General features: G+C 71.4%; 39 protein-coding genes and 1 tRNA gene. 21 read left to right on the forward strand and 19 right to left on the reverse strand.

Features of this window, described 5'->3' with window-relative positions:
• Positions 1-129: 129 nt before the first annotated feature.
• Positions 130-1344 (reverse strand): acyl-CoA dehydrogenase family protein, encoded by a 1215-nt coding sequence (locus ACFV5H_RS06680; protein WP_385193204.1) that lies wholly within the window; start codon positions 1342-1344, stop codon positions 130-132.
• 6 nt (positions 1345-1350) lie between these two features.
• On the reverse strand, positions 1351-2373 hold the full coding sequence (locus tag ACFV5H_RS06685) for a phosphotransferase family protein (protein WP_385059488.1): 1023 nt from the start codon (positions 2371-2373) through the stop codon (positions 1351-1353).
• A 198-nt stretch (positions 2374-2571) separates the two neighbouring features.
• Between ACFV5H_RS06685 and ACFV5H_RS06690 the strand changes: the two genes are divergently transcribed.
• Positions 2572-3498, forward strand: a complete 927-nt coding sequence (locus ACFV5H_RS06690) for an NADP-dependent oxidoreductase (protein ID WP_385193207.1) — start codon at positions 2572-2574, stop codon at positions 3496-3498.
• Between the two features lie 173 nt (positions 3499-3671).
• Here ACFV5H_RS06690 and ACFV5H_RS06695 read toward each other — a convergent pair whose 3' ends face one another.
• Genes ACFV5H_RS06695 through ACFV5H_RS06705 form a run of 3 tightly spaced genes read right to left on the reverse strand, consistent with a single transcriptional unit; the run spans position 3672 to position 4979 of the window.
• Positions 3672-4001 carry a DUF202 domain-containing protein gene (locus tag ACFV5H_RS06695; RefSeq protein ID WP_385055899.1) on the reverse strand — a complete coding sequence of 110 codons (330 nt, stop codon included), beginning with the start codon at positions 3999-4001 and terminating at the stop codon, positions 3672-3674.
• 5 nt (positions 4002-4006) lie between these two features.
• Positions 4007-4399: a YidH family protein gene (locus ACFV5H_RS06700; RefSeq protein ID WP_385055808.1), complete on the reverse strand. Its 393-nt coding sequence runs from the start codon at positions 4397-4399 to the stop codon at positions 4007-4009.
• Between the two features lie 58 nt (positions 4400-4457).
• A complete protein-coding gene (locus ACFV5H_RS06705; protein WP_385055811.1) occupies positions 4458-4979 on the reverse strand; it encodes an NUDIX hydrolase in 522 nt (173 codons plus the stop codon).
• 255 nt (positions 4980-5234) lie between these two features.
• Between ACFV5H_RS06705 and ACFV5H_RS06710 the strand changes: the two genes are divergently transcribed.
• From ACFV5H_RS06710 to ACFV5H_RS06725, 4 genes are all read left to right on the forward strand, one after another.
• A complete protein-coding gene (locus ACFV5H_RS06710) occupies positions 5235-6185 on the forward strand; it encodes a hypothetical protein (protein ID WP_385055813.1) in 951 nt (316 codons plus the stop codon).
• Positions 6186-6240: 55 nt separating this feature from the next.
• Positions 6241-7791, forward strand: a complete 1551-nt coding sequence (locus ACFV5H_RS06715) for an APC family permease (RefSeq protein ID WP_385055816.1) — start codon at positions 6241-6243, stop codon at positions 7789-7791.
• Between the two features lie 75 nt (positions 7792-7866).
• Complete coding sequence (locus tag ACFV5H_RS06720; RefSeq protein WP_385193209.1) at positions 7867-8613, forward strand: molybdopterin-dependent oxidoreductase; 747 nt, start codon at positions 7867-7869, stop codon at positions 8611-8613.
• Positions 8597-9220 carry a cytochrome b/b6 domain-containing protein gene (locus ACFV5H_RS06725; protein ID WP_385055821.1) on the forward strand — a complete coding sequence of 208 codons (624 nt, stop codon included), beginning with the start codon at positions 8597-8599 and terminating at the stop codon, positions 9218-9220. Before ACFV5H_RS06720 ends, ACFV5H_RS06725 begins: the two co-directional genes overlap by 17 nt.
• 92 nt (positions 9221-9312) lie before the next feature.
• On the opposite strand, the gene ACFV5H_RS06730 is transcribed toward ACFV5H_RS06725, so the two are convergent.
• Both ACFV5H_RS06730 and ACFV5H_RS06735 read right to left on the reverse strand, forming a co-directional pair.
• Positions 9313-10710 carry a gluconate:H+ symporter gene (locus tag ACFV5H_RS06730; RefSeq protein WP_385055824.1) on the reverse strand — a complete coding sequence of 466 codons (1398 nt, stop codon included), beginning with the start codon at positions 10708-10710 and terminating at the stop codon, positions 9313-9315.
• A gap of 82 nt (positions 10711-10792) precedes the next feature.
• Positions 10793-11311, reverse strand: coding sequence for a gluconokinase (locus tag ACFV5H_RS06735; RefSeq protein WP_385055827.1), 519 nt, complete (start codon positions 11309-11311; stop codon positions 10793-10795).
• A 137-nt stretch (positions 11312-11448) separates the two neighbouring features.
• Between ACFV5H_RS06735 and ACFV5H_RS06740 the strand changes: the two genes are divergently transcribed.
• Both ACFV5H_RS06740 and ACFV5H_RS06745 read left to right on the forward strand, forming a co-directional pair.
• Positions 11449-12150 carry a FadR/GntR family transcriptional regulator gene (locus ACFV5H_RS06740; RefSeq protein ID WP_385055830.1) on the forward strand — a complete coding sequence of 234 codons (702 nt, stop codon included), beginning with the start codon at positions 11449-11451 and terminating at the stop codon, positions 12148-12150.
• Positions 12151-12189: 39 nt separating this feature from the next.
• A complete protein-coding gene (locus ACFV5H_RS06745; RefSeq protein WP_385193211.1) occupies positions 12190-13011 on the forward strand; it encodes a DUF1963 domain-containing protein in 822 nt (273 codons plus the stop codon).
• Positions 13012-13030: 19 nt separating this feature from the next.
• On the opposite strand, the gene ACFV5H_RS06750 is transcribed toward ACFV5H_RS06745, so the two are convergent.
• Positions 13031-13405 (reverse strand): YchJ family protein, encoded by a 375-nt coding sequence (locus ACFV5H_RS06750; RefSeq protein WP_385055836.1) that lies wholly within the window; start codon positions 13403-13405, stop codon positions 13031-13033.
• 64 nt (positions 13406-13469) lie between these two features.
• Positions 13470-13554: transfer RNA gene (locus ACFV5H_RS06755), tRNA-Leu, on the reverse strand.
• Positions 13555-13757: 203 nt separating this feature from the next.
• On the opposite strand from ACFV5H_RS06755, the gene ACFV5H_RS06760 reads away from it, so the two are divergent.
• From ACFV5H_RS06760 to ACFV5H_RS06770, 3 genes are all read left to right on the forward strand, one after another.
• A complete protein-coding gene (locus ACFV5H_RS06760; RefSeq protein ID WP_385055839.1) occupies positions 13758-15083 on the forward strand; it encodes a M20/M25/M40 family metallo-hydrolase in 1326 nt (441 codons plus the stop codon).
• Positions 15084-15235: 152 nt separating this feature from the next.
• Entirely contained in the window at positions 15236-15469 is a 234-nt protein-coding gene (gene chpH / locus ACFV5H_RS06765) for a chaplin ChpH (protein WP_385055842.1), read from the forward strand.
• 166 nt (positions 15470-15635) lie between these two features.
• A complete protein-coding gene (locus tag ACFV5H_RS06770) occupies positions 15636-16553 on the forward strand; it encodes a chaplin (protein WP_385055844.1) in 918 nt (305 codons plus the stop codon).
• 73 nt (positions 16554-16626) lie between these two features.
• Here ACFV5H_RS06770 and ACFV5H_RS06775 read toward each other — a convergent pair whose 3' ends face one another.
• A complete protein-coding gene (locus ACFV5H_RS06775) occupies positions 16627-16815 on the reverse strand; it encodes a DUF5703 family protein (RefSeq protein ID WP_026085313.1) in 189 nt (62 codons plus the stop codon).
• Positions 16816-16862: 47 nt separating this feature from the next.
• On the opposite strand from ACFV5H_RS06775, the gene ACFV5H_RS06780 reads away from it, so the two are divergent.
• The gene (locus tag ACFV5H_RS06780) at positions 16863-17552 is read left to right on the forward strand and encodes a hypothetical protein (protein WP_385055847.1); all 690 of its coding nucleotides are present in this window, start codon (positions 16863-16865) and stop codon (positions 17550-17552) included.
• A gap of 60 nt (positions 17553-17612) precedes the next feature.
• Here the strand turns inward: ACFV5H_RS06780 and ACFV5H_RS06785 are convergent, their stop codons facing one another.
• Entirely contained in the window at positions 17613-19697 is a 2085-nt protein-coding gene (locus ACFV5H_RS06785) for a helix-hairpin-helix domain-containing protein (protein WP_385193214.1), read from the reverse strand.
• Complete coding sequence (locus tag ACFV5H_RS06790) at positions 19694-20680, reverse strand: aldo/keto reductase (RefSeq protein WP_385055853.1); 987 nt, start codon at positions 20678-20680, stop codon at positions 19694-19696. The genes ACFV5H_RS06785 and ACFV5H_RS06790 overlap by 4 nt, the downstream gene beginning before the upstream one ends.
• Positions 20681-20962: 282 nt before the next feature.
• Here ACFV5H_RS06790 and ACFV5H_RS06795 point away from each other — a divergent pair, with 282 nt between their 5' ends.
• Positions 20963-22018: an LLM class F420-dependent oxidoreductase gene (locus ACFV5H_RS06795; RefSeq protein ID WP_385193216.1), complete on the forward strand. Its 1056-nt coding sequence runs from the start codon at positions 20963-20965 to the stop codon at positions 22016-22018.
• A gap of 225 nt (positions 22019-22243) precedes the next feature.
• A complete protein-coding gene (locus tag ACFV5H_RS06800) occupies positions 22244-23032 on the forward strand; it encodes a ferritin-like domain-containing protein (RefSeq protein ID WP_385055859.1) in 789 nt (262 codons plus the stop codon).
• Positions 23033-23059: 27 nt separating this feature from the next.
• On the opposite strand, the gene corA is transcribed toward ACFV5H_RS06800, so the two are convergent.
• Positions 23060-24055, reverse strand: coding sequence for a magnesium/cobalt transporter CorA (gene corA, locus ACFV5H_RS06805; protein ID WP_385055862.1), 996 nt, complete (start codon positions 24053-24055; stop codon positions 23060-23062).
• Between the two features lie 62 nt (positions 24056-24117).
• Here corA and ACFV5H_RS06810 point away from each other — a divergent pair, with 62 nt between their 5' ends.
• The 4 genes from ACFV5H_RS06810 (at position 24118) to mshC (ending at position 27813) form a co-directional block, all read left to right on the forward strand.
• Positions 24118-24804 (forward strand): histidine phosphatase family protein, encoded by a 687-nt coding sequence (locus tag ACFV5H_RS06810; protein WP_385193219.1) that lies wholly within the window; start codon positions 24118-24120, stop codon positions 24802-24804.
• A gap of 89 nt (positions 24805-24893) precedes the next feature.
• A complete protein-coding gene (locus ACFV5H_RS06815) occupies positions 24894-25484 on the forward strand; it encodes a DUF3090 domain-containing protein (RefSeq protein WP_073933622.1) in 591 nt (196 codons plus the stop codon).
• The gene (locus tag ACFV5H_RS06820) at positions 25448-26281 is read left to right on the forward strand and encodes an SCO1664 family protein (RefSeq protein WP_385055868.1); all 834 of its coding nucleotides are present in this window, start codon (positions 25448-25450) and stop codon (positions 26279-26281) included. The genes ACFV5H_RS06815 and ACFV5H_RS06820 overlap by 37 nt, the downstream gene beginning before the upstream one ends.
• A gap of 302 nt (positions 26282-26583) precedes the next feature.
• A complete protein-coding gene (mshC, locus tag ACFV5H_RS06825; RefSeq protein ID WP_385055871.1) occupies positions 26584-27813 on the forward strand; it encodes a cysteine--1-D-myo-inosityl 2-amino-2-deoxy-alpha-D-glucopyranoside ligase in 1230 nt (409 codons plus the stop codon).
• A 51-nt stretch (positions 27814-27864) separates the two neighbouring features.
• Here mshC and ACFV5H_RS06830 read toward each other — a convergent pair whose 3' ends face one another.
• The 6 genes from ACFV5H_RS06830 to ACFV5H_RS06855 form a co-directional block, all read right to left on the reverse strand.
• Positions 27865-28905 carry a PAC2 family protein gene (locus ACFV5H_RS06830; protein ID WP_385193222.1) on the reverse strand — a complete coding sequence of 347 codons (1041 nt, stop codon included), beginning with the start codon at positions 28903-28905 and terminating at the stop codon, positions 27865-27867.
• A 126-nt stretch (positions 28906-29031) separates the two neighbouring features.
• The gene (locus ACFV5H_RS06835) at positions 29032-29703 is read right to left on the reverse strand and encodes a FadR/GntR family transcriptional regulator (RefSeq protein WP_385055876.1); all 672 of its coding nucleotides are present in this window, start codon (positions 29701-29703) and stop codon (positions 29032-29034) included.
• 135 nt (positions 29704-29838) lie between these two features.
• The gene (locus ACFV5H_RS06840) at positions 29839-31455 is read right to left on the reverse strand and encodes an FAD-dependent oxidoreductase (RefSeq protein WP_385055879.1); all 1617 of its coding nucleotides are present in this window, start codon (positions 31453-31455) and stop codon (positions 29839-29841) included.
• 8 nt (positions 31456-31463) lie between these two features.
• Positions 31464-33002, reverse strand: a complete 1539-nt coding sequence (gene glpK, locus ACFV5H_RS06845; RefSeq protein WP_385055882.1) for a glycerol kinase GlpK — start codon at positions 33000-33002, stop codon at positions 31464-31466.
• Between the two features lie 64 nt (positions 33003-33066).
• A complete protein-coding gene (locus ACFV5H_RS06850; RefSeq protein ID WP_385193224.1) occupies positions 33067-33861 on the reverse strand; it encodes an MIP/aquaporin family protein in 795 nt (264 codons plus the stop codon).
• A gap of 333 nt (positions 33862-34194) precedes the next feature.
• Positions 34195-34959, reverse strand: a complete 765-nt coding sequence (locus ACFV5H_RS06855) for an IclR family transcriptional regulator (RefSeq protein WP_385055886.1) — start codon at positions 34957-34959, stop codon at positions 34195-34197.
• A 299-nt stretch (positions 34960-35258) separates the two neighbouring features.
• On the opposite strand from ACFV5H_RS06855, the gene metH reads away from it, so the two are divergent.
• The 4 genes from metH (at position 35259) to ACFV5H_RS06875 (ending at position 43290) form a co-directional block, all read left to right on the forward strand.
• The gene (gene metH / locus ACFV5H_RS06860) at positions 35259-38771 is read left to right on the forward strand and encodes a methionine synthase (protein WP_385055888.1); all 3513 of its coding nucleotides are present in this window, start codon (positions 35259-35261) and stop codon (positions 38769-38771) included.
• A gap of 117 nt (positions 38772-38888) precedes the next feature.
• Positions 38889-39590, forward strand: coding sequence for an HAD family hydrolase (locus ACFV5H_RS06865; protein WP_385055891.1), 702 nt, complete (start codon positions 38889-38891; stop codon positions 39588-39590).
• A gap of 445 nt (positions 39591-40035) precedes the next feature.
• Entirely contained in the window at positions 40036-41643 is a 1608-nt protein-coding gene (locus ACFV5H_RS06870; protein WP_385055894.1) for an ABC transporter substrate-binding protein, read from the forward strand.
• A 63-nt stretch (positions 41644-41706) separates the two neighbouring features.
• On the forward strand, positions 41707-43290 hold the full coding sequence (locus ACFV5H_RS06875; protein WP_385193226.1) for an ABC transporter substrate-binding protein: 1584 nt from the start codon (positions 41707-41709) through the stop codon (positions 43288-43290).
• Positions 43291-43396 lie beyond the last annotated feature (106 nt).

A 43396-nucleotide genomic window follows, 5' to 3' on the forward strand; every position in this document is an offset into this window, starting at 1 on the left:
GGCCGCATCTCCCCCCGGTGGGCCCCCCCCCACCGGGGGCACGTGCTGCGGGGGGCGAGGCCCGCCTGACAACCCCCCACGCGCGGGGCCCCCCCCGCCAGGGCGGGCGGGCCACAGGACGTTCGGGGACTACAGGTACCTCTTCAGCTCCCGGCGTGCCAGCGACCGCTGGTGCACCTCGTCCGGGCCGTCGGCGATCATCAGCGTGCGGGCACCGGCGTACAGCTCGGCCAGCGGGAAGTCCTGGCTGACCCCGCCCGCGCCGTAGAGCTGGATCGCCCGGTCGAGGATGCCGACGACCGTGCGCGGGGTGGCGATCTTGATGGCCTGGATCTCCGTGTGGGCGCCCCGGTTGCCGACGGTGTCCATCATCCAGGCCGTCTTCAGCACCAGCAGCCGCAGCTGCTCGACCGCCACGCGCGCGTCGGCGATCCAGTTCTGCACCACGCCCTGCTGCGCCAGCGCCTTGCCGAACGCGTCCCGTGACACCGCGCGGCGGCACATCAGCTCGATGGCCCGCTCGGCCATGCCGATCAGCCGCATGCAGTGGTGGATCCGGCCGGGGCCGAGCCGGGCCTGCGCGATGGCGAAGCCACCGCCCTCCTCACCGATCAGGTTCGACACCGGCACGCGCGCGTGGTCGAAGACCACCTCGGCGTGACCGCCGTGGTAATGGTCCTCGTAACCGAACACCTGCATCGCACGCTTGATCGTGACGCCCGGCGTGTCGCGCGGGACGAGCACCATGGACTGCTGCCGGCGGATGTCCGTCCCGTCCGGGTCGGTCTTGCCCATCACGATGAAGATCGCGCAGTCCGGGTGCATCGCCCCGGAGATGTACCACTTGCGGCCGGTGATGACGTACTCGTCACCGTCCCGCTCGATGTACGTGGTGATGTTGGTGGCGTCCGAGGAGGCCACCTCCGGCTCGGTCATCGCGAACGCCGAGCGGATCTCACCGGCCAGCAGCGGCTGGAGCCACTGCTTCTTCTGCGCCTCGTCGCCGAACTGCGCCAGCACCTCCATGTTCCCGGTGTCGGGCGCCGCGCAGTTGGTGACGGTCGGCGCGATCTGCGGGGAGCGGCCCATGATCTCGGCGAGCGGCGCGTACTGGAGATTGGTGAGCCCGGCACCGTGCTCGGAGTCGGGCAGGAAGAGGTTCCACAGCCCCTGCCGGCGGGCCTCGGCCTTCAGCTCCTCCACCACGGGGACGTTCTCCCACGGCGAGTCCAGCCCGGCCCGCTGCTCGTGGGCGACAGCCTCGGCCGGGTAGACGTACTCGTCCATGAAGGCGAGCAACTTGGCGCGCAGCTCCTCGGTGCGCGCGTCGAACGCGAAGTCCATGGTCCGTCAGCCTTCCTGGAGAGTGGTCAGACCGTGCCGGATGAAGACCGGGACCAGATCACCGATGCGGTCGAAGCCGCGCCCGACCGTCTGGCCCAGGGTGTAGCGGTAGTGGATGCCCTCCAGGATCACGGCGAGCTTGAACCAGGCGAACGCCGTGTACCAGGACACCGCGGAGACATCGCGCCCCGACCGCGCGGCGTACCGCTCGACCAGCTCGGCCGGCGTGGGGTGCCCGGGCGCCTCGGCGGTCGTGGAGACGGGGGAGTCCGGCATGCCCAGCGGCATGCTGTACATCACCAGCAGCCCCAGGTCCGTCAGCGGATCGCCGAGCGTGGACATCTCCCAGTCGAGAACGGCCTTGATCCGGTCGTCCTCCCCGATCAGCGCGTTGTCGAGGCGGTAGTCGCCGTGCACCACGGCCGGCGCGGGGGAGTCGGGCAGCTCGCGCCCGAGCGCCGCGTGCAGCTCGTCGATCCCGGCCAGCTCCCGGTTGCGGGAGGCGTCCAGCTGCTTGCCCCAGCGCCGCAGCTGCCGGTCCAGGAACCCCTCGGGCCGGCCGAAGTCCGCCAGGCCCACCTCGCCGGGATCGACGGCGTGCAGCTCGACGAGCGTGTCGACCAGGTTCAGCACCGCGTCCCGGGTGCGCCCGGCGCCGAGCGGGGCGAGCTGGCCGGCCGTCCGGTACGGAGTGCCCTCGACGAAGTCCATGACGTAGAACGGCGCCCCGAGCACCTCCTCGTCCTCGCACAGCAGCACGGTGCGCGGCACCGGCACGGCGGTCGGGTGCAGTGCGCTGATCACCCGGTGCTCGCGCTTCATGTCGTGCGCGGTGGCCAGCACATGGCCGAGCGGGGGACGCCGTACGACCCACTTCGAGCCGCCGTCGGAGACCGCGTACGTGAGGTTCGACCTGCCGCCCTCGATCAGCCGGCCGGTGAGCGGGCCGTTCACCAGGCCGGGCCGCTCCCGTTCGAGCAGGCCGCGCAGCCGGTCGAGATCGAGTCCTGGCGGGTGGTCGGGGCTCATCGTCGCTCCTACAGGCAGGAAACAGTACCCGCCTTATGATGCCGACCGGTCGGTATGTCGTCCAGAGCGGCGGCCGAACGTGATCGGGGCCACGATAGGCGCTCTCCGTGCCCGCGGTGCCGTCCGGCCGCCACGCGAATGGCGTATATCAGGCCATTCGGCTTGCACGGCGCGTGCGGACACCGGAGGGTCGGACCCATGAAGGCGATCAGCTACTCACGGTACGGCGGCCCCGAAGTGCTCGGACTCGGGGAGGTCGACGACCCCAGGGTCGGCCCCGACTCGGTACTGGTGCGGGTGCGGGCGGCGGCCGTCAACCCGGTCGACTGGAAGTGCCGCGAGGGCTATCTCGACCCGATCCTCCAGCCGGTGTTCCCGGTCATCCCCGGCTGGGACGTCTCGGGCGTGGTCGTCCAGCCGGGTCCCGCCGTACCGGAGTTCGCCGTCGGCGACGAGGTCATCGGCTATGTGCGCGAGGACGTCCTCTCGCGCGGCACCTTCGCCGAGTACGTGGCCGCCCCGGTACGCGCCCTCGCGCGCAAGCCGCGCACCCTGTCCTTCGAGGAGGCGGCCGGAATCCCGCTCGCGGGGCTCACCGCGTACCAGGTGCTGCACCGCGTCCTGGAGGTCAAGCGGGGCGAGACCGTCCTGGTGCACGCCGCGGCCGGCGGCGTCGGATCCATCGCCGTCCAGCTCGCCGCCCACCTCGGCGCCCGGGTCATCGGCACGGCGAGCGAGCGCAACCACGACTTCGTACGCGGGCTGGGCGGCGAACCGGTGAGCTACGGCGAGGGCCTGGCCGAACGGGTACGGGGGCTGGCGCCCGAGGGCGTGGACGCGGTGTTCGACACGATCGGCGGCGACGCCCTCAGGACCTCCGCGAACCTGCTGGCCCCCGAGGGCCGCCTGGCCTCGATCACCGACCCGGAGGTGGTGGGCTACGGCGGCCGCTACTGGTTCGTCCGCCCCGACTCCCGGGACCTCCAGCACCTCTCCGACCTGGCGGACCAGGGCACGATCACCATCCACGTCTCGGAAACCTTCCCCCTGGAACGTGCGGCGGACGCCCACCGCCTGAACCAGGAGGGCCGCACCAGGGGCAAGATCGTGGTGACGATGAGCTGAGTCGGCCCGTCCGGCTCAACCAGCCCGTCCGGCACCCTTCAGCTCGTCCGGCACCCTCCAGCCCGTCCGGCACCCCTCAGCCCGTCCGGCGTTTGAGGACAAGGGGGTCTGGGGCGCAGCCCCAGGGACGGGACGGGAAGGGGCGGCGGGGGCGAAAACCCATAGCCCCCACCTCACCCCACTCCGACAAGCACCGCCCCACACCCGGCCATGGCCACCGCACAGACCACCGCAACCGCCGCATACGGCGGCACAAGCGCCCCCGGCGCACTCACGGCCGCCAGCCCCCGGATCCGCCGGTGGGCGATCCACAGAAACCCGAACCAGCAGGCGCAGCACAGCACACACGCGACCACCCCGACCACCGACACCCCACCCGCCAGCGCCGTCTTCACGGCCAGCACGGCCGCGACCGTGGCCGACAGCGTCGTCCGCCGCCACGCGAGCCGCGTCCGCTCGGGCTGCAGCCCCGGATCCCGCTCCCCGCCCCGACCCGCCGCCACCCCGCTCACCCGTCCCACCCGAAGAGCACGACGGCGACCATCGCCCCGGCCACCACCGCCACCACAAGACTCAGCAGCGCCGGGAACCGCGACACCGGCAGATCCTCCCCCCGCCGCATCGCCCGCTCGCACCGCACCCAGTGATCGACCGCCCGCAACGCGCACAGCGCCCCCGCGGCCAGCAGCGCCAGCGCCAGCCCGACCCGCCACCCCCACCGCAGATCCGGCAGGAACTGGTCCACGGCGAACCCGCCCCCGATCAGCGCGAGCGCGGTGCGCAACCAGGCGAGGAACGTCCGCTCGTTCGCCAGCGAGAACCGGTAGTCGGGCGTGTCGCCCTCCCGCCGCACCTCGCCGGGCGCGAACCACAACCGAACGTTCCGCACAAAGTCGATCACGCCGCGACCCTACCGGGGCCGCCCCGCACCGGACCGACGGCCGGGGGCGAAGCCCCGCTCAGCCCTCGGCCCGCCCCGCCCGGTACGCCTTGAGCCGCCGGTACGCCGCCAGCCCGTCGGGAGTCCACTCCCACTCCCCGAGCCGCCGCTCCAGCTCCGCCTCCGACAGGAAGTCCCCCCAGGCCACCTCCTCCGGTTGCGGCCGTACGGGCCGGTCGCAGCGCACCTCGTACACCGCCGACCACCAGCTCCGGCCCGCCCCGTCGTCGTACAGGAACGTGAAGACGTACTCGGGGCGCGGCAGCCCGCTCACGCCCAGCTCCTCCTCGGCCTCCCGCAGCGCCGCCTCGTCGTAGCTCTCGCCCGCGCCGACGACCCCGCCGACGAACATGTCGTACAGGGAGGGGAAGACCTGCTTGGTCGCGGTGCGGCGGTGGACGAAGATCCGCCCCTCGGTGTCCCGGGCGAGAACGAAGGCGCAGCGGTGGCGCAGCCCCCGCGCGTAGGCCTCCCCGCGCGGGGACCGCCCGACCACCCGGTCGTTCTCGTCGACGATGTCGATGATCTCCTCAGCACTCATGGGGCCATCCAAGCAGTGGCCGACCCGTGCCGACCGCATACCTCATCCGGGTGGCCTTCCGGCCCCGGACGTCACAAGTAGCCCGTTCGTGACCGCAGTTGACGCGAGTAACACCCGGGACGCCCTTGACGTGATCCGTTCGCTGACGGTTTGCTGTCTGTGATCAGCTCATGGCAATCGGCAGCCGACCACTGCCGCACCGACCACCCGCCGTGAGCCGGCGACCACAAGAAGAGCGCGTGAGGAAGTCCCGCGGTGTCCCCACCCCCGCCTCCCCTCGGCCGTGCCCGCAGACGGGCGGCACAGGCATTCGACGAGGCCCTCGACGACGCCGAACTCGTCGCCGCGCGGACCGCGCTGGCACAGGGCCGATGGCAGAACACCCGCTCGCTGCTGGTCCGTACGGGGGAGGACTGGGACCGCCGGGGCCACCGCGTCACGGTGCTCGCCCGGGAGTCGTCCAGCGCCGCCTGGGCCCGTGAGTGGCTGCTCGCCGAACCCGACTCCGGTGACGCGTCCGTGCTGCTCGCCCTGGCCCAGGTGCGGCGCGCGCTGCACGGCAAGGAGAAACCGGCCCGCGCCCGCGAGGTCTGCCACAAGGCGGCGGAGCTGGTGCCCGCCGACCCCACCCCCTGGCTCGGACTGCTCCTGCTGGAGTGCGCCCAGGGGGCCGAGGGGGACGTGGTCCGGCTCTTCGAGCAGATCCGCACCCGGTACGCGGACCACCACCACGCCCACCACCTGCTGGTCTCCTGGCTCGCCGAGCGCCGCGTGGAGGCGGGCCCGGACCCGCTGCACGAGGTGTACGACTTCGCCAACTGGGCCGCCGAGCAGGCACCCGCCGACTCCCCGCTGGCGATCCTCCCGGTCATCGCGCACGCCGAGCGCTACCGCACCCTGGCCGCCGCCGGGCACGAACCCGCCGACCCGGTCGCCTCCGGCCACTGGGTCGGCCGCCGCGCCCGGCAGGTGATGAAGGCCGCCTTCGACTGGTGGCTGGAGTGGGAGCACGAAGGGCACCCGCGCCGCCTGGTCGACCTCAACTTCCTCGCCCACGCCAAGGTCTGCGAGGGCCGGGGCGCCGAGGCCGCCGCCCTCTTCCACCGCATCGGCGACCACGCCACACCCGCCCCCTGGTCGTACCCCGACCGGGACGCCCTGACCGCCTTCCGCACCGCCCGAGCCGCAGCCCTGGGCACGGCCTGACCCCAGCCCCCGCATCCGCCCGCCGCAACCACAACCGACCAAGGACGGCCTTTCGATGACGACGGACAGTTCGAGCACTTCGAGCAGGAGCAGAGCGACAGCCGACGGCATCAGCACCTTCAAGGGGCAGGAGCGCGCCCTGCGCGCCGACCGCCTCGGCACGGGGGGCCTGCTGCTCTCCGTCCTCGCCGCGACCGCCCCCCTCATGGTGGTCGCCGGTGTCATGCCCACCACATTCGCGGTGATGGGCATCGTCGGCCAGCCGCTGCTCTTCGTGATCCTCGGCGTCGTACTGGTCCTCTTCAGCCTCGGCTACGCCGAGATGAGCCGGCACGTCCACAACGCCGGCGCCTTCTACGCCTACATCTCCCGCGGCCTCGGCGGCACCGCCGGATCGGGCGCCGCCCTGGTCGCGCTTGTCGCCTACAACTCCCTCCAGGTCGGCATCTACGGCATCTTCGGCTTCGAGGTCTCCGGCCTCTTCGCCACCTACGCCGACCTCGAGGTCGCCTGGTGGATACCGGCGCTCGTGGCCGTCCTCGCCGTCGGCGCGCTGGGCTGGCTGAAGATCGACGTCAACGCGCGCGTGCTCGGCGTGCTGCTGGTCATCGAGGTGCTGCTGGTCGTCGTCTTCGACATCGCCGCCGTCGCCGACCCCGGCAAGGAGGGCCTGTCGCTGCACGCCTTCGACCCGGACACGCTCACCGGCGCCGGCGTCGGCACCGCCCTGTGCTTCTGCATCGCCGCCTTCCTCGGCTTCGAACAGGCCCCCGTCTACGCCGAGGAGACCAGCAAGCCGCACGAGGTCGTGCCGCGCGTGATGTTCCTCGCGGTCACTGGCGTCGCCGTCTTCTTCGCCCTCAGCAGCTGGGCGCTCACCGTCGCCACCGGCCCCGCCGGGATCGTCGGCGCCTCCCAGGAACAGAGCGCCGGCCTGCTGTTCTTCCTCACCGAGGACCGGCTCGGCGGTACCTTCACCGACGTCCTGCACATCCTCTTCGTGACCGGCATGTTCGCGGCCATGCTCAGCTTCCACAACGTCGTCGCCCGGTACGCCTTCGCCATGGGCCGTGAGGGCCTGCTGCCCGCCGCCTTCGGCCGCACCACCGGCACCAGCGGCGCCCCCGGCACCGGCTCCCTGCTCCAGACCGCCATCGCCGCCGTGCTGGTCCTCGCCTTCGCGCTCACCGACGACAAGCCCACCGGCGACCCGACCGCGCCCGTCCTGCACCTGTTCACCTGGGGCGGCAACATCGGCGCCCTCGGCGTGATCGTGCTGATGGCGATCGCCTCCCTGTCCGTCGTCGTCTTCTTCGTCCGCCGCGGCGCCGCGGGCGCGCAGAGCTGGCGGCTGGTCACCTCCGCGCTGGCGGGCATCGCCCTGGTCGTCATCGCGGGCTACACGGTCAAGGACTTCGACGTCCTGGTCGGCGCGGGACCCGACTCCTCGCTGAGCTGGATCCTGCCCGGCATCATCGGACTCGCCCTGGTCGTCGGCCTGGTCCAGGGCGCGGTCCTGCGTGCCCGCGCCCCCGAGAAGCACGCCCGCATCGGGCTCGGCAACGAGGCGTTCCAACTGGAGAAGGAGGCCGAGCGCACCTCGTAGAGGAGACGCTTACGAAAGTCTGACGGGCACCCGCGTTCCCTGGTCCGACGGGGACGCGGGTGCTCGAATGGAGAAGTGAACTCCGAACAGCCGCCGCGTCCCCCCGATGAGGGGGACGCGCGAGGCACACCCATCGGCCGCCGCGTCTTCCTCGGCACCCTGGGCCTGGGCGCCCTCGGCGTGGCCACCGCGCCCACCCTCCAGCGCGGCCTGGAATCCCTCCTCGCCGGAGCCTCCGACAAGGACCCCACCGGCCTGACCGGACTGCTCCCCAACGGCGGCGGCTTCCGCTACTACTCGGTCACCTCCTCCGTCCCGCGGAAGAACGCCGACACCTACCGCCTCACGGTCGACGGCCTCGTCGACCGCCCCGCCTCCTACACCCTGGCCGAACTGAAGGCCCTGCCGCGGACCCGCACGGTCCGGGACGTCCAGTGCGTCACCGGCTGGCGGGTGCCGGACACGCCGTTCGAGGGGGTGCGCCTGTCCCGGCTCCTGGACGCCGCGGGAGTGCGCCCTTCGGCCGGGGCGGTGCGCTTCACCTGCTTCGACGGCGCGTACTCCGAGAGCCTCACCCTCGACCAGGCCCGCCGCGCCGACGTGCTGGTCGCCCTGCGCATGCAGGACCAGGACATCGGCCACGCCCACGGCGGCCCGGTCCGCCTCTACGTGGCCCCCATGTACTTCTACAAGTCCGCCAAGTGGCTCTCCGGCATCACCGTCACCGAGGACGTCGAACCCGGCTACTGGGAGGAGCGCGGCTACGACATCGACGCCTGGGTCGGCCGCTCGAACGGACGCGACGATGAGCCCACGGACTGACACCCCGCCTGCCGCCACCGCCGTACGGCGCTTCGGCCGCGCCGCACGCCGGGTGCACCGCGCCACGGCCCTGCTGATGGGCGTCTGTGTGGTCACGGCCGCCTGCCTCTACGTCCCCCAGCTCGCCCAGCTCGTGGGCCGCCGCGCCCTCGTCGTCACCCTCCACCAGTGGTCCGGGCTCGCCCTGCCCGTCCCCGTCCTCGCCGGTCTCGCCTCCCGCGCCTTCCGCGCCGACCTGGGCCGCCTCAACCGCTTCGGCCCGCACGACCGGACCTGGCTGCGGGCCGCCCTGCGCCGCGACAGACGCCGCTCGTCCCGCCCGGCCGGCAAGTTCAACGCCGGCCAGAAGGTCTACGCGGCCTGGATCGCGGGCGCCACACTGGTCATGCTCGGCACCGGACTGCTGATGTGGTTCACCCACCTCACCCCGCTGGTGTGGCGCACCAGCGCGACCTTCGTCCACGACTGGCTGGCGCTGACCATCGGCATCGTCCTCGCCGGGCACATCGGCATGGCACTGGCGGACCCCGAGGCCCGCCGCGGCATGCGCACGGGCTCCGTCGGCCGTGACTGGGCGGAGCGCGAACACCCGCTGTGGCGTCCCTGAAACCGTGGCACCCCTGGAACGGCACGGGCCCACCCGCGCCCCGAGGGGGAGCGGGTGGGCCGTACGCGCACGGTCCTCAGTCGAGTGATCAGCTAAATGATCAGCGACAGCAGCAGCACCAGAGCACCGGCGACCACCGAGATGATCGTCTCCATGATCGACCAGGTCTTGATCGTCTGCCCGACGTTCAGCCCGAAGTACTCCTTCACCAGCCAGAACCCGGCGTCGTTGACATGGCTGAAGAACAGCGAACCGGCACCGATCGCCAGCACCAGCAGGGCCGCGTGCGTGGTCGACATGTCGGCCGCCAGCGGCGCCACCAGACCGGCCGCCGAGACGGTCGCCACCGTCGCCGAACCGGTCGCCAGCCGGATCGCCACCGCGATCAGCCAGGCCAGCAGCAGCGCCGGGATCGACCAGTCCTCGGAGATCTCCAGGATCATCCGGCCCACGCCGGTGTCGATCAGCGTCTGCTTGAAACCGCCGCCCGCGCCGACGATCAGCAGGATGCCCGCGATCGGCGCGAGACTCTTCTCGACCAGCTGCTGCATCCGCTCCTTGCTGAACCCGGCGGGCATGCCGAGGGTGAAGAAGCCGACCAGCACGGCCGCGAGCAGGGCGATCAGCGGGGAGCCGATCACGTCGAACACGCGCTGCACGTGGTGCTCGGGGTCGTCGATGACGATGTCGACCAGCGCCTTGGCCAGCATCAGCACGACCGGCAGCAGGATCGTGGCCAGCGTCGCGCCGAAGCTCGGACGCTTCTCCAGGTCCTCGGAGGGCCGCTGCGGGATCATCCGCTCCGGGGCCGGGACGTCCACCCATCGGGCGGCGTACTTCGAGAACAGCGGACCGGCGACGACGACCGTCGGTATCGCGACGAGCACGCCCAGCGCCAGCGTCACACCGAGGTTGGCGCCGACGGCGTCGATCGCGACCAGCGGACCGGGGTGCGGCGGCACCAGACCGTGCATCACGGACAGACCGGCGAGCGCCGGGATCCCGATGCGCATCAGGGAGTAGTTGCCGCGCTTGGCGACCATCAGCACCACCGGGATCAGCAGCACCACGCCGACCTCGAAGAACAGCGGCAGACCGATCACCGAGGCGATCAGCACCATCGCCCACGGCATGGAACGGCCGCCCGCCTTGGCGAGGATGGTGTCGACGATCTGGTCGGCGCCGCCGGAGTCGGCGAGCATCTTGCCGAGGATCGCGCCGAGGGCGATCAGCACGCCCACACCGGCGACGGTGGAGCCGAGTCCGGCACTGAAGCTGACGATGACCTTGTCGAGCGGCGCGCCGGCGAAGGCGCCGAGCGCCAGTGTCCCGATGGTCAGGGACAGGAAGGCGTGCAGCTTGAACTTGGTGATGAGCAGGACGATGACGGCGATGCCCAGGAGCACGGCGATGCCCAGCTGGGCGTGGCCGGCCGAGGTGATCGGCTCGGGTGCGTCCGCTGCCAGCATCTCAACGCTGAGTCTGGTCACGGTGGTTCCTTGTGTGTACGGGGGATCGGGGAGGAACCGGGGAGGTGGGGGCGCCCCGGGAACTGGGGGTCCGGTCAGGGACCTACGGGGTCGGCTCGGGGAGGGCGTCCAGGGCGGTGGCCGCCCGGCCGGTGATCTCCTCGGGGCTGCCCGCCACGTCCACGGCGACTCCGGCCTCGTCCGGCTCCAGCGGCTGGAGCGTGGCGAACTGGGAGTCGAGCAGTGCCGTGGGCATGAAGTGGCCCTGGCGGTGCGACATCCGGTCCTCGATGAGCGCGCGGTCACCGGAGAGGTGCACGAAGACCACACCGGGCGCGGCGGCCCGCAGCCGGTCGCGGTACGACCGCTTCAGCGCCGAGCAGCTGACCACCCCGCCGAGACCGGCCCGGCCGTGCGCCCAGTCGCCGATGGCGTCCAGCCAGGGCCACCGGTCGTCGTCGGTGAGCGGGGTACCGGCCGACATCTTGGCGATGTTGGCCGGCGGGTGGAAGTCGTCGCCCTCGGCGTACGGAACGCCGAACCGGGCCGCGAGCAGGGGACCGATGGTGGTCTTCCCGGTGCCCGCGACGCCCATGACCACGACGACATGGGGGGTGTTCATCGCTGCCTCACTGTCCGCTGTCTTCGTCGACACCTGATGTCGACGCAACTGAAGCTCATTAGGTACGACGAATTCAAGAGTCTGTGACATATAAGTCTGACTTTTTGTTCCCGTGACCCGCCCCGTACTCTGAGTGCATGAGCACCACGGGCCGAGGGCTGCACGGCCGCGTACTGGACACCCTCGGCCCCGAGATCACCGCCGGCGGGTATCCGCCCGGCAGTGTCCTGCGCACCGACGAACTCGCACAGCGTTTCGACGTGTCGCGTTCCGTGATGCGTGAGGTCGTCCGCGTCCTGGAGTCCATGCACCTGGTCGAGTCCCGGCGCCGGGTGGGCGTGACGGTCCTGCCGACCCCCGAGTGGAACGTGTACGACCCGCAGGTCATCCGCTGGCGCCTGGCCGGCGCGGACCGCCCCCGCCAACTGCGCTCCCTCACGGTGCTGCGCTCGGCGATCGAGCCCGTCGCGGCGGGCCTGGCCGCCCGCTACGCCACCCCCGAACAGTGCGCCGAACTCACCGAGTGCGCCCTCGGCATGGTCGCCAACTCCAGCGGTCACCGCCTGGAGGGCTACCTCTTCCACGACGTGGCGTTCCACCGCGTGATCCTGACCGCCTCGGGCAACGAGATGTTCGCCCGCCTCGGCGACGTCGTCGCCGAGGTGCTGTCCGGCCGCACCCACCACGACGTGATGTTCGAGGACCCCGACCCCGCCGCCGTCACCCTGCACGTCCAGCTCGCGGAGGCGGTCCGCGAACGCGACGCCGCCCGCGCGGAGAAACTGACCCGCGAGATCACCGAGGGCGCCCTCCAGGAACTGGACATCCTGGCGCCCTGACGGCCGTACGGTGTCGGACCCCGGCGCTAGGTTTCCCGCATGAACCCCGAGAGACTCCAGAAGCTGGACCGCTTCCGTGAGAAGGCACTCGCGCGCGGCGTACCGTCCGGCGAGATGGAGAGGTGGCTGGACGCCGCCCGCCCCTGCGCGACCCTCGTCCCGCACGGGGACGGACCGGTCGTGGGCCGCTTCGGCGGACCGGCACTGCTCCCCGCCGGCTTCCCCGACCTCCCGAAGTGCACCTACCTGATCGCGTCCCTGGACCTCGCGGCGCTGCCCGCGGACGCGACGACGCTGCCCCTGCCGCGCGACGGCGCGCTCCTGCTCTTCGCACGCTCCTACGACGAGGGCCTGGACGCGGGCGGCGAGGCGGTGTACGTCCCGGCCGGGACACCCGTGGAGGAACGCCCGCTGGATTCCGGCCACGCGCCGGGCGACGCGTGGGAGGGCCTGGACTCGGACCTGCGGACGGCGGGGGAACTACGGCTGCGGTACAACATTTCCCTGCCCGACAACGAATCCCTCTTCGACCCCGCCGAACACCCCCACGCCCCGGCCCTGCGCGGCGCCTGGAACGACGTGCGGCACGAGGACCGGCACCTCCTCGGCGCCTCGCGCCTCCAGCTCGACGGATACTCCACCGACCCCTACGGCGAGACCGACCTCCTCACCTACGCCGCGTGGAGGGAAGCCGACAGGACGGGGAAGCCTCCCCGCCCCGAGGCCTGGGCCCTCCTCGCCCAGTGGTACGGATTCGCATACATCGCCGGTGACGTCTACTGGACGATCACCCGGCAGAACGCGGCGGAGCGGCGTTTCGACGAGGCGACGGTCCTGGGATTCTTCGAAGGGCCGGGGTGAACCCCACCCCGGCACGGGGCTACTCCAGGAACTCCCCGTCGACGTACACCCACGCCCCGTCGACCCGCTCGAACCGGCTGCGCTCGTGCAGCGAGCCGCCCCGGTAGGAGGCCCGGAAGGTCACCGTCCCGGTGGAGTGGAAGGCGGACCCGCCGTCGGTGTCCAGGATCTCCAGTCCGGTCCACCGCATCCCGGGATCGAAGTCGATCCGCTCCGGCCGCGTCCTCGGATGCCAGCTCCGCAGCAGATACGCCCCGTCCCGCCGCACGAACGCGCAGTACCGCGACCGCATCAGCCGCTCGGCGGTGGGCGCGGCGGCGGCCCCGCTGTGGAACCGCCCGCAGCACGCCTCGTACGGCTCGGGGAGCCCGCAGGGGCAGGAAGGTGTGGTCATGGGTCGGCCTCCGCGACAACGCCCGAGGGCCGCGACCTCGTGGTCGCGGCCCTCGCGCTTCATGTGTCCGAGGGGGGACTTGAACCCCCACGCCCGATAAAGGGCACTAGCACCTCAAGCTAGCGCGTCTGCCATTCCGCCACCCGGACAAGGTGTCTGTCGCGCGGGGTTTCCCCCGTGGCGACGACGTAAACATTACCAGGTGTTCCGGGGTGGCCGATCACCCCCGCCCGGCCGCGCCGTCGCGTGAACGGTGGATGACGGGCGGGGCCGGGTCTTGGGACGCGCCCGCGGGGGAGAGAGGATGAGGGGACGACCCACCAGCGGGAACACCAGCAGCGGGAGGAAGCACGTGAGCGAGACGGACACGGCCAGGAGCGTCACCGGTGAGGACGAGGTCGTGGACCTCTGCCGCGAGCTGATCCGGATCGACACCAGCAACTACGGCGACCACTCGGGTCCCGGCGAGCGCAAGGCGGCCGAGTACGTCGCCGAGAAGCTCGCCGAGGTGGGACTCGAACCGCAGATCTTCGAGTCCCACCCGGGACGCGCCTCCACGGTGGCCCGGATCGAGGGCGAGGACCCGTCCCGGCCCGCGCTGCTCATCCACGGTCACACCGACGTCGTACCGGCCAACGCCGACGACTGGACCCACCACCCCTTCTCCGGCGAGATCGCCGACGGATGCGTGTGGGGGCGCGGGGCCGTCGACATGAAGGACATGGACGCGATGACCCTCGCGGTCGTCCGCGACCGGCTGCGCAGCGGACGCAAGCCCCCGCGCGACGTCGTCCTCGCCTTCCTCGCGGACGAGGAGGCCGGGGGGACGTACGGCGCCCGCCACCTGGTCGACAACCACCCGCACCTCTTCGAAGGCGTCACCGAGGCGATCAGCGAGGTGGGCGGCTTCTCGTTCACCGTCAGCGAGCAGCGCCGCCTGTACCTGATCCAGACGGCCGAGAAGGGCATGCACTGGATGAAGCTGACCGTGGCCGGCACCGCCGGGCACGGGTCGATGATCCACCGCGACAACGCCATCACCGAGCTGTCGGAGGCCGTCGCGCGCCTCGGCCGGCACAAGTTCCCCGTCCGCGTCACGAAGACGACCCGGGCCTTCCTCGACGAACTGGGCGACGCCCTCGGAACCGAGCTCGACCCGGAGAACATGGAGGGGACCCTCGCCAGGCTCGGCGGCATCGCCAAGCTCATCGGCGCGACGCTGAGCAACACCGCCAACCCCACCCAGCTGGGCGCGGGCTACAAGGTCAACGTCATCCCGGGCGAGGCGACCGCGCACGTGGACGGCCGTTTCCTGCCCGGACACGAGGAGGAGTTCCTCGCCGACCTCGACCGGATCCTCGGTCCGAAGGTGCGGCGCGAGGACGTCCACTCCGACAAGGCCGTCGAGACCACGTTCGACGGAGCCCTCGTGGACGCGATGCAGTCCGCGCTGGTGGCCGAGGACCCGGCCGCGAAGGCCGTCCCGTACATGCTCTCCGGCGGGACGGACGCCAAGTCCTTCGACGACCTCGGTATCCGGGGCTTCGGCTTCGCGCCCCTCAAGCTGCCCCCGGAGCTGGACTTCGCGGGCATGTTCCACGGGGTCGACGAGCGGGTGCCGGTGGACGGTCTGAAGTTCGGCGTGCGGGTGCTCGACCGCTTCCTCGACGCGAGCTGAGACGGTTACCCGATGACCTCAATAATCGCCCAGACGTGCGGAGTTGACTGAAAAGAGTGAATGCGACGATAAGCTCGTAGCCTCATTACTCCGTCCTCGTTAGCCGTGATGTGATCCGCGACTTTGGATCGCTTTGCCAACAAGGAGGAATAATGCTGAAGAAGGTCGTCGCCGTCGCTGCCGCCACCGGTGGTCTGGTTCTCGCGGGCGCGGGCATGGCCGCCGCCGACGCCGGTGCCCAGGGTGCCGCCGTGCACTCCCCGGGTGTCCTTTCCGGCAACGTCGTGCAGGCCCCGATCCACGTCCCCGTGAACGTCTGCGGCAACACGATCTCCGTCATCGGGCTGCTGAACCCCGCCTTCGGCAACGTCTGCATCAACAAGTGACGTTGTGCCTCGCTCTCTAGGGCATGCCCGCTGAGGGCTCGAGCCCGTCGGCCCCGGAGCGCGCGCCATGCGCTCCGGGGCCGACCGGTCTCATCGAACGTCGGAACACCGGGAATCCGTCGGAACACCGATTCCCGGCACCAGGTCGAAGGCAGGGATTTCAGCAATGCGACAGGTCACCCGCAAGGGCCTGATGACGATGGCGGCCGCCACGGGCGTACTCGCCGCCGCGAGCGGGGCCGCCCACGCCGACTCCGGCGCGACGGGCCACGCCGCCGGCTCACCCGGCGTGCTCTCCGGGAACACGGTGCAGGCACCGGTGCACGTCCCGGTGAACGTCTGCGGCAACACGGTGGATGTCGTCGGCATCCTCAACCCGTCCGTGGGGAACTCCTGCGCCAACCAGGGTGGCTCCTCCTCGGGCGGTCACGGCGGCTCCGGCGGCCACGGCGGTTCGCACGCCGACGGATACGCCGAGGGCTCGCCCGGTGTGCTCTCCGGGAACGTGGTGCAGGCGCCGGTGCACGTGCCGGTGAACGTCTGCGGCAACAGCGTCGACGTCCTGGGCGTCGGCAACGCCGCCGAGGGCAACGGCTGCGCGAACCGGGGTGGCTCCTCCTCGGACGGTTACGGCGACTCCGGCGGCCACGGCGGTTCGCACGCCGACGGATACGCCGAGGGCTCGCCCGGCGTGGGTTCCGGCAACCACGTCCAGGTACCGATCCACGTCCCGGTGAACGTCTGCGGCAACAGCGTCGACGTCCTCGGCGCCGGCAACGCCACCGAGGGCAACGGCTGCGCGAACGGCGGCCCGGGCCACGACACCCCGGGACAGCCCGGCGACCCGGGCGACCCCGGCAACCCGGGGCACCCCGGTGACGAGCCGGGCACCCCGGACGACCACACCCCGGACCGCCCGTCGGCCGGCGACCGGCCGGGCACCCACTCCCTCACCCAGCCCCGGCACGACGCGCAGCTCGCGCAGACCGGCAGCGAGCTGCCGATGGGCCTCGTCCTGCCCGTCGGCGCGGGCGCGCTGCTCGCCGGCGCGGTCCTCTACCGCAAGGCACGGACCGCCGCGTGACACCGGACACACGGAGCGGACCCCGCGACCGCGGGATCCGCTCCGTCGTGTGATTCCGGTCGGGTGTCGAAGATCACCAGGTGGCGCGCACCTGGCGGATGATCCGCCTCCGCAGCCGCACCCTGCGACTGCCGTCACGCATCAGCGTCAGGCGGTACAACTCCCAGTGACCGTACTCTGCATGGTCCGTCAGCAGACGTGCCGTCTCCTTGCGGGAGACCCCGCGCGGTACGTGCACGTCGACAAATTCGTATTCCGGCATCGCATCTATTGTGCGGGCCGGGCCCCGGTACGGATAGCGTCTGCACTATGTCTGATGCTGCGCAGTCCACCGCTGCCGAGGTACGCGCCGCCGCCGAGGCGGTCAAGACCGCGCTCGACCGCCACCTGGCCGCGGTCGAACGCCGGTCGGGGGAGGACGACCCGGCCGTCTACGAGGCGTTCAACCAGCTGGCCGCGGCCGCGGAGGCGTACGACGAACTGCTCTACGACCGCTACGACGAGGTCACCCCCTTCGAGATCCCCGGCGCGGAGGACGCACCGCCGTACACCGGCCCCGAGGAACCGGCCGCGCTCAGCGTGCTGATCCGCCGCGACTACGCCGTCGTGGAACCCCAGCGGCTGCGCGCGCACGCCCAGCGGATCGAGGCGGCGGACGACGAGACCTCGGAGGCGTCGGGCACCGTCCACGGCGCGCTCGGCCTGCTGTTCGGCGAGTTCGAGCCGGACGAGATCGCCTCCCGGCACAAGGAGTTCGGGCTGGAGGAAGGCGACTCCACGCTCTGGGTGACGGCATCGGACGACCCCGCGGAACCCGGCGAGTGGCTGGAGGCGCCGTTCGAGCAGGTGGACCCGCAGCAGGTGGTGTGCCGCTTCGACGTCAGCGCGGTCTTCGACGACGACGAGGACCTCGACGACGACGAGGAGGACCTGGAGGACGAGCTCGACCCGAGCCTGGACGAGGACGGGGACCTGGAACCCCTGGACGCGGACCGCTGACCGCACCCGCCCCGCAGGGCGGCGGCACCCCCGGTACCGCCGCCCGCGCACACATCCGGCTCAGCCCTCCGCCACCGGAACCTGCGGAGCCAGCAGCACCGGCAACCGGGTGGTCCGCGGCTTCGCCGTCACCTCGGCCACGGCACGCGGCAGCGCCTGCTCCACGCCGTGCACCACGGACAGATGCCGGTCGGCCCTGCTGAACGCCGTGTACACCCAGGGCCGGCTCAGCGCCTGCACGGCGTCACCGGGCAGCACCGCGACCACCGCGGGCCACCGGCAGCCCACCGCCTGGTGCGCGGTCAGCGCCCACCCGTGCCGCACGGACGACTCCACCCGCTCCCTCGGTACGACGATCTCCTCGCCCCCGCACTCCAGGTGCAGCCCCTCGCCGTCGGCCCGCACCACGCGGCCCGGCAGCGTACGTCCCGGAGCGGGGGAGTAGGCGACCCGGTCACCCGGATCGAACCCGCCGAAGCGCCCCGGCCCCGGATTCAGCCGCTCCTTCAGCGCCGCGTTCAGCGCACGCGTCCCCACCGCGCCCCCGTGCCCCGGGGCGATCACCTGGGTCTCCTCGACCGGCACCCCGATCGCGCGCGGCACCGAGTCCGCCACCAGCTGCACGGTCCGGTGCACGGCCTCTCCCGCGTCCCGCACCGGCACGATGACGACCTCCTTGCCGGGCGCCGCCACCTGGTTCAGCTCGCCGACGCCGATCCCCGAGACCAGCTCGCCCAGCGGTCCGGGGTCAGGCCGCCGCGAGGCGATCTGCGGGCAGACCCGCGCCGCCAGCAGATCCGCGAACACCCGCCCGGGCCCCACCGACCACAGCACTCCCGGATCACCGGCCAGCACCAGCCGCGCCCCGTCCGGCAGCGACTCCGTCACCAGCGCGGCGGTCTCCACATCCAGCTGCGGGGCGTCGAGCACCACCAGCAGATCCACGTCCAGCGCCCCGTCGGCGTCCCGCCCGGGTCCCTCGGCACCGGACAGCAGGCCCGCGACGGTGGCGACCCCGGCCCCCTCGACCCCGGCCCCCTCGACCCCGGCCCCCTCGACCAGGCCCGCGAACCGGGCACGTCCCACCGGACCGTGGGCGGCGGCCCAGACCCGCAACCCCAGACCCCGCGCGGCGCTCACCAGCGCCGCAGGCTCGGCCAGCGAGGCCTCCCCACCGGTGTGCAGCACCAGCCCGTGCCCGGCGACCGCCCGGATCAGCTCACCCGCGGAACCCTCCACCGAGGCGGCCGCACGCTCCCACTCCTCACCCGCGCCGTCCCGCTCGGTCACGGAGCTGACCAACCGGGCCAGCCCGTCGGCCAGACTCTCCTCGGCCAGCGCATACCGCTCCAGCCCCACCAGCACCCGAACCGGCCGCTCCTCGTCCTCCTCGTCCTCCCCGGCGTCACCGGCTTCGCCGACGGCGTCCTGGAAAACGAGCACGTCCCCCTCCGAGACGGCGTTCTGCACGACCTCCTCGGACTCCGGCACCCCCTGCCGTCCCAGCGCGGCGACCAGCGCGGCCATCTCCAGCACGGTGTGTCCGGCGAGCGCGGCCTGCTCCAGCAGCCACACGGTGACCGCCCGCCCCCGCCGCTCGTCGTCCGGCCCGGCCCCGGCGCCGAGCAGCGCACGGGCGAACCCGTCCGCCTGCTCGGGCCGCACCCCGGGAACCCGCAGCAACTGCCAGGGATCGGCGCGCAGCACGTCGGCGCCCCCGTCCCCGAACACGCCGGCGGCCTGGACGGCAAGCCCTTCCGGCGCACCCCCCTGAACCAGCACCCCCCGCACGTCCTCGACGGCCCCGGCGGCCGGAACCACCGGGCCGGGGGCCGCCTCCGGTGCCCGCCGCACGGGCTCGGGAGCGGGCCGCCGCGGCGCGGGCCTGGCCTCCTCGAACACGGTGGCGGCCGGCTTCTCACCGCTCTCCACGGCCCGCACGGCGGCCAGCAGGTCCGCGGCCGTGCCGCTCAGCTTGCCGCCGGCCTCGATCGGGGCCTCCCGCTCCGCCTTCCGCCGCTCGATCCGCTCCCGCTCCACGCGCTGCGCGGCCAGCTCCGCCTCGGCCTCGGACACCTGCGCGCCCTCGGCGGGCGTCCCCGGCTCCTCGGCGTCCTCCGCGGTCTCGGGCGGCTCCGTGCTCACAGCGTGCTCCAGTCGTGATCGGGATAGCGGTGCACGGGCGCCGACACATCGTCGAGCGCCCGGCAGATCTCGTCAGGAAGACTAAGCGCCTCCACTGACAATGCCGCCGTGAGCTGCTGCGCGGTGCGCGCGCCGACGATGGGGGCGGCCACACCGGGCCGGTCACGGACCCATGCGAGGGCCACCTGCAGCGCGGTCACTGCGAGCCCGTCCGCAGCCGTGGTCACGGCGTCCACGATGCGGCTCGCCGTGTCGTCGAGATACGGCGCGACGAACGGGGCGAGATGCTCCGAGGCGCCCCGGGAGTCCACCGGCGCGGCGTCGTTGCGGTACTTGCCGGTGAGCACGCCCCGCCCGAGCGGCGAGGACGGCAACAGCCCGATCCCCAGATCGAGCGCCGCGGGAAGGACCTCGCGCTCCACGCCCCGCTGGAGCAGCGAGTACTCCATCTGCGTGCTCGCCAGCCGGGTCCGCGCGCCCGGCGCGGCGAGCTGCCAGGTCGCCGCCTTGGCCAGCTGCCAGCCGCAGAAGTTGGAGACGCCGGCGTAGCGCACGCGCCCGCTGCCGACGGCGATGTCGAGCGCCTCCAGCGTCTCGTCCAGCGGGGTGGCGGGGTCGTAGGCGTGGACGTGCCACACGTCGACGTAGTCGGTGCCGAGGCGGGCGAGCGAGGCGTCGAGGGCGGAGAGCAGATGGCCGCGCGAGCCGTCGAACCGGCGGTCCGGGTCGGGTACGCTCCCGGCCTTCGTGGAGATGACGAGGTCCCGGCGGGGTACGAGTCCCTCCATCAGCTTGCCGAGCAGGTACTCGGACTCTCCGTCGCCGTACACGTCGGCGGTGTCGACGAGGGTCCCGCCGGCTTCCCAGAAGGTCTTCAAGAGGTTCGCGGCGTCGTGCTCGTCGGTGTCCCGACCCCAGGTCAGAGTCCCGAGCCCGATCCGGGACACACGCAGGCCGGTACGGCCGAGATGCCTCTGCTCCATGAACGCCGAGATTACTGGCCGGAGCGTTTGGTGTGAGGGCCTGTGGACAACGGATTTCCGAGCCGCCGGACGTTTGCACGAGCCCCGGCGCCGTACGGGTGCCCCGGCCCCGACCCACCCACCGACCGCAGGCGCTACGCGCACCCCACCCGAGCCGCACAGGCGCCGCAGGCACAAGACCCGCACCCCCACCGGACCGGACGCCGTACCGCAGGCATCCACCCACCGGAGGTATATGGTCTCCGCACAAGCGACGTTACTCATCGGTAAGGGGAGACGGTCATGCAGCTAGGGATCAACCTCGGCTACTGGGGTGCCGGAATGGACGCGGACAACCTCGCCGTGGCCCAGGAGGCGGACCGCCTCGGATACGCCGTCTGCTGGGCCGCGGAGGCCTACGGCTCCGACGCCGCCACCGTACTCACCTGGGTCGCCGCCCAGACCCACCGCATCGACGTCGGCTCGGCCATCTTCCAGATCCCCGCCCGCCAGCCCGCGATGACCGCGATGACGGCCGCCACCCTGGACTCCCTCTCCCAGGGCCGCTTCCGCCTCGGCCTCGGCGTCTCCGGCCCTCAGGTCTCCGAGGGCTGGTACGGCGTCAAGTTCGACAAGCCCCTCGCCCGCACCCGCGAGTACGTCGAGATCATCCGCAAGGCCATGACCCGCGAACGCCTCACCCACGACGGCGAACACTGGACCCTCCCCCTCCCCGGCGGCCCCGGCAAGCCCATCAAGCTCACCGTGCACCCCCAGCGCGAGCACATCCCCCTCTACATCGCCGCCATCGGCCCGAAGAACCTCGAACAGACCGGCGAGATCGCCGACGGCGCCCTGCTGATCTTCCCCTCCGCCGACCACCTCGAGGAGACCGCCGTCAAGCACCTCCGCGCGGGCCGCGAGAAGGCGGGCAAGACCCTCGACGGCTTCGACATCTGCCCCACCCTCCCCCTCGCCGTGGGCGACGACAAGGACGTCACCACCCTCGCCGACACCTTCCGCCCCTACACCGCGTTGTACGTCGGCGGCATGGGCAGCCGCAAGCAGAACTTCTACAACCAGCTCGCCCGGCGCATGGGATACGAGCAGGAGGCCGCCGAGATCCAGGACAAGTACCTGTCCGGCGACAAGCAGGGCGCAGCCGCGGCGGTCCCCCACGACCTGATCGACCGGACGACCCTCCTCGGTTCCGTCGACCGCATCGCCGACCGGATGAAGGCCTACGCCGCCGCCGGAGTCACCACCCTCACCCTCGCCCCGGCCGGCTTCACGCTCGACGAGCGCCTGGCATCGCTCCGGGCCGGCACCGAGGCCCTGGAGCGCGCGGGCCTCGCGTAGTCCTCACGGCCGTGGTGGGGGCTCGGGGGTCCACCCCGCCACGGCCGTCACCCACACCAACGCCCGCCGGCCCGCCCGGTTACGCTCCCGCGCCCCTGTCCCGTACTCCTTCTGGCGGAGTTGCCCGACACTCCTGTTGCCGCCCCCGGCTCCGCGCACTTGACTCTTTTTTTGCGGAACTTCGGAACTTCGGAACCGCGAAAGCCCGCGGAGAGGTGGCCCACCATGCTTTCGGCCAAGAGTCTGTTCCAGGAGATCCTCGACAACGACGAGTCCTTCGCCCTGTTCTGCTCCATCGCCGCGAGCGGCGAGTCCCAGGGCGGCTGGGAGAACGCCCGGATCGCCGCGCTGGTCCCCGAGGCCCAGCGCGAACTCGCCCCCAAGATCACCAGGCACGGCGCCGACGAGGACAAGCACGGCCGCATCTTCGACGCCCTGATGAGGAAGCGCGGCCTGAAACCCGTCCCGGTCCCCCCGGAGACCGACTACACGATGCTCCTCGAGAACAAGGGCATCGGCCTGGCCCACGGCCGGCTGAAGCGCGACGAACCGCTCACCGTGCGGGACATCGTCACCTACCTCGCCCACAGCAGGGTCACCGAACAACGCGCCTCCGAGCAGATGGACCTGCTCCGCAGGCACTTCGCCGACCACCCCGACCTCGGCCGCGCCGTCAGGATGATCTCCGACGACGAGGACAACCACCTCGCCTACTGCCACGAGGAGCTGCTGCGCTTCGCGTACGCCGGACACGGCCGCGCGATCCAGCGCACCCTGCGCGCGTGCGCGCTCGCGGAGATCCGCGTCTACCGGGACGTCAGCCTGGCGGTGATGGCCCACATGGGCCGCATCCTGGGCTGGCCCGGGCCCAAGGCGGCGGTCCTCGCGGCAGGCATCCACGCGGTGTACGCGTACGAACGCCTGGGCGGCTGGCGCCGCATGGTCTCCCTCAGGATGCCCGACCGCCGCAACGCGCTCGGCGGCCCCGCCGCCCCGGAACCGAAGTTCGCGTGACCGGACACCGGACACGGGCACAGCCCCTCACATCCACCCCCGCCGCTTGAACAACCGGAACAACAGCACCTCGAGCGCCACCATCACCACGATCACCACCGGATACGACCACTCCCACCGCAGCTCCGGCATGTGCTCGAAGTTCATCCCGTAGATCCCCGCGAGCATCGTGGGGATCGCGGCCATGGCCGCCCACGCGGAGATCTTCCGCATGTCGTCGTTCTGCCGCACGCTCATCTGCGCCAGGTGCGCCGAGAGGATGTCCGAGACCAGCCGGTCCAGCCCCTCCACGGACTCGTTCACCCGGGTGAGGTGGTCGTGCACGTCACGGAAGAAGGGCCGCGCCCTGTCCTCCACGAACGGCACCCCCACCCCGTACGAGCCCACCCCCGCCAGCCGCGTCATCGGCAGCGCCAGCGGCCCGGTCGCGCGGCGGAACTCCAGGATCTGCCGCTTGAAGTTGTAGATCCTGGACGCGGTGTGCCGCGATCCCCCGCCGTCGGGGGTGAAGACCTCCGCCTCCAGCTCCTCCAGGTCGGTCTGCAGCTCGGTCGCCACGTCCAGATAGTGGTCGACGACGGCGTCGGCGATCGCGTACAGCACCGACGTGGGTCCCTCGCCCAGCAGCTCGGGCTCCCGCTCCAGCCGCTGCCGTACGGCTTTGAGCGGCGCGCCCTCGCCGTGCCGTACGGTCACCGCGAAGGAATCACCGAGGAAGATCATGAGCTCGCCGGAGGAGACCGTGTCGCTCCGCGGCTCGTACACGACCGGTTTCAGCACCACGAAGAGCGAGTCGTCGTACACCTCCAGCTTGGGCCGCTGATGGGCTTTGAGGGCGTCCTCGACGGCCAGCGGATGCAGGTCGAACTCCTGCGTGACCAGGTCGAACTCGTCCGCTGTCGGCTCGTGCAGCCCGATCCAGACGAACCCCCCGGCCGACCGCGCCTCGTCCAGCGCGTCGGAGAAGTCATGGGGCCCCTCCGACCGATGCCCCTCCCGGTAGATGGCACAGTCGACGATCACGAAGCACACTCTCCTTTCTCTCGACGGACACCACACCCGCGCGTACGCCTACCCTGGGCCGCATGCCCACGTTGCTCCTGGTCCGGCACGGACGTTCCACCGCCAACACCGAGGGACTGCTCGCCGGGTGGACGCCCGGTGTCGCCCTCGACGACCGCGGCGCCGCCCAGGCCGCCGCGCTGCCCGGACGGCTCGCCGGGCTGCCGCTGGCCGAGATCGTCACCAGCCCGCTCCAGCGCTGCCGGGAGACGGTCCGGCCGCTGCTGGAAGAACGCCCCGGTCTCACCCCGCACACCGACGACCGCATCGGCGAGTGCCACTACGGCGACTGGTCGGGCCGCAAACTCGTCGAGCTCAAGGACGAGCCCCTGATGGAGGTGGTGCAGGCGCACCCGTCGACGGCGGCGTTCCCCGGCGGGGAGTCCATGCGCGCGATGCAGACACGCGCCGCCGAGGCGGTGCGCGAGTGGAACGCGCGCGTGGAGCGCGATCACGGCGCCGACGCCGTGTACCTCATGTGCTCGCACGGCGACGTCATCAAGTCTCTCGTCGCGGACGCACTCGGACTTCATCTCGACCTCTTCCAGCGGATTGCCGTTGAACCGTGTTCCATCACCGCGATCCGTTACACACGGCTGCGTCCCTTTCTCGTCCGCCTCGGCGACACCGGCGACTTCGCGTCCCTGGCGCCGCGCGAGGAGCCGCCGGCCGGTGACGCCACGGTCGGGGGCGGCGCGGGCGCACCGTGATCGACGGGCGCAGTAGGGTGAAGCGGTCGCCGTAGTGCGTCCCTGTTCACACAGCCGCCCGTACCCACAACTCTCAATGGAGACAGGACGTGTCCCGTCAGGTGTTCCTCTACGACCAACCGGAACGTTTCGTGGCCGGCACGGTCGGACTGCCAGGGCGCCGTACGTTCTTCCTCCAGGCCTCCGCCGGCTCCCGGGTGACCAGCGTGGCCCTGGAGAAGACCCAGGTCGCGGCGCTCGCCGAGCGGATGGACGAACTGCTCGACGAGGTCGTGCGCCGGAGCGGCGGCAGCGCCGCGGTGCCCGCGATGACGCCGGCCGAGACCACCGACAGCGCCCCGCTGGACACCCCCGTGGAGGAGGAGTTCCGCGTCGGCACCATGGCGCTCGCCTGGGACGGCGAGGAGCAGCGCATGATCGTCGAGGCGCAGGCGCTCGTCGAACTGGACGCCGACTCCGAGGAGGACCTCGCCGAGGCCGAGGAACGGCTGCTCCAGGACGAGGAGAACGGGCCCCCGATGCTCCGCGTCCGGCTCACCGGCGCGCAGGCCCGGGCCTTCGCCAAGCGCGCCCTCGACGTCGTCAACGCCGGGCGGCCGCCGTGCCCGCTGTGCAGCCTCCCGCTCGACCCGGAAGGACACGTATGTCCGCGCCAGAACGGATACCGCCGCGGAGCGTGACGGCCGCCGACCCGGCCGTCGCCGTGCTGCTCGCCGAGGGCGAGCTGACCGTGCGCGGACGCATCCGTGAGGCGTCGAACGCGGCGCTGTACTGCACCGTCACCCACGAGGGACGCGAGGCGGCCTGCGTCTACAAGCCGGTCGCCGGTGAGCGGCCCCTGTGGGACTTCCCCGACGGCACGCTCGCCGGGCGCGAGGTCGCCGCGTACGCGGTCTCCGAGGCGACCGGCTGGGGCCTCGTCCCGCCCACCGTGCTCCGCGACGGCCCCTACGGCGAGGGCATGTGCCAGCTGTGGATCGAGACGGCGCCCGGCGCGGAACTCCTCGCCCTGGTCGACGGCGAGGAACCGGAGCCGGGCTGGAAGGCGATCGGCTTCGCCGAGGTCGGCGAGGGCCGCACCGCGCTGCTCGTGCACGCCGACGACGAGCGGCTGCGCCGGCTCGCCGTGCTCGACGCGGTGGTCAACAACGCCGACCGCAAGGGCGGACACCTGCTGCCCACCGCCGAGGGCCTGCTGTACGGCATCGACCACGGGGTCACCTTCAACGCCGAGGACAAGCTCCGCACCCTGCTGTGGGGCTGGGCGGGGGAGCCCCTGACCGCGGAGGCGCTGGACGTCCTCAAGGGCCTCAGAACGGCCCTCACCGCCACCGGCGCCCTCACCACCGCCCTGACCCCCCTCCTCACCCGCGCGGAGATCGACGCCACCCGCGCGCGCGTCGAGACCCTCCTCACCACCGGCACCCACCCACAACCGGGCGGCGACTGGCCGGCCATCCCCTGGCCCCCGGTCTGAACGAGACGGCGGCCTCTTTGGAGCGGGACGACGGTGAGTCCGGAGCGGGACGGCGGTCCGTCCGGAGCGAGAGGGCGGCCTCTCCGGAGTGGGACGACGGTGAGTCCGGAGCGGGACGGCGATCCGTCCGGAGCGGGACGGCAGCCCGGTCCGAACGAGACGGCGGCCCCTCCGGAACGGGACGGCGGTGCGTCCGAAACGGGACCTGCAGCACGTCGGACGCCACGGCGCAAGAGTGCCTTCCCGGTCATCCGGCCTGCTCCCGTTCGTTTTCCGAACCGCGGTCCGGTTAGGCTCATGACATGCATGCCTGGCCCGCTTCCGAGGTCCCCGCCCTGCCCGGTCAGGGCCGCGACCTGAGGATCCACGACACCGCGACCGGGGGCCTGATCGCCTCCGACCCCGGTCCCGTCGCCCGTATCTACGTCTGCGGCATCACCCCCTACGACGCCACCCACATCGGACACGCGGCGACCTACAACGCGTTCGACCTCGTGCAGCGCGTGTGGCTCGACACCAAGCGGCAGGTTCACTACGTCCAGAACGTCACCGACGTCGACGACCCGCTGCTGGAGCGGGCCGACCGGGACGGCCTCGACTGGGCCGAGCTCGCCGAGCGCGAGACCGCGCTGTTCCGTGAGGACATGACAGCCCTGCGGATGCTGCCCCCGCGCCAGTACATAGGCGCCGTGGAGGCGATACCCGGCATCGTCCCCCTCGTCGAGCGGCTGCGTGACCTCGGCGCGACCTACGAGATCGACGGCGACGTCTACTTCTCCGTCGAGTCCGACCCGCACTTCGGCCAGGTCTCGAACCTCGACGCCGCCGCCATGCGGCTGCTGTCCGCCGAACGCGGCGGCGACCCGGACCGTCCGGGCAAGAAGAACCCCGTCGACCCGATGCTCTGGATGGCCGCCCGCGAGGGCGAGCCGAGCTGGGACGGCGGCTCCCTCGGCCGGGGCCGCCCCGGCTGGCACATCGAGTGCGTCGCCATCGCCCTCGACCACCTCGGCATGGGCTTCGACGTCCAGGGCGGCGGTTCCGACCTGGTCTTCCCGCACCACGAGATGGGCGCCTCGCACGCCCAGGCGCTCACGGGCGAGTTCCCCATGGCCAAGGCGTACGTCCACGCCGGCATGGTCGCCCTGCACGGCGAGAAGATGTCCAAGTCCAAGGGCAACCTGGTCTTCGTGTCCCAGTTGCGGCGCGACGGCGTGGACCCGGCGGCGATCCGGCTGGCGCTGCTCGCCCACCACTACCGCGCCGACTGGGAGTGGACCGACCAGGTCCTCCAGGACGCCGTGACCCGCCTCGGTCACTGGCGTGCCGCGGTCTCCCGCCCCGACGGACCGCCCGCCGAGGCGCTGGTCGAGGAGATCCGCGAGGCGCTCGCCAACGATCTGGACGCCCCGGCCGCGCTGGCCGCCGTCGACCGCTGGACCGTCCTCCAGGAGGAGAGCGGCGGTACGGACACCGGCGCGCCCGGCGTCGTCTCCCGCGCGGTGGACGCGCTGCTCGGCGTGGCGCTGTAACCGGATGCGACGACGAAGGGGCGCCCCGTTCACAACGGGGCGCCCCTTCGCTCAGTCCTCCGACGACTCGTCGCCACCCGGGCCTGAATCCGAGTCCGAGTCCGAGTCCGGATCCAGGCCCGATCCCGGCTCGGGGTCCGTCTCCGGCTTCGGCGGCCGCGGCGGACGGTTGCGCCCGCCCGGACCCTCCCGCCGGTACGACGTACCGTCCGAGCCGTCGGCCGTGGCATGCCCGCCGGGCGGACCCGACGCCCCGTCACGGCGCCGCAGATAGCGCTCGAACTCGCGGGCGATCGCCTCGCCCGACGCCTCCGGCAGCTCGGCGGTGTCCCGGGCCTCCTCCAGCGTCTGGACGTACTCGGCCACCTCGCTGTCCTCCGCGGCCAGTTGGTCCACACCCACCTGCCAGGCACGCGCGTCCTCGGGCAGCTCACCCAGCGGGATCCGCACGTCGATCAGGTCCTCCAGGCGGTTCAGGAGGGCCAGCGTGGCCTTCGGGTTGGGCGGCTGCGACACGTAGTGCGGGACCGCCGCCCACAACGACACCGCGGGCACGCCCGCGTGCGTGCACGCCTCCTGGAGGATGCCGACGATGCCCGTGGGACCCTCGTACTTGGTCTCCTCCAGGTCCATGCGGCGGGCCAGGTCCGGGTCGGACGTGGTCCCGCTGACCGGGACCGGCCGGGTGTGCGGGGTGTCACCGAGCAGCGCGCCCAGCACGACCACCAGCTCCACACCGAGTTCGTGCGCGAAGCCGAGGATCTCGTTGCAGAACGAACGCCACCGCATGGACGGTTCGATGCCGCGGACCAGCACCAGGTCGCGCGGCTTGTCGCCGCCGACCCGGACCACCGACAGCCGCGTCGTCGGCCAAGTGATCTTGCGGACCCCGCCGTCCATGAACACCGTGGGGCGGTTCACCTGGAAGTCGTAGTAGTCCTCGGCGTCCAGCGCCGCGAACACCTCGCCCTTCCACTCCCGGTCCAGATGCGCGACCGCGGTGGAGGCGGCGTCACCGGCATCGTTCCAGCCCTCGAACGCGGCCACCATGACCGGGTCGATCAGCTCGGGAACCCCCTCGAGCTCGATCACCCAGCGCCTCCTTCCGACGTGCCCTCGCGTACGCCCCAACCTTACGGCGTGCCCACGGGGCGCCCGCAGCCCCCTCACAAGGGGAGTGACCCCATCACTGCCCCGCGGGGCGCCGGGAAACACCCCTCACAGCGTGGACCGCAGCCACTGCTCCACGCTGGCGATGTGCACCGTCGCCCAGGACCGCGCCGCCTCCGCGTCCCGGTCCCGCAGGGCGGCGAGGATGGCCCGGTGCTCGTGCAGGGTGCGGCCGACCGAGTCCTTCTGGGTGAGCCCGCGCCAGATCCGGGCCCGGGTGGTGGGACCGGACAGACCGTCGAGCAGGGAGCACAGCACGGAGTTGCCGGAGCCGCGCACGATGCCCCGGTGGAACTCCAGGTCGGCGGCGACCAGGTCCTCCACCGACGGCTCGTCGCCGAGCCTGTCCAACTGCTCCGACAGCGCGTCCAGTTGCTCCTCGCCGATCCGGGTGGCCGCGAGGGCCGTCGCGGCCGGCTCCAGGATGCGGCGTACGGCGAGGAACTCCAGGACCGTGTCGTCGCGGTGGAAGTCGACGACGAAACTCAGCGCCTCCAGCAGGAGCTGCGGGTCGAGACTGGTGACGTAGGTGCCGTCGCCCTGCCGCACGTCCAGGATGCGGATCAGCGACAGGGCGCGCACCGCCTCGCGCAGCGAGTTGCGGGACAGCCCCAGCTCGGCCGCCAGCTCGCTCTCCTTGGGCAGCCGGGCGCCGGGACGCAGCGCGCCCGAGACGATCATTCCCTTGATCTTCTCGATCGCCTCGTCGGTCACTGCCATACCGCGCCTCCCTGCGGACCAGACATCCGATGTATCCAGCCCATTATGTACGGGATCGGGGGCGGCTCCGTCGGCGCGGAGCCGCCCCCGATCCCGTATGCCGGCTCCCGTGCGGGGGAGCCGGGGGAGCGCAGGTCACTTCTTGTCGAGGATCTCCTGCACATCGGCGCGGACCTCGTCCGTGGCCAGGCCCCGGATCGTCAGCGTCGTACGGCGGCGCAGCACGTCGTCCGCGGTCTCCGCCCACTCGTGGTCCCGGGCCCAGACGACCTGCGCCCGGATCTCCGGGGCGTCCGGGTGGACGCGCCGGGCGAGCGCCGGGTCCTCGTTGGCCAGGCGGGCGATGTCGAAGGCCAGCGAACCGTAGTGGGTGGCCAGGTGCCTGGCGGTGTCCGCCGCCATGCGCGGGCCGGGCGCCGGGCCGTCGACCAGCAGCCGGTGGGCCACCGCGCGGGGGTTGGCCACGCCCGGCAGCGGCAGCTTCTTCGGCAGCGAGGCGACCGGCTCGAAGTCGTCGCCCAGCGGGTGGCCGGGCAGCGCCTGGAGCTTCTGCATCACCGTACGGCCGATGTGGCGGAAGGTGGTCCACTTGCCGCCCGCGACGGACAGCATCCCGCCCCGGCCCTCGGTGACGACGGTCTCCCGCTTGGCCTTGGCCGTGTCCCCGGGGCCGCCCGGCAGCACCCGCAGGCCGGCGAAGGCGTACGTGATCAGGTCCCGGTCGAGCTGCTGGTCGCGGATGGAGAACGCGGCCTCGTCGAGTATCTGCGCGGTGTCCTTCTCGGTGACCGCGACGTCCGCCGGGTCGCCCTCGAACTCCTCGTCGGTGGTGCCGAGCAGCAGCATGTCCTCCCAGGGGAGGGCGAAGGTGATCCGGTACTTGTCGATCGGCGTGGCCAGCGCGGCCTTCCACGGGGAGGTCCGCTTCAGGACCAGGTGCGCGCCCTTCGACAGCCGGATGGACGGCGCGGCGTCCGGGTCCTCCATACGGCGCAGGTGGTCGACCCACGGGCCGGTCGCGTTCAGCACGAGCCGGGCGTTCACGCCGAACTCGTCGCCCGAGAGCCGGTCGCGCAGCTCGGCGCCGGTGACCCGGCCCCGGGTGAAGCGCAGGCCCGTCACCTCGGCGTGGTTGAGGACGACCGCGCCGGACTCGGCCGCCGCGCGGACCGTCATCAGCGCCATGCGCGCGTCGTTCATCTGGTCGTCGCCGTACACGGCCACGGCCTTGAGGTTGTCGGTGCGCAGCTCCGGCACGTCCTGCGCGGCCTTGGCCGGCGAGAGCAGGTGCCCGACGCCGTCGCCGAAGGCGGACAGCGCCGAGTACGCGAAGACACCGGCGCCGAGCTTCGCCGCGCCGTGCGGCCCGCCCTTGTACACGGGGAGGTAGAACGTGAGCGGGTTCGCCAGGTGGGGGGCCACCTGGCGGGAGACCGCACGGCGCTCGAAGTGGTTCTCCGCCACCAGCTTCACCGCGCCGGTCTGCAGGTAGCGCAGACCGCCGTGGAGCAGCTTGGAGGAGGCGGAGGAGGTGGCGCCGGCGAAGTCACCGGCGTCCACCAGGGCCACCCTGAGGCCGGACTGCGCGGCGTGCCAGGCGGTGGAGATGCCCAGGATGCCGCCGCCGATCACGAGGAGGTCGTACGACGCCTTGGAGAGCTGCTCCCGGGTCTCGGCACGGCTCGGGTTCGAGCCGGACGCCGGGTGCGTCCCCAGGGCAGGCACGGACTGCAGGGTGGACTGGGTGGTCATGGCGGTTCTTACTCCTCGTCCTCGAGCCAGCCCATGGTCCGCTCTACGGCCTTGAGCCAGCTCTTGTACTCACGGTCGCGGGTCTCCGCGTCCATGCGGGGGGTCCACTCGGCGGCCCGCCGCCAGTTGGCGCGCAGGTCGTCGGTGCTGTTCCAGAAGCCGACGGCGAGGCCGGCGGCGTAGGCGGCGCCGAGGCAGGTGGTCTCGGCGACCATCGGACGCACCACGGGGGCGTCCAGGAAGTCCGAGAGCGTCTGCATCAGCAGGTTGTTGGAGGTCATGCCGCCGTCGACCTTGAGGGCGGTCAGCTCCACGCCGGAGTCCTTCGTCATGGCGTCCGCGATCTCCCGCGTCTGCCAGGCGGTGGCCTCCAGCACGGCGCGCGCGAGGTGCGCCTTGGTGACGTACCGGGTCAGGCCGGCGATCACACCGCGGGCGTCGGAGCGCCAGTACGGGGCGAACAGGCCGGAGAAGGCCGGCACGAAGTAGGCGCCGCCGTTGTCCTCGACGGTCAGGGCGAGGGTCTCGATCTCGGCGGCGGTGGAGATCAGGCCCATCTGGTCGCGCATCCACTGCACCAGCGAGCCGGTGACGGCGATCGAGCCCTCCAGGGCGTAGACCGGCTTCTGGTCGCCGATCTGGTAGCCGACCGTGGTCAGCAGGCCGCTGTAGGAGTTGATGATCTTGTCGCCGGTGTTCATCACCATGAAGGTGCCGGTGCCGTACGTCGACTTGGTCTCGCCCTCGGCGAAACAGGTCTGGCCGAACAGGGCCGCCTGCTGGTCGCCCAGCGCGGAGGCGACCGGGATGCCGCCGAGCAGCTCGCCCAGCCTGCCGCCGGTGATCTCGCCGTAGACCTCGGCGGAGGAGCGGATCTCGGGCAGCATCGCCAGCGGGACGCCGATGGACTCGGCGATCTTCTCGTCCCACCGCATGGTGTGCAGGTTCATCAGCAGCGTGCGGGACGCGTTGGTGACGTCGGTGACGTGGTGGCCGCCGTCGACGCCGCCGGTCAGGTTCCAGATGACCCAGGTGTCCATGGTGCCGAAGAGGATGTCGCCCGCCTCGGCGCGCTCCTTGAGGCCGTCGACGTTGTCGAGCAGCCAGCGGGCCTTGGGGCCGGCGAAGTAGGAGGCCAGGGGCAGGCCGGTCTCGCGGCGGAAGCGGTCCTGGCCGACGTTGCGGCCGAGCTCGCGGCAGAGGGCGTCGGTGCGGGTGTCCTGCCAGACGATGGCGTTGTGGACCGGCTCACCGGTGTTCCTGTCCCACAGCACGGTGGTCTCGCGCTGGTTGGTGATGCCGATGGCCTTGATGTCGTCGCGGGTGATGCCGGCCTTCTCGACGGCCCCGGCGACGACCTCCTGGACGTTGGTCCAGATCTCGGTGGCGTCGTGCTCGACCCAGCCGGGCTTGGGGAAGATCTGCTCGTGCTCCTTCTGGTCGACGGAGACGATGCGCCCGTCGCGGTCGAAGACGATGCAGCGGGAGGAGGTGGTGCCCTGGTCGATGGCGGCGATGAACGGGCCGGCGGTGTGGGCGTCGGTCACTGTGTGCTCCTGGAGTTCCTTGGTTACGGGGCGGTACGTACGGCGCTGTGACAAGATGCCGGGCCTACGCGAAGGCGACGTTGTAGAGGCCGGCCGCGAGGGCACCGCCGATCAGCGGGCCGACCACCGGGATCCAGGCGTAGGACCAGTCGGAACCACCCTTGTTCGGCAGCGGCAGCAGGGCGTGCACGACGCGCGGGCCGAGGTCACGGGCCGGGTTGATGGCGTAACCGGTCGGACCGCCCAGCGACAGACCGATCGAGACGACGACGAGCGCCGTGATCAGACCGCCCAGCACACCCAGGCCGTTGCCCGCGTCGTTCAGGCCCTGGGTGAGGATGGCGAGCAGCAGCACGAAGGTGCCGACGATCTCCGTGGCGAGGTTCTGCACCGTGTGCCGGATCTCCGGGCCGGTGGAGAAGACGCCGAGCACCGGGCCCGCGCCCTTCTCCTGCGCCTCGACCGCCTTGGCGGCGGTGGCCTGCGCCCCCGGACCGCCGACGATCTCCTTGTCGGTGAGGTGGGCCAGGAACTGGCCGTAGTAGGCCACCCAGACCAGAGTCGCGCCGATCATCGCGCCGAGGAACTCTCCGGCGAAGTAGACCGGAACGTTGCTCCACTCGCCGTCCTTGAGGGCGAGCGCCACGGTGACGGCCGGGTTGAGGTGGGCGCCGGAGAGCGGTCCGGCGATGTAGACCGCCGTCATGACGGCGAAGCCCCACCCGAAGGCGATGGCGAGCCAGCCGGCGTTACGGGCCTTGGAGGCCTTCAGCGTCACGGCGGCACAGACGCCGCCACCGAGCAGGATGAGTATGGCGGTACCGATGGTCTCGCCGATGAAGATGTCGGAGCTGGACACCCGCGACTCCTTTGTCCTTCGTCCAGGGAAGCCGACCCCCGGGTCCCACCGGGGATTGGCGCCCTCAGGGGTGAGAGCGATGCCGGCCCTTGGCGTTGTCACACTCTAACTCGTATTGCCGGTAGGTGTTCGACAATGCCGACCGATGGACGGGAGTCTTTCCCGGCGCCTCGCGGGCGTCAAGAGTTTGGTTATCGAAAGCGCGATCGTTATTGATCGCCCCGGCTTATCGATCTTCGAGGCGGTTGTGTGGACTCGCACCCGGTATGCCCCTTCCGGGACATGCCGAGGACCGGGACGCCGTACGGCGCCCCGGTCGTCTCCGTGTTCCGCTCAGAACCGCCCGGCGCCCAGGTCCCGCGACACCGCGCGGGCACAGTCCCGTACCGCCGCGATCAGCTCGGGCCGCAGCTCGCCGTCCCGGCGCAGCCGCTCCACCGCCCCCGTGATGCCCACCGCGCCCACCGGCATGCGCCGCCGGTCGTGGATGGGGGCGGCGACGGCGGCGACGCCCTCCCAGGTCTCCTCCACGTCCGCCGCGTAGCCACGCGCGCGGGTGAGGTCGAGGAGGTGCTCGAAGTCGTCCGGATCGCACACCGTGCGGTCGGTGAATGCCTTGCGGTCGGCCTCCAGGGCCTCGCTGTGGGCCACCGGGTCGTAGGCCGACAGCACCTTCCCCAGGGCCGTGGAGTGCAGCGGCTGCATGGCCCCTATCTCCAGGACCTGCCGGCTGTCGTCCGGCCGGAAGACGTGGTGCACGATCAGCACGCCCTGCTGGTGCAGCACCCCGAGATAGACGCTCTCGCCGCTCGAGCGGGCCAGGTCGTCCGTCCACACCAGGGCGCGCGCCCGCAGCTCGTGCACGTCCAGATAGGTGGTGCCCAGACGCAGCAGCTCGGCGCCCAGCTGGTAGCGCCCGGAGGCGTCGTCCTGCTCGACGAACCCCTCCTGCTGGAGGGTGCGCAGGATGCCGTGGGCGGTGCCCTTGGCGAGGCCCAGCGACGAGGCGATGTCCGACAGGCCGAGCCGCCGCTCGCCGCCCGCCAGCAGGCGCAGCATCGCCGCCGCCCGTTCGAGCGACTGGATGTTCCGTGCCATCGCCGTACTGCCTCCGTCCCCTTCGGCCGTCTACCCGCGACGCGCCGCTGCCGCTGTTCGGCATTGTCGAACACTACCGGTCGATGCCGACCTCCCGCCAATGGTCGGACGTGATCGGTTCCGCCACTCGTACTCCGGGCGCCGGTTGTCGGCCATCATCGTCCGCCCCGTGGACGCCCCGGACATCAGGGAGCGGTCCCGGATACCCTGGCGAGGTGCGCCCAGCCGGGGACACTCCGTGAGGGGATCCCGGGCAGCCGCAAAGCCGACAGCCGTCGCACCCAGAGGGAGCCCCTTTCATGGCCTCGTTGCCGCAGACCCCTTCCGCCGACAGCCGGACCCGTGTGTCCGCCCTCCGCGAGGCGCTCGCCACCCGGGTGGTGGTCGCCGACGGAGCCATGGGCACCATGCTCCAGGCCCAGGACCCCACGCTCGAGGACTTCCAGAACCTCGAGGGCTGCAACGAGATCCTGAACCTGACGCGCCCGGACATCGTCCGCTCGGTCCACTCCGAGTACTTCGCCGCCGGAGTCGACTGCGTCGAGACGAACACCTTCGGCGCCAACCTCACCGCCCTGGGCGAGTACGACATCCCCGAGCGCGTCACCGAGCTGTCCGAGGCGGGTGCCCGCATCGCCCGCGAGGCGGCCGACGAGTACGCCGCGCGGGACGGCCGCACCCGCTGGGTGCTGGGCTCGATGGGACCCGGCACCAAGCTGCCCACCCTCGGTCACACCACCTTCACCGCCATCCGGGACGCCTACCAGCAGAACGCCGAGGGCCTGCTCGCGGGCGGCGCGGACGCGCTGCTGGTGGAGACGACCCAGGACCTGCTGCAGACCAAGGCCTCCGTGATCGCCGCCCGCCGCGCGATGGGGATCGCCGGGTTCGAGGTCCCGCTGATCGTGTCGGTCACGGTCGAGACCACCGGCACCATGCTGCTCGGCTCCGAGATCGGCGCCGCGCTCACCGCGCTGGAACCGCTGGGCATCGACATGATCGGCCTGAACTGCGCCACCGGTCCGGCCGAGATGAGCGAGCACCTGCGCCACCTGGCCCGCCACTCCCGCAGCCGGCTGTCCTGCATGCCCAACGCCGGCCTGCCGGAACTCACCAAGGACGGCGCCCGCTACCCGCTGTCCCCGGAAGAGCTGGCGGACGCCCAGGAGAACTTCGTACGCGACTACGGCCTGTCCCTGGTGGGCGGCTGCTGCGGCACCACGCCCGAGCACCTGCGGCAGCTCGTGGAGCGCGTGCGCGACCTCGCTCCGACGGAGCGCGACCCGCGCCCGGAGCCCGGCGCGGCCTCCCTCTACCAGACCGTCCCCTTCCGCCAGGACACCTCCTACCTGGCGATCGGTGAGCGGACGAACGCCAACGGGTCGAAGAAGTTCCGCGAGGCGATGCTCGAGGGCCGCTGGGACAACTGCGTGGAGATGGCCCGCGAGCAGATCCGCGAGGGCGCGCACATGCTGGACCTGTGCGTGGACTACGTGGGCCGTGACGGCGTCGCCGACATGGAGGAACTGGCCGGACGGTTCGCCACCGCCTCCACCCTGCCGATCGTTCTGGACTCCACCGAGGTCGACGTCATCCGGGCCGGGCTGGAGAAGCTCGGCGGCCGCGCGGTCATCAACTCGGTGAACTACGAGGACGGGGCGGGACCCGAGTCCCGGTTCGCCCGCGTCACCCGGCTGGCCCAGGAGCACGGCGCCGCGCTGATCGCGCTCACCATCGACGAGGTGGGCCAGGCCCGCACCGCCGAGAAGAAGGTCGAGATCGCCGAGCGGCTGATCGACGACCTGACCGGCAACTGGGGCATCCGCGAGGAGGACATCCTCGTCGACTGTCTGACCTTCACCATCTGCACCGGCCAGGAGGAGTCCCGCAAGGACGGCCTGGCCACCATCGAGGGCATCCGCGAGCTGAAGAAGCGCCACCCCAAGGTGCAGACCACGCTGGGCCTGTCGAACATCTCCTTCGGCCTCAACCCGGCCGCCCGCATCCTGCTGAACTCGGTCTTCCTCGACGAGTGCGTCAAGGCCGGCCTGGACTCGGCGATCGTCCACGCGTCGAAGATCCTGCCCATCGCCCGCTTCAGCGAGGAAGAGGTCACCACGGCCCTCGACCTCATCTACGACCGCCGCGCCGAGGGCTACGACCCGCTGCAGAAGCTGATGGCGCTCTTCGAGGGCGCCACCGCCAAGTCCCTCAAGGCCGGCAAGGCCGAGGAACTGGCCGCGCTGCCCCTGGAGGAGCGCCTCAAGCGCCGCATCATCGACGGCGAGCGCAACGGCCTGGAGGCCGACCTGGACGAGGCCCTCCAGGAGCGGCCCGCGCTCGACATCGTCAACGACACCCTCCTGGACGGCATGAAGGTGGTCGGCGAGCTGTTCGGCTCCGGCCAGATGCAGCTGCCGTTCGTGCTCCAGTCCGCCGAAGTGATGAAGAACGCCGTCGCGCACCTCGAGCCGCACATGGAGAAGACCGACGAGGCCGGCAAGGGCACCATCGTGCTGGCCACCGTGCGCGGCGACGTGCACGACATCGGCAAGAACCTGGTCGACATCATCCTGTCGAACAACGGCTACAACGTCGTCAACCTCGGCATCAAGCAGCCGGTCTCCGCGATCCTGGAAGCCGCCGACGAGCACAAGGCCGACGTCATCGGCATGTCCGGGCTGCTGGTGAAGTCCACGGTGATCATGAAGGAGAACCTGGAGGAGCTCAACCAGCGCGGCCTGGCCACCGACTACCCGGTGATCCTCGGCGGCGCCGCCCTCACCCGCGCCTACGTCGAGCAGGACCTGCACGAGATCTACCAGGGCGAGGTCCGCTACGCCCGCGACGCCTTCGAGGGCCTGCGCCTGATGGACGCCCTCATCGGCATCAAGCGCGGAGTGCCCGGCGCGCAGCTGCCCGAACTGAAGCAGCGCCGGGTCCGCGCGGCCACCGTGGAGATCGAGGAGCGGCCCGAGGAGGGGCACGTCCGCTCCGACGTCGCCACCGACAACCCGGTCCCCACCCCGCCCTTCAGGGGCACCCGCGTCGTCAAGGGCATCCAGCTCAAGGAGTACGCGAGCTGGCTCGACGAGGGCGCCCTGTTCAAGGGCCAGTGGGGCCTGAAGCAGGCCCGCACCGGCGACGGGCCGACCTACGAGGAGCTGGCCGAGACCGAGGGCCGGCCCAGGCTGCGCGGACTGCTCGACCGGCTCCAGACGGAGAACCTGCTGGAGGCGGCCGTGGTCTACGGCTACTTCCCGTGCGTCTCCAAGGACGACGACCTGATCATCCTGGACGAGCAGGGCAACGAGCGCACCCGCTTCACCTTCCCGCGCCAGCGCCGCGGCCGCCGGCTGTGCCTGGCGGACTTCTTCCGCCCGGAGGAGTCCGGCGAGACCGACGTGGTCGGCCTCCAGGTGGTCACGGTCGGTTCGAGGATCGGCGAGGAGACCGCCCGGATGTTCGAGGCCAACGCCTACCGGGACTACCTGGAGCTGCACGGGCTCTCCGTACAGCTCGCGGAGGCCCTCGCCGAGTACTGGCACGCGCGCGTGCGCTCCGAACTCGGCTTCGCGGGCGAGGACCCGGCCGCGATGGAGGACATGTTCGCCCTGAAGTACCGGGGCGCCCGCTTCTCCCTCGGCTACGGCGCCTGCCCCGACCTGGAGGACCGCGCCAAGATCGCCGATCTGCTCGAACCCGAGCGCATCGGCGTGCGGCTCTCCGAGGAGTTCCAGCTGCACCCCGAGCAGTCCACGGACGCCATCGTCATCCACCACCCGGAGGCCAAGTACTTCAACGCCCGCTGAGGCGCCGGGAGCCACACCAGGCGTTCCGGGCGCGCACGACGTACACTGGTCGGTCCACCGCAGGCCGGTTCCCCTCGTGGGAACCGGCCTGGTCGTCCCTGTGAAGGAGGTACGCGGATGACCAGTACGGTCCCCGCGCTCGGAACCCAGACGGCCGAGGGGTCGGCCCTGCAGGCCGTCCTCCTCGACATGGACGGCACCCTGGTGGACACCGAGGGCTTCTGGTGGGACGTCGAGGTCGAGGTCTTCGCCTCCCTCGGCCACACCCTCGACGACTCCTGGCGCCATGTCGTGGTCGGCGGCCCCATGACCCGCAGCGCGGGGTTCCTCATCGAGGCCACCGGCGCCGACATCGGCCTGCCCGAGCTGACGGTGCTGCTCAACGACGGCTTCGAGGAGCGTATCGACCACGCCCTGCCGCTGATGCCGGGTGCCGCGCGGCTGCTCGCCGAGCTGTCCGAGTACGAGATCCCCACGGCGCTCGTCTCCGCCTCCCACCGGCGCATCATCGACCGGGTGCTGAAGACGCTGGGCCCCCAGCACTTCGCCCTGTCGGTCGCCGGCGACGAGGTACCGCGCACCAAGCCGCACCCGGACCCGTATCTCGCGGCCGCCGCCGGGCTCGGTGCGGACCCCGTACGGTGCGCCGTCGTCGAGGACACGGTGACCGGTGTGACCGCCGCCGAGGCGGCGGGCTGCCAGGTCGTCGCGGTGCCCTCGGTGGGCCCGATCACCCCGGCCGTCCGGCGGACGGTCGTGCCCTCCCTGGAAGTCGTGGACCTGACATTCCTGCATGGTCTGATGACGGAAATGCGCTAGGCGTTCACCCAGCGCAGCGGTGTTACCGCCGGAATTCCCGCCACTCGGCTTCTCGGGCCCGGACGCACGCGACCGAAAGAATTCGACCCGCTTGCCGGTGGCCGAATTCCGGCTCCGCCGAGCCCGCTTTCACATGTGAGGTTCACCACATGGAAGGGGGTCGACAACGATGTCCTCCTGTGCCTTCCGCACCATTCCGGGGGGCACCGGTACGCCTTTGTGTCCTGATTCATGAGAAGCTGCACCAATCATTCCCCGGTCGCCTTTACCGGTGCGTTCACACCCGGTCTCACTGCGTGATGTGCCCTCAACTCCGGCGGCTGCGAACCCTCCTGCGGGCGCGGACTAATGTCATCGCGAGAACCTCGCCCCCATCCCCGTGTTCCGCTGCGACAACCCCCGCATGCCGGATACACGGAGTCGACAGTCCTGGAGAAACTCGAGCATGAACCGCAAGACTTTGGTGCTGGCGGCCGCGATGGGCCTGCTCGCGCCGGTGCTCGCCGCCTGCGGCGACAGCGAGGGCGGGAGCGGAGACGGCGGCGCGATCGTCGTGGGCACCACGGACCGGTTCACCGCATCCAAGGAGGACGGCCCCGCGCCCCTCGACCCGGCCTGGGCCTACGACGTCGGTACCTGGAACATCCTGCGGCAGACCGTGCAGACCCTGATGGTCCAGCCCCGCGGCGACGGCGAACCGGTGCCCGAGGCCGCCGAGTCGTGCGGATTCACCGACGCCGGCAACGAGCGCTACAGCTGCACCCTGCGCGACGGTCTGAAGTTCTCGAACGGCGACGCGATCACCGCGGAGGACGTGAAGTTCTCCATCGAGCGCGCCCTCGCCATCAAGGGCGACAGTGGTGTGTTCGCGCTGCTGTCCACCATCGACACCGTCGAGACCCAGGGCGACCGCGAGGTGATCTTCCACCTCAACAGCGCCGACGCCACCTTCCCGTACAAGCTGTCCACCCCGGTCGCGGGCATCGTCAACCCGGACGACTACGACAAGGGCAAGCTGCGCGAGGGCTTCGAGGTCGACGGCTCCGGTCCGTACACCCTCGAGGGCAAGGTCGAGGACGGCACGATGGTCAGTGCCACCTTCACCAAGAACCCTTCTTACAAGGGCGCGCTGGAGGTGAACAACGACAAGGTCGAGATGGTCTCCTACGACAGTTCCGAAGCCATGGGCGAGGCGCTGGAGAAGGGTGACATCGACATGGCGACCCGTACCATGTCGCCGGAGCAGATCCAGGAGCTCGGCAACGCCACCGACGACGAGATCGAGCTGGTCGAGTCGCCCGGTCTGGAGATCCGGTACCTGGCGTTCAACACCGAGGCCCCCACCGTGAAGGACAGGGCCGTCCGCCAGGCGATGGCCCAGGTCATCAACCGCAGCGAGCTGGTCGGCAACGTCTACGGCTCCCAGGCCGAGCCGCTGTTCTCGCTGGTCCCCGCCGGCGTCACCGGTCACACCAACGCGTTCTTCAACACGTACGGCGACTCGAACGTGGCCAAGGCCCGTGAGCTGCTGGAGGACGCCGGCGTCAGCACCCCGGTGAAGCTGACGCTGCACTACACGCACGACCACTACGGCCCCGCCGCCAAGACGGAGTTCGAGCAGCTGAGCAAGCAGCTCAACGACAGCGGTCTGTTCGAGACCGACATCAAGAGCGAGACCTGGAACAAGTTCAAGACCGCCGCCCAGAACGAGAAGTACGACGTCTACGGCATGGGCTGGTTCCCCGACTACCCGGACGCCGACGCCTTCACCGCTCCCTTCCTCGGCGAGGACAACTTCCTCAGCTCGCCCTACGCCAACACCAAGATCATCAAGGAGCTGATCCCGGAGTCGCGCCGCCAGGCCGACCGGCTGTCCGCCTCCGACAGCCTCGCGGAGATCCAGAACATCGTCGCCGAGGACGTCCCGGTGATTCCGCTGTGGCAGGGTAAGCAGTACGTCGCCGCCCGCGACGGCGTCACCGGCACCGCCTACGCGCTCAACTCCTCCTCGACTCTCCAGCTGTGGGAGCTCGCGCGCGGCGTCACCGAGTGACAGAACCGCACGAACCCGGACCGGTGACACGATCCGGGCAGCAAGAACGACAAGGCATAGCACGTGAATTTGCGTAACCCGTGGCCAGTCCTGCCCATCGTGGCGGGGCTGGCCTCCGGCCTGTTGACCGGCTGTGGCACCGAGAGCGGCGACGCGGGGGCCGACGGCTCCGACGTCGTGGTGGGGATGTCCGACGACGTCCTGTCCACCGACCCCGCCTCCGGCTACGACCCCGGCTCCTGGCTGTTGTTCAACAACGTCTTCCAGTCGCTGCTCGGCTTCCCCAAGGGAGCCACCGAGCCGCAGCCGGACGCCGCCGAGAGCTGCGGCTTCGCGGACGCCGGCACCGAGGTCTACCGCTGCACACTGCGGGACGGACTGAAGTTCAGCAACGGTGACCCGCTCACCTCGAAGGACGTGAAGTTCTCCTTCGACCGCATGCTGAAGATCAACGACCCCGACGGGCCCGCGATCATGTTCCCCACGCTGGAGAAGGTCAGCACCCCCGACCGGAAGACGGTCGTCTTCGAACTCAACACACCCGACGCCACCTTCCCCAGCAAGATCGCGTCCGGTGCCGGCTCCATCGTCGACCACCGCGAGTACGACGCCGACGGGCTGCGCGAGGACGGGGAGGCGGTCGGCTCCGGCCCGTACCGGCTGGACTCGTTCGCCAACGACCGCGCCGTCTTCTCCGTCAACGAGCACTACAAGGGCACCGCCGAGACCAAGAACTCCGGCGTGACCCTGGAGTTCTTCCACGGCGACCAGAACGCCCTGAAGAAGGCCGTACAGGACGCCGAGGTCGACATCGCCTACCGCGGCCTCACCGCCGAGGCCATCAACGACATCGACCGGGCCGACGACGGCGCCGGCGGCGTCGAGATCGTGGAGGGCAGCAGCGCCGAGGTCCAGCACCTGGTCTTCAACATGGACGACCCGGTCGCCGGGAAACCCGGCGTGCGCCGGGCCATCGCCCATCTGATCGACCGTGACGCCCTCGTCCGGGACGTCCACCAGGGCACGGCCAGCCCGCTGTACTCGATCGTCCCGGCCGGCATCGGCGGCCACAACACCGCCTTCTTCGACACCTACGGCGCCCGCCCCTCCAAGGCCAAGGCCGCCGCCGCGCTGGAGGAGGAGGGCATCACCGGCAAGGTGAAGCTGACCCTGTGGTCCACCCCGTCCCGCTACGGCCCGGCCACCGACCAGGAACTGAAGACGATCGCCGGACAGCTCAACGCGAGCGGACTGTTCGACGCCGACGTCGAGTCGGTCCCCTTCGCCCAGTACGAGAAGGACATCGCGGCCGGCAAGTACGGCGTCTACGTCAAGGGCTGGGTGCCCGACTACCCGGACGCCGACAACTTCACCGGGCCCTTCTTCGGCGAGGGCAACGTGCTGGACAACAACTACGACGCCGGCGCGATCACCGACTCGCTCCTCCCGCGCACGGCCGCCCAGAGCGACCGCTCCGCCACCGACGAGGAGTTCGGCCGGATCCAGGACATCGTCGCCGAGGACATCCCCGTCCTCCCCGTCTGGCAGGCCAAGCAGTACGCGGTCGTCCAGGACGGCGTGTACGGCCTGGAGTACTGCCTCGACGCCTCGACCGTGTTCCGGTTCTGGGAACTGAACAAGGGCTGACGCCGTAACCGGTACGACGAAGGGGGGCCCCCCCCGCGGGGGGGGGGGCCGGCGGTGGCGTTTAAAAAAAAAACAACCCCCCCAACCAAAAAGGCGAAAGGTTTGG

The organism is Streptomyces sp. NPDC059787 (genome assembly GCF_042732315.1).
Classification (GTDB): domain Bacteria; phylum Actinomycetota; class Actinomycetes; order Streptomycetales; family Streptomycetaceae; genus Streptomyces; species Streptomyces atrovirens.

Excerpts from the sequence above, each read along its gene's own strand:
- ACFV5H_RS06680 (WP_385193204.1), bottom strand. The coding sequence starts at position 1,344 with ATGGACTTCGCGTTCGACGCGCGCACCGAGGAGCTGCGCGCCAAGTTG.
- ACFV5H_RS06685 (WP_385059488.1), bottom strand. The coding sequence starts at position 2,373 with ATGAGCCCCGACCACCCGCCAGGACTCGATCTCGACCGGCTGCGCGGC.
- ACFV5H_RS06690 (WP_385193207.1), top strand. The coding sequence starts at position 2,572 with ATGAAGGCGATCAGCTACTCACGGTACGGCGGCCCCGAAGTGCTCGGA.
- ACFV5H_RS06705 (WP_385055811.1), bottom strand. The coding sequence starts at position 4,979 with ATGAGTGCTGAGGAGATCATCGACATCGTCGACGAGAACGACCGGGTG.
- ACFV5H_RS06715 (WP_385055816.1), top strand. The coding sequence starts at position 6,241 with ATGACGACGGACAGTTCGAGCACTTCGAGCAGGAGCAGAGCGACAGCC.
- ACFV5H_RS06725 (WP_385055821.1), top strand. The coding sequence starts at position 8,597 with ATGAGCCCACGGACTGACACCCCGCCTGCCGCCACCGCCGTACGGCGC.
- ACFV5H_RS06735 (WP_385055827.1), bottom strand. The coding sequence starts at position 11,311 with ATGAACACCCCCCATGTCGTCGTGGTCATGGGCGTCGCGGGCACCGGG.
- ACFV5H_RS06740 (WP_385055830.1), top strand. The coding sequence starts at position 11,449 with ATGAGCACCACGGGCCGAGGGCTGCACGGCCGCGTACTGGACACCCTC.
- ACFV5H_RS06745 (WP_385193211.1), top strand. The coding sequence starts at position 12,190 with ATGAACCCCGAGAGACTCCAGAAGCTGGACCGCTTCCGTGAGAAGGCA.
- ACFV5H_RS06750 (WP_385055836.1), bottom strand. The coding sequence starts at position 13,405 with ATGACCACACCTTCCTGCCCCTGCGGGCTCCCCGAGCCGTACGAGGCG.
- chpH (WP_385055842.1), top strand. The coding sequence starts at position 15,236 with ATGCTGAAGAAGGTCGTCGCCGTCGCTGCCGCCACCGGTGGTCTGGTT.
- ACFV5H_RS06770 (WP_385055844.1), top strand. The coding sequence starts at position 15,636 with ATGCGACAGGTCACCCGCAAGGGCCTGATGACGATGGCGGCCGCCACG.
- ACFV5H_RS06775 (WP_026085313.1), bottom strand. The coding sequence starts at position 16,815 with ATGCCGGAATACGAATTTGTCGACGTGCACGTACCGCGCGGGGTCTCC.
- ACFV5H_RS06780 (WP_385055847.1), top strand. The coding sequence starts at position 16,863 with ATGTCTGATGCTGCGCAGTCCACCGCTGCCGAGGTACGCGCCGCCGCC.
- ACFV5H_RS06790 (WP_385055853.1), bottom strand. The coding sequence starts at position 20,680 with ATGGAGCAGAGGCATCTCGGCCGTACCGGCCTGCGTGTGTCCCGGATC.
- ACFV5H_RS06795 (WP_385193216.1), top strand. The coding sequence starts at position 20,963 with ATGCAGCTAGGGATCAACCTCGGCTACTGGGGTGCCGGAATGGACGCG.
- ACFV5H_RS06800 (WP_385055859.1), top strand. The coding sequence starts at position 22,244 with ATGCTTTCGGCCAAGAGTCTGTTCCAGGAGATCCTCGACAACGACGAG.
- ACFV5H_RS06810 (WP_385193219.1), top strand. The coding sequence starts at position 24,118 with ATGCCCACGTTGCTCCTGGTCCGGCACGGACGTTCCACCGCCAACACC.
- ACFV5H_RS06820 (WP_385055868.1), top strand. The coding sequence starts at position 25,448 with ATGTCCGCGCCAGAACGGATACCGCCGCGGAGCGTGACGGCCGCCGAC.
- mshC (WP_385055871.1), top strand. The coding sequence starts at position 26,584 with ATGCATGCCTGGCCCGCTTCCGAGGTCCCCGCCCTGCCCGGTCAGGGC.
- ACFV5H_RS06835 (WP_385055876.1), bottom strand. The coding sequence starts at position 29,703 with ATGGCAGTGACCGACGAGGCGATCGAGAAGATCAAGGGAATGATCGTC.
- ACFV5H_RS06840 (WP_385055879.1), bottom strand. The coding sequence starts at position 31,455 with ATGACCACCCAGTCCACCCTGCAGTCCGTGCCTGCCCTGGGGACGCAC.
- ACFV5H_RS06855 (WP_385055886.1), bottom strand. The coding sequence starts at position 34,959 with ATGGCACGGAACATCCAGTCGCTCGAACGGGCGGCGGCGATGCTGCGC.
- metH (WP_385055888.1), top strand. The coding sequence starts at position 35,259 with ATGGCCTCGTTGCCGCAGACCCCTTCCGCCGACAGCCGGACCCGTGTG.
- ACFV5H_RS06865 (WP_385055891.1), top strand. The coding sequence starts at position 38,889 with ATGACCAGTACGGTCCCCGCGCTCGGAACCCAGACGGCCGAGGGGTCG.
- ACFV5H_RS06870 (WP_385055894.1), top strand. The coding sequence starts at position 40,036 with ATGAACCGCAAGACTTTGGTGCTGGCGGCCGCGATGGGCCTGCTCGCG.